The 55,441-nt window shown below is 69.2% G+C and carries 48 protein-coding genes and 22 pseudogenes (2 of these 70 running past the window's edge); 30 read left to right on the top strand and 40 right to left on the bottom strand.

Going from position 1 to position 55,441, the window contains the following annotated elements; all coding sequences use genetic code 11:
- A pseudogene (locus tag ALMP_RS37305) lies at positions 1-303 on the bottom strand (hypothetical protein) (its annotated part extends 6 nt beyond the left edge of the window); the annotation flags it as partial.
- Between the two features lie 234 nt (positions 304-537).
- Positions 538-945: an ester cyclase gene (locus ALMP_RS37300; protein ID WP_264936401.1), complete on the bottom strand. Its 408-nt coding sequence runs from the start codon at positions 943-945 to the stop codon at positions 538-540.
- 371 nt (positions 946-1,316) lie between these two features.
- Between ALMP_RS37300 and ALMP_RS37295 the strand changes: the two are divergent.
- Positions 1,317-1,566, top strand: a pseudogene (locus ALMP_RS37295) ((2Fe-2S) ferredoxin domain-containing protein); the annotation flags it as partial.
- Positions 1,567-1,589: 23 nt separating this feature from the next.
- Here the strand turns inward: ALMP_RS37295 and ALMP_RS37290 are convergent.
- The 9 genes and pseudogenes from ALMP_RS37290 to ALMP_RS37250 form a co-directional block, all read right to left on the bottom strand.
- Positions 1,590-2,354, bottom strand: a complete 765-nt coding sequence (locus tag ALMP_RS37290; protein ID WP_264936400.1) for a methyltransferase — start codon at positions 2,352-2,354, stop codon at positions 1,590-1,592.
- A 91-nt stretch (positions 2,355-2,445) separates the two neighbouring features.
- Positions 2,446-3,327: an anchored repeat-type ABC transporter permease subunit gene (locus ALMP_RS37285; protein WP_264936399.1), complete on the bottom strand. Its 882-nt coding sequence runs from the start codon at positions 3,325-3,327 to the stop codon at positions 2,446-2,448.
- On the bottom strand, positions 3,324-4,073 hold the full coding sequence (locus ALMP_RS37280; protein WP_264936398.1) for an anchored repeat-type ABC transporter ATP-binding subunit: 750 nt from the start codon (positions 4,071-4,073) through the stop codon (positions 3,324-3,326). The genes ALMP_RS37285 and ALMP_RS37280 overlap by 4 nt, the downstream gene beginning before the upstream one ends.
- Positions 4,066-5,628, bottom strand: a complete 1,563-nt coding sequence (locus tag ALMP_RS37275; RefSeq protein ID WP_264936397.1) for a TIGR03773 family transporter-associated surface protein — start codon at positions 5,626-5,628, stop codon at positions 4,066-4,068. Before ALMP_RS37275 ends, ALMP_RS37280 begins: the two co-directional genes overlap by 8 nt.
- An 8-nt stretch (positions 5,629-5,636) precedes the next feature.
- A complete protein-coding gene (locus ALMP_RS37270; protein ID WP_264936396.1) occupies positions 5,637-7,169 on the bottom strand; it encodes an anchored repeat ABC transporter, substrate-binding protein in 1,533 nt (510 codons plus the stop codon).
- Between the two features lie 86 nt (positions 7,170-7,255).
- Positions 7,256-8,947, bottom strand: coding sequence for a choice-of-anchor M domain-containing protein (locus ALMP_RS37265; protein ID WP_264936395.1), 1,692 nt, complete (start codon positions 8,945-8,947; stop codon positions 7,256-7,258).
- Positions 8,944-9,588, bottom strand: a complete 645-nt coding sequence (locus ALMP_RS37260; RefSeq protein WP_264936394.1) for a choice-of-anchor M domain-containing protein — start codon at positions 9,586-9,588, stop codon at positions 8,944-8,946. The genes ALMP_RS37265 and ALMP_RS37260 overlap by 4 nt, the downstream gene beginning before the upstream one ends.
- A 304-nt stretch (positions 9,589-9,892) precedes the next feature.
- A pseudogene (locus ALMP_RS37255) lies at positions 9,893-10,772 on the bottom strand (metal ABC transporter permease).
- Between the two features lie 22 nt (positions 10,773-10,794).
- A pseudogene (locus ALMP_RS37250) lies at positions 10,795-11,034 on the bottom strand (ABC transporter ATP-binding protein); the annotation flags it as partial.
- On the opposite strand from ALMP_RS37250, the pseudogene ALMP_RS37245 reads away from it, so the two are divergent.
- The 11 genes and pseudogenes from ALMP_RS37245 to ALMP_RS37195 form a co-directional block, all read left to right on the top strand.
- Positions 11,016-11,867: pseudogene (locus ALMP_RS37245) on the top strand (heavy metal translocating P-type ATPase); the annotation flags it as partial. The pseudogenes ALMP_RS37250 and ALMP_RS37245 sit on opposite strands and share 19 nt — an antisense overlap.
- Before the next feature lie 77 nt (positions 11,868-11,944).
- A complete protein-coding gene (locus tag ALMP_RS37240; protein WP_264936393.1) occupies positions 11,945-12,340 on the top strand; it encodes a hypothetical protein in 396 nt (131 codons plus the stop codon).
- 285 nt (positions 12,341-12,625) lie between these two features.
- A complete protein-coding gene (locus ALMP_RS37235; RefSeq protein ID WP_309299586.1) occupies positions 12,626-13,033 on the top strand; it encodes a Fur family transcriptional regulator in 408 nt (135 codons plus the stop codon).
- A gap of 14 nt (positions 13,034-13,047) precedes the next feature.
- Complete coding sequence (locus tag ALMP_RS37230; protein WP_264936392.1) at positions 13,048-13,329, top strand: hypothetical protein; 282 nt, start codon at positions 13,048-13,050, stop codon at positions 13,327-13,329.
- A gap of 5 nt (positions 13,330-13,334) precedes the next feature.
- A complete protein-coding gene (locus tag ALMP_RS37225; protein WP_264936391.1) occupies positions 13,335-14,366 on the top strand; it encodes a GTP-binding protein in 1,032 nt (343 codons plus the stop codon).
- Positions 14,363-15,397, top strand: a complete 1,035-nt coding sequence (locus tag ALMP_RS37220) for a WD40 repeat domain-containing protein (RefSeq protein WP_264936390.1) — start codon at positions 14,363-14,365, stop codon at positions 15,395-15,397. Before ALMP_RS37225 ends, ALMP_RS37220 begins: the two co-directional genes overlap by 4 nt.
- Before the next feature lie 41 nt (positions 15,398-15,438).
- A pseudogene (locus ALMP_RS37215) lies at positions 15,439-15,826 on the top strand ((2Fe-2S) ferredoxin domain-containing protein).
- 4 nt (positions 15,827-15,830) lie between these two features.
- Positions 15,831-16,178, top strand: a pseudogene (locus tag ALMP_RS37210) (ArsR/SmtB family transcription factor); the annotation flags it as partial.
- A gap of 378 nt (positions 16,179-16,556) precedes the next feature.
- Entirely contained in the window at positions 16,557-17,018 is a 462-nt protein-coding gene (locus tag ALMP_RS37205; protein ID WP_264936389.1) for a nucleotidyltransferase domain-containing protein, read from the top strand.
- Positions 17,019-17,335: 317 nt separating this feature from the next.
- Positions 17,336-17,617 carry a hypothetical protein gene (locus ALMP_RS37200; RefSeq protein ID WP_264936388.1) on the top strand — a complete coding sequence of 94 codons (282 nt, stop codon included), beginning with the start codon at positions 17,336-17,338 and terminating at the stop codon, positions 17,615-17,617.
- Positions 17,614-18,087, top strand: coding sequence for a hypothetical protein (locus ALMP_RS37195; protein WP_264936387.1), 474 nt, complete (start codon positions 17,614-17,616; stop codon positions 18,085-18,087). The genes ALMP_RS37200 and ALMP_RS37195 overlap by 4 nt, the downstream gene beginning before the upstream one ends.
- 50 nt (positions 18,088-18,137) lie before the next feature.
- Here the strand turns inward: ALMP_RS37195 and ALMP_RS37190 are convergent, their stop codons facing one another.
- Positions 18,138-18,872 (bottom strand): dienelactone hydrolase family protein, encoded by a 735-nt coding sequence (locus ALMP_RS37190; RefSeq protein WP_264936386.1) that lies wholly within the window; start codon positions 18,870-18,872, stop codon positions 18,138-18,140.
- 618 nt (positions 18,873-19,490) lie between these two features.
- On the opposite strand from ALMP_RS37190, the gene ALMP_RS37185 reads away from it, so the two are divergent.
- Positions 19,491-20,300: an IS5 family transposase gene (locus ALMP_RS37185; protein ID WP_264936385.1), complete on the top strand. Its 810-nt coding sequence runs from the start codon at positions 19,491-19,493 to the stop codon at positions 20,298-20,300.
- Here ALMP_RS37185 and ALMP_RS37180 read toward each other — a convergent pair.
- Positions 20,239-20,751: a hypothetical protein gene (locus ALMP_RS37180; RefSeq protein ID WP_264936384.1), complete on the bottom strand. Its 513-nt coding sequence runs from the start codon at positions 20,749-20,751 to the stop codon at positions 20,239-20,241. The genes ALMP_RS37185 and ALMP_RS37180 overlap by 62 nt on opposite strands.
- Before the next feature lie 169 nt (positions 20,752-20,920).
- On the opposite strand from ALMP_RS37180, the pseudogene ALMP_RS37175 reads away from it, so the two are divergent.
- A pseudogene (locus ALMP_RS37175) lies at positions 20,921-21,392 on the top strand (ISAzo13 family transposase); the annotation flags it as partial.
- Positions 21,393-21,456: 64 nt separating this feature from the next.
- Complete coding sequence (locus ALMP_RS37170) at positions 21,457-21,678, top strand: transposase family protein (protein ID WP_264936494.1); 222 nt, start codon at positions 21,457-21,459, stop codon at positions 21,676-21,678.
- Positions 21,679-22,101: 423 nt separating this feature from the next.
- Here ALMP_RS37170 and ALMP_RS37165 read toward each other — a convergent pair whose 3' ends face one another.
- Positions 22,102-22,392: a peptide deformylase gene (locus ALMP_RS37165; RefSeq protein ID WP_264936383.1), complete on the bottom strand. Its 291-nt coding sequence runs from the start codon at positions 22,390-22,392 to the stop codon at positions 22,102-22,104.
- Entirely contained in the window at positions 22,389-23,408 is a 1,020-nt protein-coding gene (locus ALMP_RS37160) for an ISL3 family transposase (RefSeq protein ID WP_264936482.1), read from the bottom strand. The genes ALMP_RS37165 and ALMP_RS37160 overlap by 4 nt, the downstream gene beginning before the upstream one ends.
- Positions 23,409-23,767: 359 nt before the next feature.
- On the opposite strand from ALMP_RS37160, the gene ALMP_RS37155 reads away from it, so the two are divergent.
- Positions 23,768-24,247: a diadenosine tetraphosphate hydrolase gene (locus ALMP_RS37155; RefSeq protein WP_264936382.1), complete on the top strand. Its 480-nt coding sequence runs from the start codon at positions 23,768-23,770 to the stop codon at positions 24,245-24,247.
- Positions 24,248-24,789: 542 nt separating this feature from the next.
- Here ALMP_RS37155 and ALMP_RS37150 read toward each other — a convergent pair.
- Positions 24,790-24,978 (bottom strand): ATP-binding protein, encoded by a 189-nt coding sequence (locus ALMP_RS37150; RefSeq protein WP_309299590.1) that lies wholly within the window; start codon positions 24,976-24,978, stop codon positions 24,790-24,792.
- A gap of 142 nt (positions 24,979-25,120) precedes the next feature.
- Between ALMP_RS37150 and ALMP_RS37145 the strand changes: the two genes are divergently transcribed.
- The gene (locus ALMP_RS37145) at positions 25,121-25,423 is read left to right on the top strand and encodes a cupin domain-containing protein (protein ID WP_264936381.1); all 303 of its coding nucleotides are present in this window, start codon (positions 25,121-25,123) and stop codon (positions 25,421-25,423) included.
- 102 nt (positions 25,424-25,525) lie between these two features.
- On the opposite strand, the gene ALMP_RS37140 is transcribed toward ALMP_RS37145, so the two are convergent.
- The 6 genes and pseudogenes from ALMP_RS37140 to ALMP_RS37115 form a co-directional block, all read right to left on the bottom strand.
- Positions 25,526-25,762 carry a transposase gene (locus ALMP_RS37140; RefSeq protein WP_264936481.1) on the bottom strand — a complete coding sequence of 79 codons (237 nt, stop codon included), beginning with the start codon at positions 25,760-25,762 and terminating at the stop codon, positions 25,526-25,528.
- 27 nt (positions 25,763-25,789) lie between these two features.
- A complete protein-coding gene (locus ALMP_RS37135) occupies positions 25,790-25,942 on the bottom strand; it encodes a hypothetical protein (RefSeq protein ID WP_264936380.1) in 153 nt (50 codons plus the stop codon).
- A 49-nt stretch (positions 25,943-25,991) separates the two neighbouring features.
- Positions 25,992-26,765 (bottom strand): annotated as a pseudogene (locus tag ALMP_RS37130) (IS256 family transposase); the annotation flags it as partial.
- Between the two features lie 33 nt (positions 26,766-26,798).
- Positions 26,799-27,488 (bottom strand): DUF6308 family protein, encoded by a 690-nt coding sequence (locus ALMP_RS37125; protein ID WP_264936379.1) that lies wholly within the window; start codon positions 27,486-27,488, stop codon positions 26,799-26,801.
- A 109-nt stretch (positions 27,489-27,597) separates the two neighbouring features.
- Entirely contained in the window at positions 27,598-28,749 is a 1,152-nt protein-coding gene (locus ALMP_RS37120; RefSeq protein WP_264936378.1) for a GDSL-type esterase/lipase family protein, read from the bottom strand.
- A gap of 58 nt (positions 28,750-28,807) precedes the next feature.
- On the bottom strand, positions 28,808-29,356 hold the full coding sequence (locus ALMP_RS37115) for a YciI family protein (RefSeq protein WP_264936377.1): 549 nt from the start codon (positions 29,354-29,356) through the stop codon (positions 28,808-28,810).
- Between the two features lie 706 nt (positions 29,357-30,062).
- Here ALMP_RS37115 and ALMP_RS37110 point away from each other — a divergent pair.
- Positions 30,063-30,301 (top strand): annotated as a pseudogene (locus ALMP_RS37110) (hypothetical protein); the annotation flags it as partial.
- A gap of 14 nt (positions 30,302-30,315) precedes the next feature.
- Complete coding sequence (locus tag ALMP_RS37105; RefSeq protein ID WP_309299585.1) at positions 30,316-30,489, top strand: STAS domain-containing protein; 174 nt, start codon at positions 30,316-30,318, stop codon at positions 30,487-30,489.
- Between the two features lie 35 nt (positions 30,490-30,524).
- On the opposite strand, the gene ALMP_RS37100 is transcribed toward ALMP_RS37105, so the two are convergent.
- Positions 30,525-30,833 carry a hypothetical protein gene (locus tag ALMP_RS37100; RefSeq protein WP_264936376.1) on the bottom strand — a complete coding sequence of 103 codons (309 nt, stop codon included), beginning with the start codon at positions 30,831-30,833 and terminating at the stop codon, positions 30,525-30,527.
- Between the two features lie 217 nt (positions 30,834-31,050).
- Here ALMP_RS37100 and ALMP_RS37095 point away from each other — a divergent pair, with 217 nt between their 5' ends.
- Positions 31,051-31,314 carry a hypothetical protein gene (locus ALMP_RS37095; RefSeq protein WP_264936493.1) on the top strand — a complete coding sequence of 88 codons (264 nt, stop codon included), beginning with the start codon at positions 31,051-31,053 and terminating at the stop codon, positions 31,312-31,314.
- A 57-nt stretch (positions 31,315-31,371) separates the two neighbouring features.
- Here the strand turns inward: ALMP_RS37095 and ALMP_RS37090 are convergent.
- The 4 genes and pseudogenes from ALMP_RS37090 to ALMP_RS37075 form a co-directional block, all read right to left on the bottom strand.
- Positions 31,372-32,640: pseudogene (locus ALMP_RS37090) on the bottom strand (NF041680 family putative transposase); the annotation flags it as partial.
- A gap of 168 nt (positions 32,641-32,808) precedes the next feature.
- Positions 32,809-33,048, bottom strand: a pseudogene (locus ALMP_RS37085) (IS5/IS1182 family transposase); the annotation flags it as partial.
- Positions 33,049-33,202: 154 nt separating this feature from the next.
- Positions 33,203-33,808, bottom strand: coding sequence for a lytic polysaccharide monooxygenase (locus ALMP_RS37080; RefSeq protein WP_264936375.1), 606 nt, complete (start codon positions 33,806-33,808; stop codon positions 33,203-33,205).
- A gap of 603 nt (positions 33,809-34,411) precedes the next feature.
- Positions 34,412-34,825: pseudogene (locus ALMP_RS37075) on the bottom strand (UvrD-helicase domain-containing protein); the annotation flags it as partial.
- 297 nt (positions 34,826-35,122) lie between these two features.
- Between ALMP_RS37075 and ALMP_RS37070 the strand changes: the two are divergent.
- Positions 35,123-35,473, top strand: a pseudogene (locus ALMP_RS37070) (IS5/IS1182 family transposase); the annotation flags it as partial.
- Between the two features lie 106 nt (positions 35,474-35,579).
- On the opposite strand, the gene ALMP_RS37065 reads toward ALMP_RS37070, so the two are convergent.
- Positions 35,580-36,383 (bottom strand): NAD(P)H-binding protein, encoded by an 804-nt coding sequence (locus ALMP_RS37065; RefSeq protein WP_264936374.1) that lies wholly within the window; start codon positions 36,381-36,383, stop codon positions 35,580-35,582.
- Positions 36,384-36,446: 63 nt separating this feature from the next.
- Here ALMP_RS37065 and ALMP_RS37060 point away from each other — a divergent pair, with 63 nt between their 5' ends.
- Positions 36,447-37,133, top strand: coding sequence for an AraC family transcriptional regulator (locus ALMP_RS37060; RefSeq protein WP_264936373.1), 687 nt, complete (start codon positions 36,447-36,449; stop codon positions 37,131-37,133).
- An 83-nt stretch (positions 37,134-37,216) separates the two neighbouring features.
- On the opposite strand, the pseudogene ALMP_RS37055 reads toward ALMP_RS37060, so the two are convergent.
- From ALMP_RS37055 to ALMP_RS37045, 4 genes and pseudogenes are all read right to left on the bottom strand, one after another.
- Positions 37,217-37,335, bottom strand: a pseudogene (locus ALMP_RS37055) (dienelactone hydrolase family protein); the annotation flags it as partial.
- A gap of 326 nt (positions 37,336-37,661) precedes the next feature.
- Positions 37,662-38,768 carry an AraC family transcriptional regulator gene (locus tag ALMP_RS37050; protein ID WP_264936372.1) on the bottom strand — a complete coding sequence of 369 codons (1,107 nt, stop codon included), beginning with the start codon at positions 38,766-38,768 and terminating at the stop codon, positions 37,662-37,664.
- Positions 38,769-38,829: 61 nt separating this feature from the next.
- Positions 38,830-39,114: an aldehyde dehydrogenase family protein gene (locus ALMP_RS44565; protein ID WP_375803598.1), complete on the bottom strand. Its 285-nt coding sequence runs from the start codon at positions 39,112-39,114 to the stop codon at positions 38,830-38,832.
- 68 nt (positions 39,115-39,182) lie between these two features.
- Positions 39,183-40,055: pseudogene (locus tag ALMP_RS37045) on the bottom strand (aldehyde dehydrogenase family protein); the annotation flags it as partial.
- A 66-nt stretch (positions 40,056-40,121) separates the two neighbouring features.
- Between ALMP_RS37045 and ALMP_RS37040 the strand changes: the two are divergent.
- A pseudogene (locus ALMP_RS37040) lies at positions 40,122-40,274 on the top strand (IS5/IS1182 family transposase); the annotation flags it as partial.
- Here the strand turns inward: ALMP_RS37040 and ALMP_RS37035 are convergent.
- Both ALMP_RS37035 and ALMP_RS37030 read right to left on the bottom strand, forming a co-directional pair.
- A complete protein-coding gene (locus ALMP_RS37035; protein WP_264936371.1) occupies positions 40,271-40,606 on the bottom strand; it encodes a hypothetical protein in 336 nt (111 codons plus the stop codon). The pseudogene ALMP_RS37040 and the gene ALMP_RS37035 overlap by 4 nt on opposite strands.
- Positions 40,607-40,848: 242 nt before the next feature.
- Positions 40,849-41,925: a hypothetical protein gene (locus ALMP_RS37030; RefSeq protein WP_264936370.1), complete on the bottom strand. Its 1,077-nt coding sequence runs from the start codon at positions 41,923-41,925 to the stop codon at positions 40,849-40,851.
- Between the two features lie 245 nt (positions 41,926-42,170).
- Here ALMP_RS37030 and ALMP_RS37025 point away from each other — a divergent pair, with 245 nt between their 5' ends.
- Positions 42,171-42,701, top strand: a complete 531-nt coding sequence (locus ALMP_RS37025) for a hypothetical protein (protein ID WP_264936369.1) — start codon at positions 42,171-42,173, stop codon at positions 42,699-42,701.
- Positions 42,702-42,938: 237 nt separating this feature from the next.
- On the opposite strand, the gene ALMP_RS37020 is transcribed toward ALMP_RS37025, so the two are convergent.
- A complete protein-coding gene (locus ALMP_RS37020) occupies positions 42,939-44,228 on the bottom strand; it encodes a TraM recognition domain-containing protein (protein ID WP_264936368.1) in 1,290 nt (429 codons plus the stop codon).
- Positions 44,229-44,556: 328 nt separating this feature from the next.
- On the opposite strand from ALMP_RS37020, the gene ALMP_RS37015 reads away from it, so the two are divergent.
- From ALMP_RS37015 to ALMP_RS37005, 3 genes and pseudogenes are all read left to right on the top strand, one after another.
- Positions 44,557-44,718 carry a hypothetical protein gene (locus ALMP_RS37015; RefSeq protein ID WP_264936367.1) on the top strand — a complete coding sequence of 54 codons (162 nt, stop codon included), beginning with the start codon at positions 44,557-44,559 and terminating at the stop codon, positions 44,716-44,718.
- A 424-nt stretch (positions 44,719-45,142) separates the two neighbouring features.
- Positions 45,143-45,296, top strand: a pseudogene (locus ALMP_RS37010) (IS5/IS1182 family transposase); the annotation flags it as partial.
- 478 nt (positions 45,297-45,774) lie between these two features.
- Positions 45,775-46,536 (top strand): hypothetical protein, encoded by a 762-nt coding sequence (locus tag ALMP_RS37005; protein WP_264936366.1) that lies wholly within the window; start codon positions 45,775-45,777, stop codon positions 46,534-46,536.
- A gap of 23 nt (positions 46,537-46,559) precedes the next feature.
- On the opposite strand, the pseudogene ALMP_RS37000 reads toward ALMP_RS37005, so the two are convergent.
- Positions 46,560-47,269 (bottom strand): annotated as a pseudogene (locus ALMP_RS37000) (IS5 family transposase); the annotation flags it as partial.
- A 110-nt stretch (positions 47,270-47,379) separates the two neighbouring features.
- On the opposite strand from ALMP_RS37000, the pseudogene ALMP_RS36995 reads away from it, so the two are divergent.
- Together ALMP_RS36995 and ALMP_RS36990 are read left to right on the top strand one after the other, a co-directional pair.
- A pseudogene (locus ALMP_RS36995) lies at positions 47,380-48,281 on the top strand (IS5 family transposase).
- Between the two features lie 439 nt (positions 48,282-48,720).
- A pseudogene (locus ALMP_RS36990) lies at positions 48,721-49,522 on the top strand (hypothetical protein).
- 295 nt (positions 49,523-49,817) lie between these two features.
- On the opposite strand, the gene ALMP_RS36985 reads toward ALMP_RS36990, so the two are convergent.
- The gene (locus tag ALMP_RS36985; RefSeq protein ID WP_264936365.1) at positions 49,818-53,864 is read right to left on the bottom strand and encodes a tetratricopeptide repeat protein; all 4,047 of its coding nucleotides are present in this window, start codon (positions 53,862-53,864) and stop codon (positions 49,818-49,820) included.
- Positions 53,865-54,050: 186 nt separating this feature from the next.
- Between ALMP_RS36985 and ALMP_RS36980 the strand changes: the two genes are divergently transcribed.
- Positions 54,051-54,179 (top strand): hypothetical protein, encoded by a 129-nt coding sequence (locus tag ALMP_RS36980; protein ID WP_264936363.1) that lies wholly within the window; start codon positions 54,051-54,053, stop codon positions 54,177-54,179.
- Between the two features lie 436 nt (positions 54,180-54,615).
- Here ALMP_RS36980 and ALMP_RS36975 read toward each other — a convergent pair.
- From ALMP_RS36975 to ALMP_RS36965, 3 genes and pseudogenes are all read right to left on the bottom strand, one after another.
- Positions 54,616-55,142: pseudogene (locus ALMP_RS36975) on the bottom strand (MFS transporter); the annotation flags it as partial.
- Positions 55,143-55,273: 131 nt separating this feature from the next.
- Entirely contained in the window at positions 55,274-55,381 is a 108-nt protein-coding gene (locus tag ALMP_RS36970) for a PLP-dependent transferase (RefSeq protein WP_264936361.1), read from the bottom strand.
- Between the two features lie 24 nt (positions 55,382-55,405).
- Positions 55,406-55,441: the 3' end of an FAD-dependent oxidoreductase gene (locus tag ALMP_RS36965; protein WP_309299583.1), read on the bottom strand. It continues 1,050 nt past the right edge of the window; only the last 36 of its 1,086 coding nucleotides appear in the window; the start codon falls outside the window, past its right edge; its stop codon occupies positions 55,406-55,408.

Below are 55,441 nucleotides of genomic sequence, written 5' to 3'. Positions count from 1 at the left end.
CGTGATGGCCCAGGTGGGACGGTCGATGCTGGGGCCGGCCCAGAGAGTCCAGGTGGCGAGGGTGCTGTGAGGTCTTTGGGCGGCGAAGGCGTCGAACTGGACGCCTGCATCGCCCTGGAGGGTCTCCCAGCGGATCCAGCGTCCGTCCACGGTGTGCTTCCAACCGGCGTCGGTGAGGGGGCGGGTGGCTGCGATGACGGTCTTCTCGGTGGTGGGGCTGCCGATGGCGGTCCCCCAGGCGTACTCTTCGGCGAGCCCGCTCAGAAGGGTCTTAAAGACGGGCGCTGGGGTGGCGCCTGTCATGGTGAGGTGCCACATCCGGTCGACAGACGAGGATTTCGTAGGCGGCCACGGTCCAGGCAGTCTCGCGGGGGTCGGCCTCCTGGAGGCGTTCGACCCGCGGGGTTTGGGATTCGTGGATGGCCGCAGTCAAGCCGCGGCCCGGCTGATACACACGGGCGGCGGGCACAGCGCGGCATCGGGGGGCCGAGAACTCTGCCGCGCGGTGCCCGCCGCATTCACGGGATGCGTGGAGCCTCAGGCGAGGCCGACCTGCCGTTGCATCGTCAGCTGGTCGAAGAAGAGGAACTCCTCCTCCATGACGCCGCGCTTGTTCAGCACACCGATGGTGGCCATGTGGAGAGCGAACCGCTTCCCCGTCGGCTGGATGACACCGCCTTTGCCGTCCGGCATCGGGCCGGTGAAAGTGCCCTCCCACACGCCGGTCACGGCAACGAAGTTGGTCTTGGCTATGCGGACGGGGTGTACCTCGATCTTGATGTCGGGTGCCCACACGAACTGGGCCTTCATGTCCTCGATGTGGATGGGCAGCCCGTCCGTGTAGTGGCCGTCGGGCCAGTGGACGCGGACGTCCTGGTCGTGGCTCTCGTCGAACCTGTCCCAGTCCTGGTGGCTGTAGACATCGAAGTCCGCCACATCGAACATCTCCAGGTTGCGTCGGCCTCCCGCGTGGTGACGTGCTGGGTGGATGGCACCGGCCCGCTCGGGCCGTCTGAACCGTGATGGCGCCTGGAACTCGGCAAGGCCCCTATAGGGACACGCCCTGCGGCTCGGTGCCAGCAGAAACCATCCCGCAATGACAGTCGACAAGCCTGTGGCTGGACACTTCGGTCAAAGATCTCATGGGTCAGACCCCCGTCCGGGACGGCATCGCGCGACCGTCCCATCGATCCCGGCGCATCGGCACGTCCCGACACAGCCGGATGGCTTCGCCCGAACCAGTGCCCAAACCTGTCCGAGCAGGCTGAGAATGAGTTGACTCCCCGCCCACTCGTGACCGGCAATGACGGACAGCCGTCCGCGTCACCGACTGCCTGGACGCGTGCGAGCACCCGAACGTCGTCGTGCAGCCGCCGGCCGCCGGCCGCCGGCCGCACGGCGGGAGGCCGGCCTGTGTGGCTCGGCCTGGTCAACGACGCCGATGCCACCGCCGACATCACCGCCTGGATCGAGCGGGGCGGGCCCGGGCTCGCCGACCCGCCGGGCATTCTCGACCTGTACGGCTTCACTTCCTCCCGCCGCGTGCGGGGGCAGGAGGAGGGCTGACACCGAGAGCCTGGGGAAGAGGCTCACAGGGCCTGCGGGCGCCGCCATGCCTGGATACCGTCGGGCGCGGCCGGGTGACGTTCGAGCCCGACCGCCGACAGCTCGGCGGCCAGCGTCTCGTCGGAGATGACATGGCAGTCGAACTCTGCGGTCTCTTCCCGGATCAGTTGATCGCCGCGCCAGGTCCGGTAGGTCATCACCCAGCGGATCAGGTCCTCGTCCACGACGTCTGCCCGCACGTGGGTGTCGTAGCGGTACCGTCCCAGCGTGCCCCCAGGGACCACCGAGGGCGGGATGGCGGTCGCCGTCTGGGGATGTTGCGACTCCATGATCAGCGCTCCGCCTGGGCGGAGCGCGCCGGCCCACTTGTGCCAGAGCCGAGCCCGCTGCTCCGGCGAGAAGTGCATGATCATGTTGAACAGCACCACGGCGTCCAGCGGTAGGTCCACCTCTGCTGTCAGCGCGTCCTCGGGCAGCACGGTCACTGTGTCCGCGGCTGCCGGAATGCGCGACAGCCGCGTCACCAGAGCGGCGCGCATGATGCCCGTCGGCTCGATCGCGAAGATCTCACCGTCCGGCCCGAGCAACTCCAGCAGTACCTCGGTGAACACCCCGGTGCCGGGACCGATCTCGGCCACCGTGCGGGCCCCGGACACCAGCCGCCGCAGGGCGTCCGTGAGCGAGGCCCGTACCGCCTCGGGGAAGATCACGTCGTAGTAGGGGCCGTTGACGGCATAACCAAGCCCTTGATCGGCGCGGTCGGCCTCAGTCGTGGCGGTTTTGGTCATCTGTGGCCTTTCTCGCCAGTGAGCAGGTGCCTCTCCGAACCGCCAGGCATCGATGCACGGTCGCGCGAGCCCGAGGCTGCTCGTTGGGTCTTCACGGTCCGGCGGGCAAGGCATCGGCGGGGCCCGGTCGCCGGATGCGCTTCGCGAGGAGCCCGTGGCGGGGTGCCAGGCACCAGGTGAGGGCGAACAGGGCGGTGAGAACCACGACCACGGAGCCGCCTGCTGCCAGGTCGTACGTGTAGGAGACGTACAGGCCCGCGAGGCTTCCGGCGCAGCCGATGAGTGAGGCAAGCAGGGTCATCGCCCACAGTCGTTCGGTGAGCAGGCGGGCGGTGGCGGCGGGGGTGATGAGCAGGGCGAGGACGAGGATGTTGCCGACCGCTTCCAGGGACATCACGATCGTGGTGGTGACGACGACGTAGAGCGCCAGGTCGAGGCGGAAGACGGGCAGGCCCGCGGCGCGTGCCGTTTCTCGGTCGAGGCTGACGGCGACCAGTTCCTTGCCGATCGCCAGCACCACGAGGACCAGTACGGCGCCGATGGCGGCGACGGTCCACACGTCCGAGGCGCTGACCGCGAGCACCTGGCCGAAGAGGAAGGAGGACAGGTCTGTTGTCCAACTGTCCCTGGTGGAGACCAGGACGATGCCGAGTCCGAAGGCGAAGGCGAAGAAGACGCCGATGACGGTGTCCTCCTTCAGCCGCCGGTTCTGGGAGACGAAGGCGATGAGTACGGCCGTGGTGATGCCGGCCGCGGCGCCGCCGAGGAGGAGGTTGCCCTCGAAGGCGTAGGCGAGCGCGACACCTGGGAACGCGGAGTGGGCGACGGCGTCGCCGATGAACGCCATGCCGCGCAGCACGACGTACACGCCGACGACCCCACAGACCAGGCCGATGATGGCTGCCACGGCGAACGCCCTCTGCATGAAGGGTAGTTGCCAGGGGTCGGTGAAGAAGGCGATCAGGTCACTCATGATGCGGTCACCGTGCCGATCGCGCGGTCGAGGCCGAAGGCCCGCAGCATCTGGTCGGGGTCGGCGAGAAGGTCGGGGCCGCCTTCGGCGACGACCCTGCGGTTGATCAGCGCCACCCGGTGGCAGGTGCGGGCGGCGGCCGCCAGGTCATGGGTGGTCATCAGCAGGGCCCTGCCTTCCGCGGCCAGCCGGCCGAACAGCTCGTTCAACAGCTCCTGGGTGGGGACGTCCACGCCGGTGAACGGCTCGTCGAGGAGCAGGATGCGCGGGTCGGCGGCCAGGGCGCGGGCCACCAGGACCCGCTGCCGCTGGCCGCCGGAGAGCTCGCCGATCGGGCGCCGCCGCAGCTCGGTGAGACCGGTCAGCTCCAGCGCCTCGTCCACCGCGGCCCGGTCTCCCGCGCCCGGGCGGCGTAGCCAGCCCATCTGCCGGGTGCGGCCGGTGAGGACCGCGCCCGCGATGTCGATGGGGAAGTCCCAGGCGAACTCGTGCCGTTGTGGCACGTATCCGATGCTCCGACCGGCCCTGCGCCCGGTGCGGCCCTCGACGGCCACCTCGCCGCCGGCCAGCGGCACCAGGCCGAGGACGGCCCGCAGGAGGGTCGTCTTCCCGGCGCCGTTGGGTCCGATGAGGCCGACCAGCTCGCCGGCGTCGACGGTCAGGTCAGCCTTCTCCAGGGCGATCCGCCCGCCGAGGACGACGGTCGCGCCCGTGACCCGCAGCAGCGGATCGGATCTGTCAGCCATGTGCGGTCCTCCTGCGCCGGGCGGCCAGGAAGGACACGGCGCCCACGGCGGTGAGCGCGGCGGCGGCCGAGCCCAGGAGTACGGCCTGGCCGGCGCCGGTGGAAGCCATCGAGCCGTCGGTGTCGTCCGTCGAAGAACCGCCCGTGGAGCCGGAGTCGGAGGCGGAGCCTGCCGAGTTCGAGGAAGAGGAACCGGACGTCCCAGAGGTCCCGGGACTCCCGGACGTTCCCTTGCCCGAGCCGTCGCCGGGCGTCACCGTGCCGGGGTCGGTGTCGCCGACCGCGAACGTCACCGTCTCCGTGTCGGAGACCGTCGTGCCGTTGGCCAGCGTTCCGCTCATCTTGAAGGTGAGCCGGTAGGTCCCACCCTTGGTGAACGCCCAGCCGCCGTGTGCGTGCGTGTTGGCGGCCACGTCGAAGGAGTCCGGCACCCCGTCCTTGCTGTTGAACAGGACGTTCGCGCCCGACATCGCGTCGTACGTGTAGAGCGCGTAGGCACCTGGACCGTCGACCTTGGTGAGGGAGAACTCCACACCTCCCTTGGTCGCCCCGGCCTTGATGTTGTCCGTCGACCAGCCGGGCCACAGCAGCCCGTCCTGCTGCACCTGGTCGAGCAGCCACACCGGGTCGCCGCCCTTGCCGAGGAACGCGAACTCGTCGCCCGCCGGGAGGGTGTTCCTGGCCGCGGGCTTGACGTGCATGACCACGGAGGAGGGCTCGCGCCAGGTGGTCTTCCCCGAGACCGTGCCGTCCTTGATGTGGATCTGCAGCTTGTTGTCGACAACGCGGGCGGCGAAGTCGACGTGGCCTTCATCGAGAACTTTCCTCTCGGACACCACATCGGCGGCGGCCGGGGTGGCGGCCAGAGCGGTACGCCGCTCGGCCTCGGCCACCTCCGCCACGGCCTTCCCGGCCGCCGGCAGCGTCTGCGCCTCCTCCGAGGCTTCCTCGGTGGGGGTCTCCTCGACGACCGGCGGCTCGGAACCCGGGTCCTCCCCGTCCGATGTGTCCCCTACCACCACCGTGTACACAGTCCCGACGGACAGTTCCCGCCCGTCCGCGGCCGTGGCCTCGGCGGTGAAGATGACCCGGTACGTGCCGTCCTCGCTGAACTCCCAACGCGTGGAGCCCTGGTGGCCCACCGGCAACGCATGCTCGTCGGGGAGGTCGTCCGCGCTGTCGAACAACAGCGCGTTCTCGGCGCCGTTGCCCGCGTCCTGGTCCCCGTCCTCAGCCTCGGTCTCGTCCGAGTACACCTTCAGGTCACCCGGACCGTCGAGCCCGGTCAGGGACCACCGCACGGTGTCTTTGGCCACCGCGCCCTCGGGTACTCCGGTGGTGTCCCACCCGGGCGCCGAGGCGTCCGCCACGCCCGCGTCTCCGACCTCGATCACATGGGCGCCGTCCGCCGCATCCAGGGTCAGCGCCCCGTCCTCGTAGGCGATCCGGCCGAGTCCGGTCCCCGCTGCCGTACCGTCGTCCGCGACGGCGACCCCGCCCCCGGCCAACGTGGCCGCGAGCACCACCGCCACGGCGACCCGCTCAGCCCTCCGCATGCCCCTCATCAGGCGTCCCTCCCCAGGCACTTGGCGAGCTCGGTCGCGTTGTGCCGCATCATCGATACGTAGTCGTGGACCTTGTCGTCGAACGAGTCGCCGTAGATCGTGCAGATCCCGACCCCCTCGTCCTCGGCGACCCGGCGCAGCACGTCGGCCCGCGCCGCCAGGTTCGGCTCCAGGAACACCGACGGGACCTTCTTCTCCCGGATGGTGTCGCCGAGTTGCTCGACCTCGGCCGCGCTCGGCTCCCGGTTGGGCACGGGCACGACGAAGCCCGCGATCTCCATGCCGTACGCCTTCGCGAGGTAGCCGAAGGCATCGTGTGTGGTGATCAGCTTGCGGTTCTTCTCGGGTACGGTCGCGAGCTTCTTCGCGACTTCCTCGTCCAGGGCGCCGAGCGTCTTGAGATACGCGGCGGTGTTCTTCTTGTACGTCGCCTTCCCCTCCGGGTCGGCCTTGATCAGCTCTGCCTCGATCCGCCGTACGTACGCCGCCGCGTTGGCGACGTCCGCCCAGGCGTGCGGGTCCATGTCGCCGTGCACGTGCTTGCCGATGACGGCCTGTGGCAGGACCCACAGAGCGTCGCCCGCCTCGCCGAGGAAGGCGTACGGCTCCTCCTTGGGCACGGTCTCCTTGGCCCGGTCGGGGACGTTCAGCACGACGTCCTCGGCCGCGAGCCGTTTCGGTTCGCCGCTGGCCTCCTCGTCGGCGCGGACGTACACCTTCCCGGTCTCGGCGTTGAGCGCGACGTCGGCGTGTCCGCCGTCGAGCACTCTGGTTCCCTCGGGCGCTTCGGCGTCGTCGCCGACGGTGAAGGTGAAGGTGCCGCTGCCGATCTCCTCGCTCTTGCCGTCGAGGGTCTCGGTCTGTCCCTCGACGGCCAGCCGGTAGGTTCCGGGCTTGCTGAACGCCCAGTTGACGTGGGTGTGCGCCTCGGGCGGCAGAGTGAAGGAGTCGGCGTCGTCGAGGCCGTCGGCGGAGTCGATGTACACCTTGGGCTTTCCGAGCGTGTCGGTGAGATACACGCGCAGCTCGCCGGGCCCTTCCAGCTTGGTGGCGGTCGTACGGATTTGGGAGCCGTCGCCCTCGACCTTGCCCTCGACGGCCCAGCCGAGCCACAGCACGTTCAGCCCGAGGTCCTCCTCCAGCTTGATGACCGTGCCGCCGTACTGCTCCAGCTTCTCGGCGATCTCGATCTTCGGGGCGGACTTACGGGCGTTGGTGTGGACCATCTTCATGATTCCGGGCTCTTCGAGCAGCAGCCCGTTGCTGAACAAGACATCAGCCTTGGCGACCTTGGCCGCGTCGCCGGGACTGGGTTCGTAGGAGTGCGGGTCGCCGTGGTGCGGCACGATCGAGGTGACCTCGACACGGTCACCGCCGACCTGCTCGACGAGGTCCGCGATGATCCCGGTGGTCGTCGACACCCTCAACTCGGCGTCGGATGCCCCGGCTTGACGACCGCTGCACCCGGAGAGCAGGGCGGCGCTCGCCGCGATCAGCGCGACGGCAATGGTGCGTCTGGGGTGGCCCCGCATGGGGCTCCTCCTTCTCTCGAACACGACAATGCCGCGTACGACGGACCGGGTCGCTGCCAGGTGCCGGTCCGTCGTACGCGGAGCTTTCACTGAGCGGTACGGCGACGCCGTACGACCAACACCGCGCCGCCACCCATCAGCAGGGCGGTCACGGCGATGCCCGCGATCACACCGACCTGCGCGCCGGTGGAGGCCAGGCCGCCGGTCGCAGCAGTGCCGCTGCTACCGCTGCCGCCCGCCGACGAACTTCCGCTGGTACCGGACGAGCCGGAACCCGGGTCCGTCGCCGGGGCCGAGGCGCTCGGCGAGTCGGACGCGGACACGGACGGGCTCGCCGTCGCGGTCGGCGTCTGCGAGGCCGACTCCGACGGAGTGGCCGTAGGCGTCGCTGTCGGAGTCGCCGTCGGCTCATCCCCCTCACCCGGCGCCACGGTCGACGGATCCGTGTCGTCCCCGACCACCCAGGCGATGGTCTCCTTGTCGCTGACCTTCGTGCCATCGGCGAGAGTCGCGCTGACCGTGAAAGTGGTGCGGTAGACGCCCTCGGCGCTGAAAACCCAGTCGAAGTGGCTGTGCGTGCCCGCACCGAGGGTGTGGGCGTCGGGCAGACCATCGCCGCTGTTGAGCGAGACGTCCGGGACGCCCATCACGTTGCTGTGGAACATCGCGATGTTTCCGGGACCCTGCACGGAGTCCAGCCGGAAGGAGACACGGCCGTCGAGGTCGGCCCTGGCGAACTCCGTGGTGTTCCAGCCCGGCCACACGATGCCGGCGTTCTGCTGCAGCGGCAGCCACCACACCGCGTCGCCCGGGGTGCCGAGGAAGTCGTACCCCTGCGGGATCTTCCGCTTGGCCGCGGGCCGTACATGCATGACGACCTGGCCCGGCTCGTACCACTTGTGGTTGAGCTCGCTGCCCTCCTTGATCTGGAACTCCAGGTCGCCGTCCGCCGGGCGGGCCGCCAGGTCGACGTGGCCCTCGGCGATGACATGCGCCGCCGGGGCGGTGGGCGACGGGCTCACGGTCGCCGAGCCGGTCGGCGAATCGGTCGGGGAAGCCGTCGGAGTGGAGCCGTCACCGGGCAGGACGGTCGACGGGTCGACGTCGTCGCCCACCACCACGGCCAGTGTCTCGGTGTCCGAGGAGCCGCCGCTCGTCACGGTGAAGGTGAGCCGGTAGACGCCCTCCGCGGTGAACTGCCAGATGGGCAGCAGCCGTTCCTCCTCGCGCGGCAGCGTGAAGGTGCGCTGGACGGAGGCCGCACTACCGAGATAGGCGGTCGCCGGAGCGTTCGCGTTGTCCATCTCGCGGGTGTACAGGGCCAGCCCGAAGTCTCCGGGACCCTCGTACCCGGACAGCGTGACCTCGGTGTCGCCGCCCGCCGCGGAGCCGTTCCAGCCCGGCTCGGGCGCGAAGATGTTCTCCGCCTCCCAGCCATTGAGCTGCCAGGAGTCCATGTTCGTCGTGCCGAGCGCCGTGGCCACCGGGTCCGCGGTGTACTGCAGGGAGGACGCCGGAGCGTGCAGCACGACCTGAGACGGCTCGCGCACGACCGTCGTACCGGAGCTGCGGTCGTCGATCTGCAACTCGAGCTCTCCGTCGGCCAGTCGGGGCGTGAAAACGAGCTCGCCCTCGTCCAGGACGACGGCATCGCCGGCGGCGCGGGCGTTCCCGCTGCCGCCGGCGACCAGCCCTGCCGCGCCCAGGAGCACCGCGGCCGCCGCGATGAGCGCCGCGCTTGTGACGGCGCGTCTGTCGCGCGTCAGGGCCCGGATCATGAGGTGACGTTGAAGGTGAAAGTCTCGGTGGCGGATTCCGTCACGCCGCCGACCGTGCCCCGGACGCGGAAGGTGAGCTGGTAGGTGCCGGCCTCTTCGAAGGCCCAGTTGGCGTGGTTGTGCGTGCCGACGCTGAAGGTCCTGGACTTGAAACCGGTGGTGCTGGTGTCGCTGTCGAACCAGCGGGCGCAGCTGCCGGCGTAGATGCTGAAGTCCTCGGTGGCGGCACCGTTGCGGGTGGCGCTGACCAGGGTGTACGTGACGTTGTTGTTGGCGAAGACCCCGGTGGTGAGGTGCTCGGTGGAGATGCCCGGGAAGAGCACGCCGGCGGCGTCGGCCTCGGCCTCGGTGTCCGGCAGCAGCCAGACCTGGCTGCCGGAGCCGAGGAAGCCGCAGCCCGGGTTGGTCACCTTCGCGGCCGTCGGCACCGAGAAGGTCACATCGACCGGGTCGTACTCGGTGTTCGTCTCCTCGTCGTGGACGTGGAGGTGCAGGTCGGCGCCGTCCCACTCGGCGTCGAGGACGTCGACGTGGCCGCTGCTCAGGGTGGTGGCGGCGAAGGCGGAGGTGTTGAGACCGGCGGTGGCGAGCGCGGCGGCGGCGATGCCGGTGACGGTCAGCAGGCGTCTGCGGGTACGCAAGAGAAACCCCCATGGGTCATGTTCATGCCCCCTCGGGCACAACATAAGACGATAATCGTTTTCATAAACAGTTGGCAATGAGATTGCGGTGATGTCCGGAGGCGTGAACGGCCGAGCGTGGCGAGGGAAGTTGAGAGCGAACCCGACCGGATGCGGGACCGAGGAAGCACGTGCGCCGGACATCGTGTGCACCGGCGGCATGGGGGGCGTCACCGCCCACGGCGCGGGCCGCCGTGCGCGGTCACCGACGACTTCGCTGTTGAAGCCGAAGATCAGGCGCCAGGAGGAAAGGCGCAGGTGTAGGTCAGCCGGGCTCAAGAACGGTTCGTCCGGTTCCCCACTGCCGGGTCCGGTAGGTGCCCACCAGTCGGCAGACGAGGTAGATCGAGAAGGAAATGGTGGTGACGTAGGGGCTGATGGGGATGCTGCTGCCCAGGGCCAGCAGGATCCCGCCCTCGATCGAGGTCACGGCGAAGACGACGCTCAGCACGGGCAGCAGCACCGGTGAGGCGGTGATCCGGGCCGCGGCGGCCGCCGGGGTGACGAGGAGGGTGAGGACCAGCAGGGCGCCGACGATCTGCACGGACAGTGCGACGGCGAGGCCCAGCACGATCATGAAGGCGAAGGACAGTCCGCGCACTGGCACGCCTCGTGCCTCGGCTACGTCCGGGTCGGCGCTGGCGAAGGTGAGCGGTCGCCACATGACCGCCAGCGCCACGAGCACCACGGCCGACGTGCCGAGCAGCCAGGACATCTGCGGGGTGTCGACGGCGACGATCTGCCCGGTGAGGAGCCCGAACTTGTTCGCCGCGCGGCCCTTGTGCAAGGCGAGAAAGAGCACGCCGAGACCCAGGCCGAACGGCATGAGTGTGCCGATCACCGAGTTGCGGTCCCGGGCGCGCACCGAGCAGTCCGATCGCCCCGGCCGCGATCAGTGATCCGACGATCGAGCCGCCCACGATGTTCAGGCCGATCAGCAGCGCGGCCGAGGCGCCCGCGAAGGACAGTTCGCTGATCCCGTGCACCGCGAAGGGTAGGTCCCGCATGATGACGAAGACCCCGACCAGACCGCCGATCAGGCCGAGCGCGGCGCCGGCGATGAGGGAGTTGCGGACCAGGGCCAGCAGTTCGCCGTAGTTGTCGAAGTCGAAGATCTGCTGCCAGATCCCGTCGGCGATGGTCATGGCCGTACCTCATGCGGCAGTTCGGATGATGCGGCAGCTCGGCCACCTCGTCGGGCACGCCCACGACCGTGATCCGGTTTCTGACACGGACGACGTCGACCTGCGTGCCGTAGAGCTGCGAGAGCGCCTCGGAGGTCAGCACCTCGTCCGGTGTGCCGACCCGGTAACTCCCGCGGGCGAGGTAGAGCACGCGGTCCACAAGTCCCAGCACGGGGTTGATCTCGTGGGTCACGAAGACCACGGCTGTGGTGGCCCGCGCCCTGGCCGCCGGACGTCGGGCGGATCATCACCCGGGTCGAGGAGGCACAGGCCGACCGCGCCCCGATCCAGACCGTCGCCACCGCCTTCACCCGCCGCTTCGTCCCCGTCTCCTTCGCCCTCGCCGGAATCACATACGTACTGACCCGGGATGCCCGCCGGGCCATGACCATGCCGCTCATCGCCTGCCCCTGCGCCGCCGGCCTGGCCACCCCGACCGCGATCAGTGCCGCCATCGGCAACGGCGCCCGCCGCGGCACCCTCATCAAGGGCGGCACCCACCTGGAAGGCATCGGCCGCGTCACCGCCGTCGTCTTCGACAAAACCGGCACCCTCACCCTCGGCCGCCCCCTGGTCACCAGCGTGGTCACACTCGACGAGACCGTCACCGCGGATGAAGTTCTGAGCCTGGCCGCTTCCGGTGAGCTGCATGCACGGCACCCGCTCGCCGAAGCCATCGTCCGGCGCACCGAGGAACAGCACCTGCACATCCCCATCCACCAAGCCTGCGAGGTCGTCCTCGGCATGGGCGTACGCGCCGAACTCGACGGCAGCCGCCTGCTCGTGGGCAGCCCCGCCCTCCTGCGCCGGCACGGCCTCGAACTCACCGACGTGGCCCACGAATGAACAAGCCGACTACGCGCCGGCGGCGAGACCGTCATCTGCCTCGCCCACGACGACAAGCTGATCGGCATGCTCGGCCTGTCCGACGCCGTACGCGGCGGAGCCGACACCGTCGTCCGCCAGCTCACCGACCTCGGCGTGACCCGCATCGTGCTGCTGACCGGCGACGCCCCCGAGACCGCCCAGGCCGTCGCCGACACCCTCGGCATCACCGAAGTCCACGCCCATGCCCTGCCCGAGGCCAAACTCCAGCTCATCCGCGACCTCCAGCCGACGGCCACAGCGTCGCGATGGTCGGCGACGGCACCAACGACGCCCCCGCCCTCGCGCTCGCCGACGTCGGAATCGTCATGGGCGCCCACTCCTCGCACGTCGCCCTGGAAACCGCCGACATCGCCCTGGCCGGAAACGACCTGCGTAACGTCGCCGCCGTCGTCGAACTCAGCCGGCACACCCTGCGCGTCGTACGGCAGAACTACACACTCTCCATCGGCGTCAACCTCGCCGGCCTCATCGCCGACGCCGGGGGCTCCATCAACCCCGTGCTGGCCGCCCTGCTGCACAACACCAGCAGCATCGCCGTCGTCGCCAACTCTGCCCGACTCGTGGGCCACACCCCCCACCTGCCGAGCGACACCACCGCACGCCTGCGGGCCGCACCGCTGGAGGAACGGCGCGTGCGCTGATCCGAGCACGCCGTCGGCACACGAGCCCATCCGCAGGACGGACAACCTTCACTCCGACACCGGGCTACCCGTCGAGGACCTCACCGGACCCGGCCCACTCCGTGTCACGGACAGCCGACGCCTTCCCCCTCTCGTCGGCCTGAGTATCGCTGCCCGTCCCCGGGACCACCCCCTCAATCAGGCCCTACTCGCCCCCTCACCACACATGAGCTATCGTTCATATGGATATGGATGTCATTTTCATCTAGCCTTGGATTCGGCACTGCACCAGGGGGTGAACGTGGTGTGAGCGACCTGACGACCCAACAGCGGCCCACCCGGCAACGCTCGGCCCTTCTGGCAGCTCTCGCGAACTGTCACGACTTCATGTCCGCGCAGGAGCTGTACGCGCGCATGACCGCCGACGGCACACGGATCGGCCTGACCACCGTCTACCGAGGACTGCGCGACCTGGAGGCCGCGGACGCGGTCGATGTCATCCAGGCCAACGCCGGTGAACGGCTTTACAGATGGCGGCCGGGCGGCCACCGCCACTACCTGATCTGCCGCGCCTGCGGCAGCAGCCGGCCGGTGGACTCCGAGGTCGTCGAGGAGTGGGCCGGACGGATCGCCTCCGACTCCGGATTCGCCGCGGTGGAACACACCGTCGAACTCACCGGCGTCTGCGCCGACTGCCAATCCGCCACCGAGTGAGGAGAACTGCCGCCATGCCCCTGGGATTCGGGCCGGGAAGTCCCGCCGCACCAAGCCCACATCTGCGCGAGCTGAAGGAGACCGTGCGCACGCTGCTGGACCTCGACGACGACACCGCCGTCATGATCCGCCAGCTCGCCTGCACCGAACCAGGCTGCCCGCCCCTGGAGACGGTCGTCGCCGTCCTGCCGATGAACGGGCCGGCCCGCCGCTGGACCCTGCACCAACCCACCGACGAAGTCACCGAGGACGACCTCAAGGCCGCCTTGCTCACCACCGCACCCGAAGGAGCCTGACCCTGATGACGACAACTGAAGCGACCGCGACGGACGCGCCGCTCGATGAGCGAGTACCTGTCACCGTCCTGACCGGCTTCCTCGGCTCGGGCAAGACAACCCTCCTCAACCGCATCCTTACCGAACACCACGGCCTGCGAATCGCCGTCATCGAGAACGAGTTCGGCGAGATCGGCATCGACGACGCCCTCGTCCTCGACGCCGAAGAAGAGATCTTCGAGATGAACTACGGCTGCATCTGCTGCACCGTGCGAGGAGACCTCATCCGCATCCTGGGCGCCTTGATGCGACGCCGGGAGAAGTTCGACCACATCCTCATCGAGACCACCGGCCTGGCCGACCCGGCCCCCGTCGCACAGACCTTCTTCATGGACGACGAGATCGCAGCCCAACTGCGCCTGGACGCCATCATCACCCTCGTCGACGCCGCCCATGTCCTCCAGCACCTCGACGAAGTGAAGCCGGAGGGTGTGGAGAACGAGGCGGTCGAGCAGATCGCCTTCGCCGACCGGATCGTGCTCAACAAGACCGACCTAGCGGACGAGGCGACCATCGCCGAAGTCGAGGCACGCGTGAAGGCCATCAACGCGCCCGTGCAGATCCTGCGCGCCCGGAACGCCGAGGTCGACCTGAAGCAGATCCTTGACGTCGGCGCGTTCGACCTGGACCGGGTCCTGAAGGACGACCCGTCCTTCCTCACGGAGACCGAGCACCAGCACGACACCACCGTCACCTCGGTCGGCATCGAACTGGACGGCGAGGTCGACGACGGGCGCCTCAACGCCTGGCTGGGCAACCTGCTGCGTACCAAGGGCGCCGACATCTTCCGCTCCAAGGGCATCCTCGCCATCGCCGGTTCGAGCAGGCAGTACGTCTTCCAGGGCGTCCACATGCTGCTCATGGGCGAGGAAGGCGCCCAGTGGCGGACCGATGAGCCGCGCCGCAACCGGCTCGTCTTCATCGGCCGCAACCTCGACCGCGACGAGCTGGAGCGCGGCTTCGCCGACTGCCTGGCCACGGCGGGAGCGGCCGCGTGAGCATCACCGCACCCGACCAGGCCCTGACGGTCGCCTGGGAGATCACCATCGACGACGCACCCGTCGCGCTCAGCGCCCGCAGCGACCTGGTGGCCGTCGCCGGAGCCGAGGGCACGGTACGCGTCCTCGATGCCGCGATGGGCGCCGAGATGGGAGCACTGGACCTGCCCGGCGGCACCCTGACGAGTCACCTGTCCCCGACCGCCCGGCACTTGGCGGTCACCGGACCCATGGGATACGCGCTGTGGCGGCGCACGGACGGCCGCACCGTCGTACGCGAATCCGGCGCCTGGTCCTCCTCCGCCGCCTGGGCCAACGACGAGCGCGTGGCCATCGCCTCCGGACGCACGGCGCTCGTACTCGACGCGGATGGCGAGGAGCTGTGGCGTACGGAACCTGCCGCGTCCACCGTCACCGACCTCGCCTGGCTGCGCCGGGGGCGACGGCTGGCCGTGGCCGCATACGGGGCGGTGCGCGGCCACGAGCGCCACACCGCGCAGCCCGTCATGACATACCCCTACATCGGCTCGCACCTCGCGCTCGCCGTCGCCCCGACCGAGAAGTGGATCTGCAGCGGCAACCAGGACGCCTCCATCCACATCTGGCGCACCCGCGACGGCAGCGAACTGACCATGTCCGGCTACCCGGAGAAGGTCTCCCGCCTCGCCTTCGACGACACCGGCTTCTGGCTCGCCGCCGACGGCGCCCCCGACCTGACGGTCTGGGACTTCTCCGGCAAGGGCCCCGCCGGCACCGCACCCCGCCAGCTCCGCTGCCACGAGACCATCACCGCGCTCGCCTGGCGGCCCGGCCCCGCCGGCCACCTCGCCAGCGGCGGCCACGACGGCACCGTCGCGCTCTGGTACGCCACCGCCGGACAGCCCTCCAACCGGCTGCGCCCCGTGCGCACGCTGGACGACGTGGACTCCGCAGTCGCCGCGCTGGCCTGGGCCGGACCGCACCTGCTGATCACCGCCCACCGCGACGGCCGCGTCCGGGCATACGGACTGCCCTCGCGGACGACGCTGTGAACCGCCGGACGACATCGATCGCTCCCGCACGTACGGTGACGATCGGGGGTGCGGCCAACCGTCCGTGCACGCTGGTCGTCTGCCGGGGCTGCTGCTGCGGCAACCCACGCAAGCACCCCGGGCACCGACCACTCCTGGCAGCTGGACCGGCTGCGCGCCGCGGCGGCCGAGCACGGCTTCCAGGTCCGCACGACGGACTGCCTCGGCCCCTGCGACCAGGCCAACGTCATCGTCGTCCAGCCCTCCGCCGCCGGACGCCGGGCCGGCGGCCGGGCGACCTGGATCGGCTTCGCCATGGACGACGACTGCACGGACGACGTGCTGCGCTGGGCGGCCGATGGCGGCCCCGGGGTGGCCAAGCCCCCGGCCACACTGGAACTGCAGTTCATCCGCCCACCGCGCGAGGCCCGGCTCCGTGCACGCCGGTGAGCCGATGCCTCCCGGCGACGCCGTGGGCGGCCGCGACATCATCGCGGCCGCCCACCTCGACGAGTCGACCGCCGTCTCCGTGGCCGCCACACTCCAGGCACTGGCCACACCCTCCCGCCTGTTGATCCTCACCGCCCTGCGTCAGTCCGCGTACTCGGTCACCGAACTCGCCACCGCTGTGGGGATGGAGCAGTCCGCGGTCTCCCACCAACTGCGATTGCTGCGCACCCTGGGGCTGGTCACCGGGCGACGCGACGGCCGCCGCATCGTCTACCGCCTCTACGACGACCACGTGGCACAACTCCTCGACCAGGCCGTCCACCACATCGAACACCTGCGGCTCGGCGTGCGGGTCTCCACCTCGGCAATGCACCCGTTCAGCTGCCCTGAGTCAGTCGCCCAGCCGGCCCGCACTGTCGCCGCGAACCGCAAGGGGCACGCGACCATCGGCGCCTGGCGCCGTCTCCATGGCTCTTCCCCGGCGGCCAGCCCGGACGGCCGATCAGCACCACACAGCTGACGCAGCGGCTGAACAACCTCGGCATCCGCCCCAACCAGGCCCGCAGCACCGCTCTCTTCCAGCTCGCCACCGAGATCCCCGCCGCGATCCTCGCCCGCACCCTGGGCATCCACACCGACATCGCCGTCGCCTGGCAACGTCTCTCCGCGGGCGACTGGGCCAACTACGCCGCGGAAGTCAGCCACCGCTACCCACCCGGGAGGCAACACGATGCACCGTGACAACCAACCAGCGAGTGAGCGACCTGCGATCTCACCGGAACGGGTTGCCGAAACGAAAGAGATCATCGACCGCGTCACGCGGTGGGCCGCAGGCCGCCACGACGTCGTCGGTCTCCTACTTGTCGGATCGTGCGCTCGCAATGCCGCACGGCCTGACTCCGACATCGACCTCGTCCTTCTCACGACTGACGAGTCCCAGTACTCCGACAACGCATGGGCCGTCGAGCTTGCCCTCGGCAAACTGGTCAGAACCCAATCGTGGGGACCGATCAGCGAACGACGCTTTGTCACAGCGTCAGGGCTGGAGGTCGAGATCAACATCGGGTCTCCCCACTGGGCACAGACGGGCCCGGTGGATCCTGGCACACGCCGAGTCGTCACCGACGGCGCCTGTCCCCTGCACGACCCGGGCACTGTCCTTGCGTCTTTGATCCGGGCCTGCCAATCGTGACGACCCCGGCGGCGAACGGCCGACTCAAGGGGCATTCGGACAGTTCCCATACCCGACGTCACCATTAGCCCGCAGCCGCGACGGAATCCACGACCTGCTCGACATCGAGACCGCCCGCGCCCCCGCCGACACACTCGCCACCCTGCACGCCGATCTCGATGCGGGCGTGGGCGTGTCGGGGCCGGCCGCGAGGCGGGCCATCCACGCCGCCGCACAGGCCCCGTCCTTCGCCGGCTCGATCCGCAGCACCCGCCAGGCCAGGGCCATCCTGCACAACCCCACCTTGGCCGTCCACCGACAACCCGCACACCTTCCTGATGTGCGTCTACAACCGCGACAAGGCCCTCTGCCACCGCCTCGGCACCAGCAACACTCTCACCCTGGATCGGTGCGTGTCCGCCTGCGCGAACATCGCCCGCACCAACCGACACGCTGCCCAGCTCAGGGCAGAGGCCGAGCACCTGGAGAAGCAGGCTGCCTCCGAGATGGTTACCGAACCGCTTGCCGATCGGTTTCGCCAACGTGCGGACACCCTGCGTGACCTCGCAGACCAGCACCACCACAACCGCATCGCCAACCAGGAGAAGACAACAACATGAGTCCGGCCCTCGACGAACGGGACCGCATCCGGGCCGCCATGGAGCGCATACTGGCTGGCGCCCCCGAGCGCTCGAACGGCGCCCTGACCATCGTTGCCCTGGCCACCGAGGCGGACGTCCCCCGCAACGCGCTCACCCAGCGCCATCTGGACTTGAAAAACGAGTTCTACGCCAAGGTGAAAGCGCGGGGCCAGCCGACCGACGCCGAAGTGCGGTTGCGCAGGCAGATCGTGAAACTCAAGGAACTCCGCGCCGCGGACCAGGAGGAACTCGCCGAACTGCGCGCCGACCGCGAAGCCCTCGTCCGCGTCGTCAACCAGCCGACCCTGGATAACCGGCAGATCCGCCAGCAGCTCACGGCCCCCGCCCCCCCGTCGTCCGCATCCTGCCCACCCAGCCCCGACCATCCGTCACCTGAGGATCGGGCAGCGCGCATCGCCGCCGTCAACCTATGGCTCCCCAATCGGTGAGGGCGGGCACAGCCCGCCCTCACACCAGCTTGGTTTCCCGGGCCGGAGCCTCAGCTCTTGGTCAGGGTGCGGCCGAGAAGGGGCAGCAAGCGGTCCCAGTGAAGCTGCAGTGCGGCGGGGTTGAAGGCATCGGTGTCCGACATGGTGAAGCCGTGGACGGTGCCGGAATAGATCTCGGAGGTGTAGCCGACACCCGCCGCGTCCAGGGCCTTGTTGAGTTCGCCGAGGGCCTCGGGCGTCAAGTCGCTCTCGGCGTGGCCGAAGTGGACATCGGCGGTGAGCTTGGAAAGGCTGTCGTGTCCGTCGACTCCCACGGGGCCGTGGAATGCGGCGAGGGCGGCTACCTGGCCGGGGTGGGCCGCGGCGGTGCGCGTCGCCAGGAGGCCACCGATGCAGTAGCCGGTCACCGCGACCGGCCCGGCGCTGACTTCGGGCTGAGCAGTGAGGAACCTGAGGTAGGCGTCGGCGTCGCTCAGGACACGTTCGGGGGTGTGCGCCTCGATCAAGGGCATCAGCTGGGCGAAGACTGCGGGCCGGGCCTCTTCTCCAATGTGCTCGGGAAGCTCGATCACCGGTGCCGGGCCGTGCCGGTAGAAGAGGTTGGGGACGAGCACGTAGTAGCCGTGCCCGGCCAGTTCGCGGGCCATTTCTCGCAGCACCGGCCGGATGCCGAAGCCGTCCGCGTACATCAGCACCCCTGGGTGCTGCTCGCCGTGGTCGGGGAAGGCGGCGAAAGCATCGGCCTGGCCGTCCGCGGTGGGGATCTGCAGCGTCTTGGTGGGCATGAATTCTCCTGTCGTGGTTGATGTGTCGAGCCTGTGATCAACACGACGGAGGCGGAGCCCGCGCAGCAGCGCAAGATCCTCGATCGAACAGCGGGCCCGCACTGGCCCGTACGGCGCTCAGAAGAGCACCGGGTCACCAATCCGTGTGTGGCGCGACGCCGTCCCGGTAGTCATGTCTGCAACATAGTCCACCGAGCAAAGCCGCCGCCAACACCCTCCAGTCCACATTGCAGTTCACGAGAATGATCTCGGCCAACACCTCGCTCCCGAACCCGGTCGACGCGCTGCCCGTGACACCAATACCGATCTCGCAGCTGCACGGTCCTCACCGCACTCGAAACACTCCCTAACTGGCCGTTCTCTATCCGTTCGTGCGCTCGGTCTGGTTCGAACGGGGTCCTGGATCGGGTGACTTGTTGGCTGGTGAGGCATAGAGGAAGGGCCTCTTGGTAGCTCGCGGTTGTCGAGTCCAACGAGAAACAAGAGGCCCTGTTGTCGAAGTGTCGCGTGGTCGTGGTTGCCGGGTCCAGTCCGTCCACTCCTAGGTGTGACTGTCTCGCCCATCGGTTCGGGAACGCGGCTGACCGGCCGGAGCGCCGACCTCGGTACGGCTCGGACATGAGCGATGCGGAGTGGGCACTGGTGCGGGATCTGCTGCCGGTGCCGGGATGGCTGGCGGGCCGGGGAGGCCGTCCGGAGGGCTACTGCCACCGGCAGATGATCGACGCGGTGCGTTATCTCGTCGACAACGGCATCAAGTGGCGGGCGATGCCGTCCGACTTCCCGCCCTGGCCGCGCGTTTATGCCTTCTTCGTCCGCTGGCGGGATGTGGGGCTGGTGGCCGAGCTGCATGAACGTCTGCGTGAGGCCGTCCGCCTGGCTGAGGGCCGCAGCCCGGAGCCGACCGCGGCGGTCGTGGACTCGCAGTCGGTGAAGGCGGACGCCACCGTCCCCCACGCCTCGCGTGGCTTCGACGCGGGCAAGAAGATCAACGGGCGCAAGCGCCACCTGCTCACCGACACCCTCGGACTCCTTCTGGCCGTGCAGGTCACGCCGGCGTCCACGACCGACCGGGACGCCGCCCGCAGCCTGCTACCCGCAGCGAAGGATCACTTCCGGCGGCTGATGCGGATCTGGGCCGACGGCGGTTACACCGGCCACCTCACCGACTGGACCACCCAGCACCTCGGAGTCGTCCTCGACATCGTCCGCCGCAGCGACGAGGTCCAGGGATTCCAGGTCCTGCCCCGCCGCTGGGTCGTCGAAAGATCCTTCGCCTGGCTCCTGCGCAGCCGGCGCCTGGTCCGTGACTACGAACGACGCACCGACACCAGCGAGGCCGTCATCCTGTGGTCGATGACCATGCTCATGAGCCGCCGCGTGGCCGCCCAGCCTCAGCACCGTCCTGCTCCGGCACGGGCAGCGTGAACCTGCCCGGCTTCTCCTCGACCAGCCAGCCCCGCTCCACCAGCCGCTTCAGCCGGGCCCTCGCTCCCTCGACGCGCGAGGCGGACGCGCTGTCCCAGCCCAGCACCACCGCTGCCCGCCGGGCACCGAGCCCATCGGCTCCCGCCTCCAGGGCGGCGGCCATCAACGCCTGGTAGTCCACCGACAACACCTCGACTCCGGCCGAGTCCAGGCGGTGAGGCACCGCCCGGCGTGGTCCCACCGGCTTGTTCTGCGACATGGCGGCCACGGCGGGAGCATCCTCCTCGGCAAGCGCCTCCAGGTACTGTTCCAGACCGATCACCCGATGCCGGAGCACCTCCTCCGCCTTCGCCAGAGCCGCCCGCAATTGCTCCAGCTCGGCTTCGAGTTCCTCCACTCGCACCGCCGCAGCCTTCTGCCGCGCTTCCAACACCGCCCGCATCGACGGCATCCGTCACCCCCATGACATCTCGGTCAGCAACGGAGCGAGCCTTCCGTGCCAGCCGCAATCTCATGCCTGACCAGCAGAAACCGCACATGGGGTTCGGAAAGAGAACGACCTCTAAGGGTCTGCCGATCATCAAGGTGTTGCTTCGGGGATGGGGTCTCGTTGATGCCGTATGCGTATCCCGGACGAGACTCGTGACCAACTTGCTGTGAAGTTCGCGGTGTTGTTCCCGCATCTGGACGAGCGGCAGCGGCGGTTGCTGACGGCCGCGGAGGCCCGGAGTCTGGGGCATGGCGGCATCCGAGCCGTGGCCCGGGCGGCCGGGGTGAGCGAGACAACAATCCGCAGGGGTATGTCCGACCTGAAGGCGGGCGAATCCCTGGTGGGGCGGGTGCGGCAGCCGGGCGGTGGGCGCAAACGCGTCGCGGATCTCGATCCCGGACTGCGGTCTGCGCTGTTGAGTCTGGTCGAGCCGGACGAGCGCGGGGATCCGATGTCGCCGTTGCGGTGGACGACCAAGTCGACCCGCACGCAGATCCGGTGTCCCTGGCGGGTCGGTGCCGACTCTGTCGCCGGCCTGCTGCGCCAGGGAGGGCTTCCGGCTCCAGGCCAACGCCAAGACGCTCGAAGGCCCTGCACCCCCAGCCGACCCCGGCCATCCCGGCAGCCCGCAGCAGCCGGCCACCGGCGCCGCAGTGGGACCCGGCCATGCTGTCCGATCCCGCACTGACCGGCCTGGCCCCGCACCAGCTGCAGCACCTCAGCGAAACCCTGGCCGCAAAAGGGGACACCCGCCGCGGCCGCCCGCCCCGGCTCACCTTCGCCGACCAGGTCCTGGCCACCGTGCTCCACCTGCGCGTCAACCTGGACGCGGAACCCCTCGCCGTGCTCTTCAGCAGCAGCCGCACTGCCATCACCGCACCCTGCTGAAGATCAGATGCCTGCTCGAAGTACAGGGCATCACCATCGCGCCGGCCACCACCCCACCAGCCGCCCTGGCAGCCCTTCAAGCCCAAGTCGCCACCCAAAGCAGCAATCCCAACAGCAAGATCAAGACGACAGGTTAATGATCGGAAGACCCTAAGACCGGTCCCGCCCGGCAGAAGCGGGTCAGGTTTCATGTCGCCAGCCCGTCGGCAGGGGCCGACCTCTCAGCAGTTCGCGAGCCAAGAGCTCTCCAGCAGACCGAGGTCCCTGCCGGTCGCTGGAAACACGAACGGCTGGGTGGTCGGGGACCCGCGCAGCGACATCCGCACGGCCTTCTGAGACCGCCCCCGCGCGCCTGACCGCCAGAGCTTCCTGGCATCGCGCCGGACCGCGGTGCTGCCTGCCCACGGTCGGCCCTGCCTCCTTCTACTCGTACGACCAGGGCCGGCCAGTGGCCTCGGCCGTCCTGCGGTGCTCCTCGACGGGGACCGGCCTCACGCCGGGCCTCGTCCGCTCCAGCAGCAGAAGTCCATCGAGGTGATCAACTTCGTGCGCGATGAGCCGCGCGTCGCCCCGCTCGTAGACCGCGCTCTCGATACTGCCCGCCGCTGTCAGCATTTCCACCGTGATCCGCAGGGGCCTGAAAACCTGAGCCCGTACGTCGAAAATGACAAAACAAGCCCCTGAAAGGGGCTCCCGCAATTCCGCGATGCTCATGGCCGGGTGAGGATGCGGGCTCGGAGGAGTTCGAACGAGGCCCTGCCGTACATGGCCCGCTTGAGCTTTTTTAGCCGAATTACATGTCCTTCGACGACCCCGGAGCTCCAGAGCAGGGTGAGGCCGACGGTCACTGCGTCGAAGTCCTGGCGGAGGAAACTGGCGAAGCCCTTCATGGGCTTCGGTGCGTCCTGCTCGGCTTGTCGGATCCACTCCAGCAGGAGGTATCCGCGCTGGTGGCGGACCATGTCGGCACACGCCCGGGCGAGGTCGCAGGCCCGGGTGATGTCCGGGCAGGCGAGCCGGATGTCTTCGTAGCGGTGGCGGGTGCGTTCGATGACCTGGGTGCGGGGCAGTTCCTGGGGCGGTAACAGCATCGGGGGCGGCTCCAGCACCTCGGTCACTGTCTCCTCCTCGGCACGTTTGCGCAGGCAGTCGCGGTGCTGGTGGCAGGTCTTCTCCACGGCGGCGGACAGGTTCTGCAACAGATGCCAGCGATCAGCGACTTCCAGGGCATGAGGGGCGGCTTCCTTGACCGCCTTGGTGTAGGCGGTGGCCCGGTCCCGGCAGATGATCTCGGCGCCGGGATGCTCGGTGAGCCAGGCGGCGAACGTTTCGGAGGTTCGGTCGGGCAGCACGTCCACGACCCGGCCGGCCTCGACGTCAACCAGCACGGTGCCGTAGGTGCAGCCCTTGCGGAAGGCGAACTCGTCCACCCCCATAACCCGCGGCGCTCGGTCCGGCACCGTCGGCGCCGTCGACAGCCTGAGCAGCCGGGTCCGGCCCGCGACCAGCCGCAGGCGGCGGCACAACCGCGCGGCCGGACGGCCGCCGAGCTCGATCGCGATCGACCGCAGCCAGCCTGTCAGCCCGGTGCTGGAGCGGCGGTGCCGCTCGGACAGTCCCTGCACCTGCTCGACGAACGTCTTGCGGGAACAGCTCTTCCGGTCACAGAAGTACCGGCGGACACTCAGCCGGACTATGACCCGGCGAGATCCCAACGGCCGCTCGTCCAGGGTGCGTTGCTACGTGCTGTGTATGCGCCTCGCCTGTTTCCGGCAGTCCGGGCACCGGCCAGGGCGAGCCGTGGACACCGCCTCCGCCACCAGGACGTCGGAGGAGTCGCTGATGCGCTGCACTCGTACATCGATCCCGGGAAACAGCACAGCCTCGACCGTCGTGCTCGCCATGCCGGGACATACTCTGCCGAAACGATCCCTCGCTCACTTCGTTGACCTGGGGATTCACGGAACTGCGGACAGAGCCTTGAAAACGGCCGGGGCCGCTCCTCGCCCCACTTGCTTGGTCCTTGAACTGTGCGAGGAGGATGGGGATCGAAGAGCGGTCCTTGATCACCAGAATGTAGATTTTGGTCATGACTGGTGACTGGCGGATGGACCGGATCGGGACTGCGCTGAGGGGCGAGAATCCGACCGTGCTGCGACGGCTGACGTCGGGGTTCGCGGTGATCGGGGACGTTCAGTTTCTGCCGGGCTACTCAGTTCTGCTCGTGGACGAACCGGGTGTGCAGCGGCTGTCGGACCTGCCGAGGGCGAAGCGGCTGTCGTTCCTGTCTGACATGGACCAACTCGGAGAAGCGGTCGAGCGTGCTTGTCGGCGGCTGGATCCGGCTTTCCGCCGGGTGAACCTGGAAATCCTGGGGAACACGGACCCGTTCCTGCATGCGCATGTCTGGCCGCGGTTCGAGTGGGAGCCGGCCGATGCGGTGGGTGCTCCGGTGTGGCTCTATCCGCGTGAACGGTGGAGCGACGAGCGGTTCAGGCTCGGTCCGCAGCATGACGTGCTGCGGGAGGCGATCGGCAGTGAACTCGACCAACTGTGCTCGGTGAACTGAGTGTTGTGGGCCCGCCGACCGTCAGGCCGGCGGGTCCGGTGATCGGTGACGGTCAGCCGTAGCTCACTGGAGGCGTCTGAGCGGGACGATGTCGGTGACGCGGTTGGTGATCGTGGGGCAGGCGGCTTCCTGGGTGGCGAGCAGGGCGACGATCGTGACGGGCTGGTCGCAGTGCGGGCAGTTCCGGACTGCCGTTGGTGCCAGTGGGTCGATGGGCCGGGGGCTGCCGACTGCCGGCCGGGCGGAAGGGCTCGGGGATGTTCGCCGAGACGTCGTGCTCGTTCTTCGTCGCGGGTCCGGTTGCGTTGCATTTCCGACTCGCGACGGCATTCGGGCGAGCAGTAGACCCGGCGGAGTCGGGGGTTGGCGGTGAAGACGCCGTCGCAGACCGGGCAGGTGTGTGTGCCGCCAGGTCGGCGGGAGCGCGTCGGTGGGCGGCGCTCTTGCAGCGGGGAGAGCAGTAGATCTGTCTCGGGCTCGGCATGAACTCGCCCTCGCAGACTGGACAGTTGGCGGGCGCGGGGTTGAGCTGTTCGTTGGGGTCAGGAGACACGTGCGTTGACTCCCTTGCGCATGGCGTCGGCCTGGTTCTGGTGGCCGCGGAGCCGGTAGGAGGGTCCGTCGATGCCCGCGACTGCGGCTCGGTGCAGGAGCCGGTCGAGCATGGCGGCGGCGACGGTGGCGTCGCCGAAGGCTCCGGCCCAGTCGGCGATTCCGACGTTCTTGGCCAGGTAATCGAGGTGTGGTCGGCGGGAGGTTTTGCCAAACGGTCGACCAACGATCGTCCCTGCTCAGATAGCTTCCCGGCATCCGTTGAATGTGATGGTCGGGCTGCTTGGGCCGTAGTGCGAGCAGCCCGCTGGGAGGCATGTGATGAGTTCGATCAACGTCGTGGAGACAGCGGCCGCGCTGCCGGCTGCCTGGAGCTCCTGCTGCTTGGGACAGGTCGGGGCGACCTGTGTGAAAGTCCTGCGTATGGACAGCGGCCCGGTCCAGGAAGAGGCCCACGGGGCTGATGAGGTACTGCTGGTGCTTGACGGGCGGCTGGAACTGCTGGTGGAGGGCGCCGAGGTCGCCGTGGAGACAGGCGGGATGTACCGGGTGCCGGCAGGCGCGCTACACGCTGTCCGCCCCGGTAGTCATGGCACGTTGGTGATCGTGGAGGAGTCGGCGTGAAGGTACTCAGGCGGCCCTGGCCGGGTATTCGGTCCATGACCGGATCGGTGAGTCGAAGGCGAAGTTCGTCTTCGGTTCCGCGTGGGCGTTGCGCCAGCGGACCTAGGCGGCGATGGCCGCGTTCTGCTCCTCGTGGCTGCGGTGGTCGGTGCCGTTGAGCGCGAAGTAGCGCAGCGCCGCGAGCTCGGCCTCGATCCAGTTCAGCCAGGAGCCGTAGGTCGGCAGGAAGACCAGCTCGACGTCGTTGTCGGCGGCCCAGTCGCGGACCTTGGTGTGCTTGTGTGGCGAGAAGTTGTCCAGCACCACATACAGCTTCTGACCGGGCCAGCGGGCGCGCAGACCCTTGAGCAGGCCGAGGAACTCCCGTCACCGCTTGCGCGGGCGGATGCGGTAGTACAGCTTGCCGGTGGCCAAATCGAGGGCGGCGAGCATGTGTCTCACGCCGCCGTAGCGGTTGTAGGTGGCCCGCAGCCGGCGCGGACGCCTCACCGGTCCCCACGCCTTGCCCTTGCGGGGCATCAGGTTCAGCGGCCCGAACTCGTCGCAGGTCTGACGATCGTCGCAGGCCGACCGTGTTCACGGCGTCCGGGAGACCGGTCAGGCCGTCGCAGACCAGCATCAGGACATCGGCCGCGCCGCGGTTCTTGATCTCGGGTCAGGACCTGGAGCCAGTACTTCTCGGCCTCCCCGCCGTCGCCGATCCACAGACCCAGGATGTCCCGGTGTCCCTCGGCGTGACCGCGACCGCCTTGCAGACGGGCCGGTTGGTGACCACGCAGTCGATGAAGACGACCGGGTAGACGCTGTCAGCGGACGGTTCTGCCATTCGGTCATGCCGGCCATCACGCTGTCGGTGATCGGGGAGATCGTGGACTTGGAGACCTCCGCGCCGTACACCTCGGCGAGATGCGCGGAGATTTCCCCGCGCGTGAGCCCTTTCGCCGACAGCGACAGGACCATCTCGTCCACGCCGCCCAGACGCCGCTGGCGCTTCTTGACCAGCTGCGGCTCGAACGACCCTGCCCGGTCCCGCGGCACCGCGATCGCGACCGGCCCCGCCTCGGTGAGCACCGTCTTGGACCGGTGCCCGTTGCGGTAGTTCTCCCGGCCGCCCTCGGCCCGCTCACCGGGCTCGTGGCCCAGATGATCAGTGAGCTCGCCCTCCAGCGCGGACTCCAGCACCCGCTTCGTCAGCTGCTGCAGCAGGCCGCCTCCCCCGGTGAGCTTCACCCCACCGGGGGAGGGCCCGGGCCACCAGCTCGGCAACCAGCCCGTCATCCACGGCGCCCGTCCCGCCCACAGCGGCCTCCCCGGCCCCGATGTCACTTGTCACGTCAGTCATCAACTGTCGCTTCCAGTTCGGGAGTTACACCGCTCACCGTCCAGACCCAGGACAGGCGTGCCCCTCCGCCCGGTGCTCCATCCACACCGCCACGTCGCATACCCGCAGCGCACTCACCGTCTCCGGCACCCCCGCGACCTGGCGCAGCTCCAGCAGTTGGCGGTGCAAAGCAGCGTCGTCCTCACGCAGCGCGGTGTGGAGGGCGAGCCAGAAGGACGGCGGCCGGCCGACGGCACAGCGGACGACGCGGTCGTAGACCGGGAGCAACCGCGGACGCTTACGCGCCAGAATCTTCCCCGCGATCACCCATCCGACATCGGGCTGGTCGCGCAGGAGATGCCAGGCCTGGTCCGCCGGCGAGCCGTCGGACACGACATCCGCTTCGGCATCAGCCATATCGATGTCCCTGGGTATGGCCTGCAGCAGGCCGGACAGCCGCGCGCCGAGCGGGCCCTCCAGAATGTCCAGCGCGACAGGCGCCGGAACGGTGACCGACAGGGTCTGCACCGCGACCAGGTCCTCCGCCGTGATGCGGTCGGCGGCCTCCGGCCGGTCTCCCCCACCCGCCAGATGCTCGAACCGACTGCCGGTGAAAGGCACCCCGCCGGGCGGCATGCCTATGCCGAAGTAACGCCGCAGGTCACCGACAACACGCTCTGCACTCAGCAGTACGCGCAACCGCTGCCCCAACGGCGACAACGACGTTCCAGTGGAAGAGATCACACAAACCCATTCTTCATAAGGCGAGCAGTGCCCTGCATCCCCGCCGCCCATCTCCGGCCGGAGGAGCGTGGAAGCTCCCCCCTGGTGCAGGGTGTACAGCCCGGCTCACTCAGCGGAAGGGACCGTCGGTCGCGAAGGCGTGGGCTGCAAAGCGCATGCCCATTCGACGGTATGCGGCGGCGGTGGGGTGAATGCCGTCGGCCAGGTCATCTGCCTCGTCCGGGCCGAGCAGCTCGCGTCCGTCGAGATAGTGGAGGTGGGGATCGGACGCTTGTCGTGCCGCAGCGATCCGGGCCAGCTCGGCACGGACCACCGCCAGCGACAATGCCCCGCCGGCCACATCGGCCGGGTCTCCCAGGGCAGCGAGCCTGCCGTCCGGGCCGGTCGCGGTCGGACCGGGGGCCTCCTCCAGGGCCGGACAGCTCACCGGAGAGATCAACAGCAGCGGGGTGTCCGGGTGTCCATCCCGGATCGTGTCCAGGAATCCGTGTACCGCCGGGCCGAACGTCCGCAGCCGGAAGGCGGACAGGCTCACGATGTTGATGCCCACCTTGAGGCTGATCAGGTCGGCGGGCGTATCGCGGATCGTCCGGGCGACATAGGGATCCAGCAGCGCGTTGCCCGCTTGGCTGAGGTTCATCACTTCCACCCCTCCGAGCGCAGCTGCCACCACCGGCCAGGTCCCGGTCGGGCCGTCGGCCTCGATGCAGTGGCTGATGGAACTGCCGTGGTGCACCCAGCGGCGCCGCCCGTCCGGCAGTGGTGCGAGTACGTCGCCGTCAGCGCGCAGTGCTACCAGTTCCGTTGGGGTCTGCTGTGGCAGCCACAACTCGACGTTCTTCATGCCGGCCGGCAGCCCGGCGAACCGTACGGTTGCTGGCTCGCCCGGGATGAGTCGCTGGACGGCCCCGGGGCCCGCCATCCGCAGCACGTTGCCCACCGGCGCCTGCTGACGCCCGACCAAGGCGCCGTCCACCATCAACTCCAGCATCCCGGTCGGCCGAGGGTGGGGGTCGGAGTCAAGCTGACCGGTGGAGGTGAGTACCTCGAATTCCAATGCGCGCGCATCGGTGCGGAACACCAGCCGCACCCCCGAGGGCATCACGGTCACCCCGTAGACCGACGGATCCTGGTACTGCTCCTTGGTCCACGCGGGCAACCGGCGCGGCATCACCCCTGCCTGTGTGGTCTCCAGGTCCAGCGCACCCCGTAACTCCACCGGTCCGCCCACCAGCGGAACCGCCCGCAGCACCACCGTCACCGCTCCTGCACCAGGTCAATGTGGTCCGGAGATGACATCAGCCCGGTGCCTGCACGGCTCATCGACGCCCGCCGAACTCCCAGTCGTGGACCTCGATGTCCGCGTACCGGTCCGCAGTCAGAACGGCTCGTGCCGTCTCCGGATCCGGGGCCCTGAGCAGCACTGCCGTACCCAGCCAGGTGTCGCCGTCGTCGGACAGCAACGGCCCGTACGCGACCAGTTCGTCCCGGTCGAACGGCAGGACAAGATCGGCGGCCGGACCCTCGCCGAGACCGAGCACCAGGTACCGGTTGCCACCGGTTGGGCCACCGGGGAAATCCCACATGGTGCGCCCCAGCACGTTGCGCCACCGGCGCAGCAGCACATCCCGGTACGCGCCGGCCTGGTAGTTGGGCTCGTCGAAGGCGAACGCGCGGGCAGCGGCGGGATCGGGCAGATCGACGATGTGCACGCTGCCGGTGGGTGTTTCACCATCATCAGCGAAGGTCGGGCCGCGAGCGATCAGTTCCTTCGCGTAACGGTCCATGTAGGACCAGTGCTCTTCCAGCAACTCCTCGCGTAACGCGAGAGAGCCGGGCCGGTCACGGTGGTAGCAGAAGAACTCCATGACCACAGACCCTTCCCCACCAAGGGCACCGTCTCAACTGGCTTTTGACAACGATGACCCCGCGCTCCGAACGAGGCAGCCTTGGCGGGGAAGACAAGTCCGGGCACATCCCGTGCATACAGCTGGGTTACCGGGACCATCGCGACCGGGCTCCGGCCCTACGGGCGCGTCGAGCGGCTTGTAGTGGTCCGGTTCGGCGCGCATCGGCCAGGGCTCGTCGGCCGGCCACCACAGCAACGGCCCGCCGACGGAACTGCCCCGGGCCCGGCTGCCCGGCCCGGGGGTGGAGGAGGGTGACCTCGCGCGCCGTACCGATCAGCTCCGGAAAGAGGGCCTCGACATCGATGGGAAGCGGAGCCAGCGGCCTGGGCCCGGGCGGCTGGGCCTGGGCGGTGTCCTGCTGCGCGCACCCTGACGGCATGGCGTCTCCTGCTGCTTGTGGTCGTGACGCCGCCGGCCCCAGCCCCCGCCCCGCCTCCCGTTGCACCCCGTTCAGCCGGTCAGCGACAGGCCCGCCACATGCCGACGCTAACCGGGTTTCGTATCCCAGAGCCCGTCCTATGACGGCACTCCGACCATGACGAACACGTACGGCACGTGGACTGCCAGATCAGCGACATGTCGTACACGACGGCATTCGGTTTCCGCGCCGATCGACGACGCGGGGAGCCGGTCCGCGGCGCCCAGGTCGTCGTCGGAGACGGTCTACGAACCGGAGGTCGGCCGCCACGTACCGCCGGACCGCGTCTGGTCGGCGTGGCTGTGCGGCGACCACCTCGTCTCCGAGCGGCGCGAAGTCCTGAGCCAGTTCGCCAACGGCATCGACGCGGCCGGCCGCCGTGTCCACCGCGCGTTCCTCGCGGCGGTGCGGGTGCTCGGGGAGGCGTAGATATCTCCGGCGAGCGGGGTGTGGAGGTCGTCTGCTTCGCCGACACCCGCGGCTCCGGCAGGTCACCTTTATGGACTCCAGCGGTATCGACATCCTCATCGCCGCGCACCAGGCCGTCACCGCAGCAGGCGGCTGGCTACGTCTGGCCGGCTCCGCCGAATCCGTGCTGCGCACCCTGCAGCTCGTCGGCGTCGACGCAGTTGCCGACTGCCACGAACCCCTCCGCCAAGCACTCAGCAAATGACCGGCCCGGGCTGGCCATGCACTGAACGACCGGCTTCAGTGCTGATGGTGCTCGCGCTTGGAGAGGTAGAGGGGACTGAGCCGGCGCCAGTAGCCGTGCACGAGGTCTTCGGCCTCCTGCACCGCCCGCTGAGCGCAGGACGCGTCCGTCGGCATGTGCTGCTCGGCTCGGGCCGCGGTGGAGTCGGCGCGTCGGGCATCCCTCGGCGCCGTCCAGCGCGAGGCACGGCGGGATACCGCAGCAGTGCGCGGCCTGCCGCTTCGGCGCGTCAGGCACCATCGCGCGAGCAGTATCGCCGCCACCGCCGACAATGCGCTGGCGGCGTAGACCTCATGAGCGGCCATTGGCTCCTCCTGCCGGACACCCGTACGGACCATGCCGGGTTCGTGTGCCCTGGTATCGCATCGTCAACGCCACCGCATGGCCAAGAAGCCCTCACATGCCCATGTCGGGTCGCGGTGGGCCAAGGCCGGCCGGTGGCTCCTGTCCGCCATGGCAACATGGTGTGCCGTTTCAGCTCGACGTTTAACCTCAGGGGCAGTTCGCGCTTACCGTAGGCGCGTGAACGATATCGACACCGAAACACTTGGGTGGGAGCTCATTGGCTGGGACCGCAACGAGCAAGCCGCCCATGTCACTGGCCTGACCCGAGTCGAGATCCTGAGTATCAGGGACCTGTTCCCCGGGCGCGACGACGACTTTCTTGAGACCGCGGTCTACGAGGTTCCGCCCGCGCTGTACTCGGCAATGCGGAGTGCCATCCCGCACCTGGAGTTCTGTGAGGGGTTGGAGTACCAGATCGGTGGTTTCCGCCTGTCGGTCTGAGCTTGCCGATCCGCCAATGCGTCGGGGCTTCGTGCCGACGTTGTGGTGTGCGGGTCGGGTGTAGGACTCGCCGGTGGTGAGGACGCGTCCGACGTCGCAGCGAGTGACGGTCCGCCGGTTCTTCGAGCCTGGCAGGCGGCCGGGGCCGGGCCGGGCGGGTTTCGGTGCACCGGCCGGAGAGCCCGTCTTCGTGCGCAGGTTTCTGAACCCTCTGCGAACGCGGGCGGGTGTGAGTCTGTTCGGCTCGGTCGGCTTATGACAGGGTCTGCGGAGGTCGGTGGCCAGCGGGCGTGCCAGCCGGAGCTGGGCGTAGTCGGCGATCACGAGCCAGGTCCACCGGTCGGCCGCTTCCGAGCTACGGAGCCGGGGCTTGGTCCAGCCGAGGGTCTGCTTGAACAGACGGAATGTGTGCTCGATGTCGAAGCGGCGGAGGAAGGACTGCCAGCAGCGGTCGACGTCTGCTTCTGTGGCGCGGGTGCGCGACCGCCACAGCCCAACCGGCTTGTTGAGCCCGCCGCTGGGCAGCTTCTGAACGACCAGGCGGATGACGGTGCCCTCGATGATGGGCAGCGGCCCGTCGTGGTCGAGCCATGCGGCCCGGCGGGTCAGCCGCGGGTGCAGCCGGTCCCATGCCTGCGCGGTGGCCTTCCCGTAGAAGCGGGTGTCCGTGGCCGTCTCGGCCTGTTCGGGGCCCCAGGTTGCGGGGGCGCCGAAGACGAACTCGCCGCCGTGTTCGGGCGGTCGGCCGCCCTTGGGGTTTGGCCAGGTGGAACTGTTCGCGGGAGGGTGTCGGACGCCGCATCACGCGATCGGACCGGAGCCGGCCGAGCATCTCGACGGGTAGGCCGTCCAGCAGGTGGGCGATGCGCGGGGCGTCGTATCCGGCGTCCAGCACGACCAGGACCTCCGGGTCGCCCGGCTTCCACTGGCCAGCGGCGACCAGCCGCTCGACGACCCCACGGATCTGCATGGTGGTCACCGCGGCGACGTCGGCGCCGGGCTTCAGGCGGACCGCGTCCAGCACCGCCGTCCAGGACGTGCGGCCACTCTCCAACGCAGCCACCACCGAGTACGGCCAGCCGGGTACCATCTGATGTTTGCCCTCGCCCGGCCGAACGTGTGGCAAAAGGCCCGGTCAGCACAGGTGTTGGCGTCCGGTCGCCGCCACGGCGAGACATCCACTGCCAGCACGAGTCGACCGTCTGCCGCCCGCGGCAACGGCACCCCGGCCAGGGCACGACGCAGCCGTGCGACGTCGATCCGGCCCTGGTTGAGCCCGCCGTACAGAGCCCCGTGCCCACGGCGGTGTTCGGGCGCGAGCGCGACGATCCGGTGGCGCAGCAGCTGGCGCAGGGCAGGGCTGCTGTGTTCTGTCTCGCGCGGAGACGGGGCTGTGGGCGGGGCTTGCATGTGGCCTCATCCTGCGGCGGCGGGCGGTGCCGGGCATGGCCCGCCGCCGGGTTCCACCTCAGACGGGAGCGTCGCGGTCCTCGCCCGCCGGACGTTGATCCTTTTCGCGACGTCGTAGCCGCGCGAGTCCCGCCCGATCGTCTCGGCGGCCTTCACGGACTGCGAGTCGATGACGGTGGCGACCGCGCCGGGAGATCGGCCCATGTCACGGCGGATGCGCTTGCGGAGCTGGTCGCGGATCTGCCCGATGACGCCGGCCGCCGCCCAGCGGGCCATGAAGCCGTATGCCGTCCGTCAGGGCGGGAAGTCCTTCGGCAGGGCCCTGCCCAGCCCTCGGCTCGCGGTAGCGGTGGGAGCGCAGGAGCCCCGTCGGGGCAGGGTGACCGAATGAGTCCCCTGGCCCGACGGAGCTCGGTCGGCCGGACGGCGGGTTACCGGCGCCCGGCAGGGGCCGGTGCCGTGTGCGGCGCTCCCCGGCTCAGCCGAAGTTCACGTCGCTGCACCACATGTAGGCCTGGTCGAGGTGCGAGGCCTGCCAGATCACGAACAGGATGTGGTGTCCGGTGTAGCCGGAGGTCTGGACGGGGAACGTGATGTTCTGCGCCGGGGCGAAGCGGCCGGTCTGCGTGATGAAGTCGAGGTTGCTCCAGCCCAGGGTCTGCGTCTTGGGGTTGAAGCCCTGCTTGCTCACGTACACCTTGAAGTAGTCGGCACCGTGGGACGCCTGGTCGTACAGCTGGACCGAGAAGTTGTTGCCGACGGTGGTGGTCTTCCACTGCCCGGGCTTGTTCAGGCTGGCGTTCCTCGAGAGGTTGTTGCTGCAGAGCGTCCCGTCGGGGGTCCGCGCCTGGAACTGGCCACCGAGGCCGTCGCGGAGCGCGCTCATCCAGTTCCACATGGTGTCGGGGTTGGCCTGGAAGGCCTGCCAACACATGGGGTCTTGGGTCTGCATGGCCGGGTTCGTGTGGTTGCTGCCCCACGTCTTCCAGCACTGGTACGCGCGGGTGGCGGGGCCGACGACGGTGCCGTGAGCCTGGGCGGGGGCCGACCAGGTGAGCGCGCCTACAACCACGGCGAACAGCATGACGAACGCCTGGAGAGGCCGGCGGAGGGGCGACAAACGCCCGGCTAACGGACTCTGTTTGCGCATGGTGGGGGGACTCCTTCCAGTTGCAGACTGTCATGGGAGCGCTCCCAAGCGTAGGTATTCCGAGTGAGATGTCAATGAAACAAACGGAGTTGATTACAGAGATGGGCGGCCAGCAGGAATATCTGCCGTGAGCCGGGAGTCAGAACCGCCTGGAGTGGTGTGCGGGGCGATGCCAGGGAGGGGCGTTCGCAGCATGGCAACGGGACCTGGTTCTGGCGTGAGGGCTGTCCAGTTCGAGGTTCCCCCGGCGTGCGGGAGGTGTTGATCAGCTGGTCAGGGCGGGGTGACGGGGTTTCACGTTCGTTCGTTCGGCCGTTGCCGGGTCGGCGTAGCGCTTCTCCTCGAATTCGATCGGCTGAGGTAGCCGAGCCGCTTCTGAATGCGCTCTTGACGATCATCCACGGGTTCTCCGTGAGGGCCTTGTCGTAACTGCCCCCGGCCGAACCCATGGATGCTGCAACTCCCGCTCCCAGTAGTCAGGGTGTCTGCTTCGCGGATGTGTATGGGCAGCCGTGGTCGCGTGGTGGATCAGTTTTTGTCTCCTCCCCCGGCCAGTGCGACCCGGTGTCCCCCGGAGCGCAGCTCCATGACCTGGGCCATGGCGCCAACGTTGGTACAGCACAGCACCGCGTCGGGTCGGGTGACGGGGCCGAGTTCGGTGCGCACGGTGTCGGCGCCGGTGAGACGGATGGGGGCGTCGGCCAGGTGCAGCCAGCGGTTGGCTTCCTCGGCGAGCCGGGGGCCGAAGCGGAAGGACTGCGACAGGGCGAGCTGGGTGCCGCCGAAGCCGGTCATGACATCTTTGGCGCCGCGCCAGTGGTAGATGGCCTGGGCGGAGTCGCCGGCCATGACCAGTTGGGCGTGGTCACGTTGGGCGAGGAAGATCTGTTCGACGACGGGGTTGGTGTCCAGGGCCTCGTCCAGGAGCAGGAAGTCGGCGTCGATCTTCGGCGTTCTCGCAGCAGCACGTACCAGCAATCACTGAACATGCCCACCGCTCACCGCAGATGACACAACCTGATCACCGCAACCCTCTACCTGAAAATTCCCAGCTCACCCCCCACCCGCCACGGCACCACACCCCAACTCACACACGCTCAGGACATCCACTCCGTCGGACCTGTCCCCCACACCGGACTGACAAGCGCAGATCAGCCCATCGACCACTGATCTTGAGACACCACTCCTGGACAGCCGCACTGCGGGAGCTGGGCATGGGGTGGGCGTAGCCTGGCGCGGCATGGGGTGACTCTGGCCCTTCTGGACGGCCTGGGCCCGCTGCCCGACGACATCACCGTGCACCTGGACGCCGGCTACGACTCGGGCAAGAGGCGCACCACCCTTGACGAACGCGGACTGCACGGCCGGATCGCACACAAGGGCGAGAAGGCTCTCGTCCAGACCACCGGGCGCCGGCAGGTAGAGCGCACCCACGCCCGGCAGAAGGCCTTCCATCGACTCGCACGCTGCTACGAACGCCGGCTCGGCGTCATCAACGCCTTCTGCGACCTCACGGATGCCGTCGTCACCGTGCGTAGCCTCATGCGCCGCGCCTGGACCGCCCACCGCTGGGACGACCGCCCCAACCGGCGACCATGACCCCACACCCATCCGCGCGAGTTTCACCAGCTCCAGCGAAGCACCAAGTAAGAACGGGCTCTGCCCCATGAGCTACCAGAGCCTGGCGGCCGTCGGCTGCGGTGGGTTACGGCATTGCCGCGAATGCCTCCCGGTGGTCGCGTGCCCACTGCTCGAACGTGCCCGCCGACCGGCCGAGCACCTGCGGCACGTGGTCGGTGACGTAGGCCGCGCCGCCGGCGCGCGCCCAGCGGATGCCAGTGACCATCCCGGCCGGCAACTGATCGAGCGCGCTCGTGTCGGTGATCTTGACCGGGCGTTCCAGCACGCCCTCCAGGATCGCCGCCTGGTCTGCGAACGTCAGCAGCTCTGGCCCGGTCAGGTCGTACCGCTGCCCGTCGTGCGCATCGCTGGTCATGGCGGCGACGGCGACCGCAGCCACGTCCCTCGGGTCGATGATGGCCTGCCGGGAGTCGCCGGCCAGGTTCGGGATCGGCTCTCCGGCCTGGATCAGCGCCCGGTACCACAGGAAGTTCGAGGCGAAGCTCGGCGGGCGAAGCATCGTCCACACCAACCCGCTTGCCTCGATCGCCTCCTCCGCGGCGAGGTGCCACGCGCCGACGGTCGCCCCGTCGAACCGCTCGCCGCTGCCGATGGCGGACAGCTTGATGATCTTACGGACGCCTGCCGCCCGCGCGGCCGTGACCAGGGCGATGTCGTGGTCCGCGGTCGGTACGGGGGGCACTGTGACGAGGAAGACCGTGTCGATGTCGGACACCGCGCGCGCCAGCGACGCCGGGTCGTCGAAGTCGGCCCGCACCCCGCCGGGCCGCTCGCGCCGGGACATCGCCCGGAACGGTAGGCCCCGCTCGGTGAGCAGACGGACGACGTGACTACCGATGGTGCCGGTGGCACCGGTAACAAGGATCATGTCCCGACGATGACAGCGCTCTCACACCTCGTGATAGGAAGTTTCGGCACTATCGTGGGCCGCGTGAGTTCTCTCGTCGTGCCGCCTGCCCTTCTGCGGTGGGTTGCCGGGATCGATGTCGCTACGGCGAGTGCTTCGGCGGCGGTCGATGTGCCCGATCACGCCACCACACTTCTTCTGCGCACTGACAAGCGCGAGCTGATCGTCATGGGCCCCCGCACCCGGGCCGCCTATCACGTCGCCGTGCCCGGCCACTCGTGCGTGCGGGTTCGTATGCGGCCGGGGCGTGCCCAAGCCCTGCTCGGCCGTTCGCTGCGTGATTTCGCCGACCGGGCTGTGCCGCTGCGCGAACTACCGGGCCTGGACGTCGACCAGTTCGCCGCCGACCCGGTCGCCGCTCTCGAAAAAGCATTGGCTGACCGCCCGGAGCCGTCAGGGCGGCTTGGTGAGGCGGCACGTCTACTTGTCGGCGCCAATGTCGCCACGACCGCGGCCCGGTTACACATGAGTGAGCGCCGCCTGCACACCTTGTTCACCGACGGCACCGGCTTGTCCCCCAAGCACTTCGCACGCATCGACCGTGTTCGCACCGTGCTCGCGGCCGATGCGGGCCGGTGGGCGGACATCGCCGCGGCGGCCGGCTACTACGACCAGTCCCACATGACGGCAGAGTTCCGCCACTTCATGGGTGTCCCACCGGCCGCGTTCACCGCGGGGCGGCGCCCCACCGCGACGTTGTGCACTGCCTGAGTTCCAAGACCGGCGAAGACACAGGTCTACCCCACAGCTCCAAAGCCGTGTACTCCTGAGGCCTGGTTTCCGCGTCGGAGCGCTCAGCTCCTGGTCAGGGTGCGGCCGAGAAGGGGCAGCAGACGGTCCCAGTGACGCTGCAGCGCGACGGGGCTGAAGGCATCGGTGTCAGACAGGGTGAACCGTGGACGGTGCCGGGATGGGGCCACCGACGAAACGCACTGATCAGGCCCCACAAGTCCGACTCGTAGATCTTTTCCCGCGCTGTTGGCGCAGATGTCCCGCGAGGCAGATCAGGGGCTTCAAGGACCCGAGGGTCCAGCGCGCGCAAGACGTCCGTCCCCAGTAACCGGAGCGCCTGTTGATCCGGAATCGCGCCGCCGGTGGTGTTCTCCTCGATGGAGGGGGGTCCGGACTCACGATCGGCAAGGCGTCCGAGGAGATGTCCGACCACGCCTGTGGCCGGCCACGGCCCAGACCGCCTTCGAGCGTGGGGGTTCGCTGGTGCGGGGGCGGCTACGGGTCCGGTTACGGCTGGTCGCGTCGTTCCCCGCGCCCCTGACTCGGCGTTGTTCCCGCCGTCTCCGAAGAGAAGCCCTCGCGCAGCTGCAACGGTGCCATGCCGTGCCAGCGGCGGACAGCCCGGCGCAGGGCGCGTTCGTCGGAGAAGCCCGCCTGGCGGGTCACCTCGCGGAGGGTGAGGTGAGGGCGGTGTAGGAGCTGTTCGACGCGCTCACGGCGGACGCCCTCGACGATCGCCTCGTAGGAGGTGCCGCAGTCGGCCAGGCGGCGGCGCAACGTCCGCTCGCTCGACGCGTGTCTGCGGGCCTGCTCGGAGAAGGAGGGGACGACCGGGAGGCTCTGCGCGACGGAGATCTCCAGGACCTCCAGCAGGTCCTGCTGACGACGGCGGGAGGCCATCTGCCCTTCGAGGAGTTCGAGGGTCGAGGCGTAGGTGACCGGATCGCGGCCCGGCATCGGCCGGTTGATCCATGCCTGCGGTACCACCAGCCGGTTGCGGGAGGCGCCGAAGTGCAGGGGGCAGCGGAAGAGGTCGCGGAAGGGCTGGACGTCGCGCGGGGCGGCGAAGGCGAAGTGGACCTCCTGGGGTGCGAGGCCGGCGTCGGCGGCGAGGCGGCCCAGGGTGACGACGCTCGAGAACGCCTCCTCGACAAGGAAGACGGCGACGTTCGGGTCGACCACCGAGTCCGGGAGGTCGGCTCGGACCACGTAGTCGGAGCCCTCCCGGCCCGCCGACCAGACCGTCATTGCCCCGGACACGTTCTGGAAGCGTACTCCCGCCTCGATGGCGGCCTGGAGGGTGTCGCTGGCGAGCATGGCGAAGCCCAGCAGCCCCCAGGCGGTGAGGTGCTGCGCCGCTCCGACCCGCAGGCCCAGGTTCTCGTCCCCGGTGAGTTCGACAGCGCGCCGGATGACGGCACTGCCCTGGCGGTAGGAGACGCGCAGGGCCGCCGAGCGCATCAGGGTCTCGGTGAGACCGACCTGGGCCAGTTCCGGCTGCAGGTCGACTCCGTACTCCTCGGTGATCTGGACCAGGTAGCGCAAAATGTTCGGGGAGATCGTCGCCGACGTGCTGCGAGTGGTGCCGTTCTCCGGACGGGTTGCCTCGGTCATGACTTCTCTCCAGGGCCGTACTGGCGACCACTTTAGGCATCTGCGTCCGGTTTCGGCCGCGCTAGCGGGTACGGATCCAGACGGTCTTCTCCCTGGTCCACTGCGCGAAGGCGTCGGTGGACCGCTCCGCCCCGCCGAATCCGGACTGTTTCCAGCCACCGAAGGGGGCGGTGATGTCGCCCTCGCTGTAGGAGTTGACGGAGACCACTCCGGCCTGGATGCCGCGGGCGAGGCGGAAGGCGGTGTCGAGGTCATGGGTCCACAACGAGGCGGCAAGGCCGTAAGGGGTGGCGTTCGCCGTCCGGATCGCCTCCTGCTCGCAGGCGAAGGTCTGGACGGTGACCACGGGGCCCCGAACAGTTCCTCGGTGAGGACCCGGCTGCCGTCGGGGGCGCCGACGACGACGGTGGGCGGGTAGTAAGCCCCGTGCGGGTGCAGGCCCGCCGGCAACCCGGCGGTGTGAGCCACGGCACCGGCCGCGACCGCCTCGTCCACGGCGCGGGCGACCCGGTCTCGCGCCGCAGTGCTGATCAGCGGTCCCATGCGGGTGTCCGGCTTGGCGGGGTCGCCGATGACCAGGGCACCGGCGGCGGCCGTGAACCGTGCGACGACCTGGGCGGCGATGTCCTCGTGGACCAGGATCCGGGAGCCGGCCGTGCAGTTCTGGCCCATCGTCAGGAACGCGGCCGCGATCATGTCGTCGATGAGGTCGACGCCGAACTCGAGCGCGTCCGGCATCAGCACCTGGGGGCTCTTGCCGCCCATCTCCAGGGAGACCCGCTTGAAGTTGGTCTCCGCGGCGTCGGCCAGGATCCGCCGTCCGGTCGCCGTCGAGCCGGTGAACGACAGCGCGCCGATCCCGGGGTGGCGGGCGAGCGCCCGGCCGGTTTCCGCGCCGTAGCCGGGCAGCACGGCGAGGGTGCCGTCCGGCAGTCCCGCCTCCGTCGCCAGCCGGGCCACGTGGAGGGCCGAGCGCGGGGTCGCCTCGGCGGGCTTGAGCAGCAGGCTGTTGCCCGCGGCGAGGGCGGGCCCGATCTTCCAGGCGGCCATGGCGAGCGGGTAGTTCCAGGGGAGGACTGCGGCGACCGCTCCGACGGGTTCCCGGCTCATCAGACCCAGGTGGTCGTGGCTGGTGGGGGCGGTGCGGCCGAAGACCTTGTCGGCCGCCTCCGCGAACCAGCGGATCGACTCGATCGCGCCCGGCACATCGCCGGTACGGCACTCCGTGATGGGTTTGCCCGCGTCCTCGCAGTCCAGGCGGGCCAGGATCTCGGCGTCGCGCTCCATCAGTTCGGCGAGGCGCAACAGGACCGCGGCCCGCTCGCGGGGCGGCCGAGCCGCCCACTACCCCAACGTTGGGTCGTGGAGCGCGCGTTCGCCCACCTGCACTGGTTCCGCCGCCTGCGGATCCGCTGGGAGATCCGCGACGACATCCACGAAGCCTTCCTCAGCCTCGCTTGCAGCATCATCTGCTGGCGACGACTGAAGAAGCTACGGCCCCGTTAACTGTCGTTGTCCTGGGCGGCCCTGAAGCCTCGATCCTGGATCACCGGGAAGACGTGCTGTGTGGTGGCAATCCAGGCATCGATCTCGGCATGGGACGACCTGATGGCGCTGATCAGCGCCTCGATCACGTCCAGTTTCGGCTTACCGACGTTCCGTCTGAGCTCGTCCATCGACACCTCTTGGTACGACATGAGCAGCTGCCACCAGAACCGCATGAGGAAGCGGCATTCCTGCGGGTCACGGTCGTCTGCGAGGCGATCATGAATGACCCTCTGGACGCGCCGCCGCTGCTCGTCATCACGAAAGCCGTTGTTGAGGTCCGTCAGGGTCACGTCCGGACACTAGCAACCGCGTTCGCTCACGGCCCCGGCGTGGGCCTCAAGACCACGTAAGGCATTCCATAGGAGTTTTAAGCCGAGGCACGATAGTTGTCACCATCGGCGTCCGTTGACCTGCGATGTCGACCGGACGAAGCAGCCTGGTTGTCACCGGTGAGGCAAGCGGTTCGTCACACGCCCTGACTCGGCAGCATTTCTGTCCCCGTTGACAGGAGGGTGTGTGACAGGCCGACAGTTCATTGGATCAGGTCTGTGTGTGGATGTTCAGGGGAGGTCGGGCAGACGTAGATCTGCATGTTGTCCGTGCTGCCTACTTCTACCCTCGTCGGCTGTGAGGGGTTCTGGCCCGCGTAGGAGGAGCCGGCGAGGGCGGCAGCCTGGTCTTCCTGCGGCGCCCAGCTGTGACCTTCGCCGCCGTCCCACTCCCGGGAAGCGATCGTCAGCAGCGGCACCATCCGCGCCTCGCACACAGCGCAGAACTGGGGGTTCGGGTCGGTGCGGCCCCAAGGGGGCCAGCCGCCGACCTTCCAGCCGGGTGCGTTGCCCAGATGGATGGAATAGAAGTCGCGCGGATACTGCGCGTAGGAGCTGTCCACGCTGGCGCCGGCTGCCTGCCACCTGTTCCAGTCCTCCAGCATCCGCTGCAGCTCCGGGCTCAGATCCAGGCTGTTGGGGTACTCGGTGAACGCTTCTGGCGCCAGCACGCACGGCTCTGGCACATAACCCGGATAGTCAGCCTCGTACGGTTCCGGTGGTGTGGTGAGGATGTCGCCGACCTCTGCGGCCGACCGCCAGAACAGTGCGGTCGACGGCTTGTAATCCGGTTCGTGTTCGTACGGGCACCACAGAATCTGAAGCAGATCGGCCTGCCCGGGCGGCCGCAACAGGGGTATGTCACGCAGGAACAGCTGAGCCACGGGCAACATCGGGACCGGGCATTCGGCGGGCCAGGGAGGGCCGGCGTCAAGCCGTTCAGCGAGCCGTGCGGCATTGCGTTCCTTGAGCGCCTCCTCCTCGGGCGTGAACGCGGGAGGCCGGTCATCAGGGCGCCACCGGGACTGCAAGCGTCTCTGGAGCCGCACTTCGGTAGGTGACTGGCGGAACCCAGTGTCCACGTGCAGGTGCGCGTCTTCGCAGTGCGGCCATGGCTCCCCCGCCGGCCACAGCAACGGCCCGCCGACCGAGCTGTCCCCGACCGAAGGCGACCCCGGACGTGGATGCAGCCGGATGGCAGGTCGCGCCAACGGGGCCAGCTCGGGAAAGACCGAGGTCACCTCGACAGGACGCGGCGGAGTAGTACGTACGAAAACCATGCCGGTGATCCTGCCACCAGCCACTGACAGGCCCTTGCCGCCTCAACCCGCGCCACCGCTGTCCCGTCGCAATGGACTTGGCTGTGGATCTTGCGCTGAGCTGTGGGTCTGCCAGATGGGGTGAGACCGGCTCGCCTTGGGAATCTCAGTGCATCTGGCTTCTGCGGAATCCAGGGGCGGCTGCCGATCACGGTAGGACCATCGGAGGCTCGGGCTGGTCCTGGCGCGACATAGACTCACGGGCTGTGAGCCAACAGGGTGAAAGCGGGAAGACGCGGTTTCTGGTCCTTCACGACTATGGGATGGGGGGTCTTTGGTGGTGGGTGTGGGCAGACTCGGCGGAAGCGATCGTCAGTGCGTGCGCCGAGGTAGAGGTGATCACGGACCCGGAAGACGTAGTGCGGGCCGAGACGTGGGACTTGGAGGAGGTTCATCTTGACGCCCCGGATCCGAATCCGCTGTCCAGCCTTCGTGCGAAGCGGGATGCCCAGCGTGGTCAGCCTGGATTCGGTGTCCTGGCGGGACGGGAGCGCGTGTACTTGCGCTGGCAGGAAGACGGTGAGGAAGAGGTCTTGCTGATGGAATTCGGCCCGGACGGACGGCGATTGCGGCAGGTCGAGAGCCGGCCCGACGGTGATGCGATCAGGACGACTGCCGAGGACTGGCCGTTCAACCCGCCCTTCGACCTTCATGATCCGCAGTGGGTGTCCATGGAGATCGGCCCTGACGACTTTGAGGCTGCATGGCAGCGCGCTCGTCGCGAGCCCGCAAGCTGATCAGCCGGGCGCCGGGGTTGCGAGGGGCTGGCAGAAGCGCTGGCGCTCTCCCGGCCGGAAGGATGAACCCGGCACTGAGTTACGCGTGGGCTCTGATCCCGCTGTTCACGGCCGGGCTGGGGACGGCTCTCGTCCTTGGGTGGGCTTCCAGACAGCCATCACAGGCAAGGCTGCCGGTATCAGCGGTGGTCAATCATCGCGGAGACCAGCAGCCCACAAGGCGGTCAACGTTCCATCTCAGTCGTTCTGGCTGCGCCAGGCGCTGGGCACCAGGTCAGGCAGGCGGTGGTCGATCTGGTGCTCGCCCTTCACGCACCCGGCGAAGGGACCGCTGGGGGCGCGTAGTTCGCGCAGGCAGGGGCCGAGGTGGTCCCGGTGCCACACGCTGGGGCCCGTGTAGCCGGAGGTAGCGGGGTCGGTGAGCTCCTGCCAGGCGAGCCAACAGGCGTGGAGGCGGGCGACGGCGACGGGGTGCTCGAACCACATGGCGCACCAGCGGGCGTCGGATGAGGGTTCCGCGAGGTATCCGGGCACGAGGACGCCTTCGACCCACTCGACCAAGGCGCGCAGCCCGTCGTCGTACTCCGGCGCGTCCAGGAGGAGGATGAACGGCGGGAACGTCCGCTCCTCCTCGCCGGCCTCCCCCGGCGTCTCGCCAGTGTCTGTCGTGTCGTCCGTCGGCGCCTCGCCTTCGGCGGCAGCCTCGGTGAGCCCGGTGAGCCCGGTGACCTCGGCGGCCAGGCGGGCGACTTGGGCCTTGAGGTCCTCGACGTCCTGGAACAGGCCGACCGGGACCTCGAAGTTGGAGTCATCGGGCACGGCAGGCGGCCTCCTTCTCTTGGTAGGCGGCGACGGCGCGCTTGGTAATGGCGGCTTCCTCGGCCTCCATCTAGGGGCCGATGTGGGCCATCGCCTCCTCCTCGCACCAAGGGCGTAGGCGATCTGGGCGACGGGCATGCCGGTGGCCAGCAGCAGGGCGGTGCCCTTGCGCATGGCGCGGATCTCGGCAGGGTCCATGATCTGCTCGCGCTGTTCGGCGGCGGAGCGGGAGTAGCCGTCCTTGCTTTTGGAGTACGAGCCGCGGTGGACGAAGTGGGCGCCGACCAGGCTGGAGATGTCGGCGGCGAACTTCGCGTCGTCCAGGCCGACGCCGATCACCTTCTTGGTGGCGGCGCTCCACATGGCGTCCATGCCGACCTCGCCCCATGCCTTCACGCCCTGGCGGTAGCTCTGCAGGATGACGAGCGGGGTGCCCCCGCGCGAACCGAGGTGGCTGTAGAGGTCGGGCAGGTCGGCGATCTTGCAGATGGTGGCAGCCTCGTCGAGCACGGCGCGCATCGGCTCGGGCAGGCGGCCACCGGCCCGCTCCCCCGCTTCGGCGGCCGCGGTGAACACGGCGTCGGCGAGGGCGGCGACGAGAGCGCTGGTGGGGCCGCCCTTCTTGCTCAGCAGGTACAGCGTGTCCTTACTGGTGGCGAAGTGCTCGGGGTTGAACCGGGGGCGGCGCTCGTCCGGGGTGTGGCCCACGCCAGCACCTTCTCATCCCGCAGCGCGGACAGGGCGGTGCGGGCGTTCTGGTAGACGCCGCTCTGGGATTCCTCGGCGATGTTGACGCTGCTGTCGACCTGTTCGGCGAGGACGGGTCCGTTGGCGTAGAGGATCCGCAGCAGCCCACATCCAACGCCTCGCCCTGGACAACGCCCGCCTCCACGAAGCCTTGAAGGCCACCCACAACATCACCCGCATCGACCAACCAGACAGACAGCCGACGCCTCTGAAGCCACCACCCTGGTCCCTCCAGCCTCGAAGCGCTCAACGGCCAACCCACAACCACCACCACAACATCGCGCTGGACGTGGCGACACGCAGCATCTGCGCCGCGCTGCTGCGCCCGGTGGGCACGACGTCGGTGGACGCGGCGATGCTGCTGGGGCAGATGGTGGTGCCGACGGCGATGCGGCCAAGCTGGGACAAGGCGCTGTCCATGCAGCGATCCGTCACCCTTATGAGCGGCTGAACGCGTTGGACACTCGGCTGGAGCAGGCGGCCGCACGGCCGGTGATCACGCCGAAGACCGTTCGTCTCCGCGTGCGAGAGCCTGGGGAGTCTCGGTGCAGCCGGTGCCGCCGGCGAACGGCCCAGCGAAGGGAAACATGGAACGGACCCTCCGCGCCATCGCCGATGGGTTCAGCCAATACCTGCCAGGCCACACCGGCTCGGATGTCTCCCATCGGGGCGCGGCCGCGCAGGAGGATGCGTGCTGGAGCCTGGCCCAGCTTCAGGAACTGCTGAACAAGTGGGTCATCTGCGGATGGCAGGAGCGCCGGCACGAGGGGCTAAGAGGTCGCGCGGATAGGCTCGGCAGGGGCCCCTGGGAACAGAAGGGGCACAGTTCCCGGTGATCATGGAGTTGCGACGCTCTGTGATCACTGGGGAGATCTGTGCCCGTCCTGCCATCATGGCTGACCGATCCGCTCTGGGACCAGTTCGCAGCCCTGCTGCCCGAGCGGCCGGAACAAGATGCTGCAACTGCTGCGCTTCGGCTGCTCCTACGAGGCGATCGCCGACACGACCGGCTCGGCCACCACTTCCCGACCCAGCAGCAAAAGGACGCCACCTCGGAAAGACCCACGCCGAACTGGTCGCACGCAACCTGCGCGGCCACATCGCCCGCAAGGGCGAGAAGGCGCCCATCCAGGCAAGCCAGCGGTGGCACATGGACTCGCCGGGCCTGGTATTCAGCGTGCAATGGATAGCACCGCCGCCACCTCCGCCCGCTCCTCCGGGTCCGAGGGGCAAGCCTGCCTGGGCTGCTGCCTCCGCCGCCAATGACCAGCGAACCATTCGTCCGATTATCACTCTTCTCACCCAAATGGGTTTTATTTTCACTATCCGGTAGGCCACCTGGGTAGTTGCCCGGCGAGGGAATTTGCGCCCCAGGGGTCGAGCTGCAACGAGGGTGGACATCCCCAGGCGGCTCAGGCGCAAGAAAGCCCCCAGTCACCGAGATCTGGCATGAGCATGACTCTGCGGTGACTCCACCCGCCAACACGCCGTCCAGGAGTGATCCGACATGACCGTACCCCCCCGGAGGTTCGAGGACAGCGATTGCATCGCGCTCACCGGGAACGCCACGCCCCCCGACCCGCTCATCGCCACGCCAATCATCGCCCCGGACGAGTGCAACGCACTGACCTGTACTCAGCAGGGCATGCTCGTTCCCAAGACCAGCGTCGCGGGAACCTCGGGCCCGGCGCCAGGCCGCATCGTCGACGACCTGCAGTCGGTCGACGTCATCGTGACGGCCCCGGCTGCGGACGCATGCCCGCAAACCTATACGGTCAAGGCGTACCTGACGCCTCTTCGCGGCGAGGCCGGCCCGGTCACCGACGTTGACCTGCTGCCGACCCGCACCAGTCAGACGTGGGCGGACACGGCATTGGAGGTCACGCTTCCCGATCCCGGTACATACCTGGTGACCGGCGACATCGACACGACGATCTGCGCGACCCTCGACTACGGGAGTTCTACGAACCTGTGGACCGAAGTTCGTCTGATCGACCTGGCGTCCGGCTCCGTCGAACTCGGGCCCCGCCAGTCCTCCCAGCACCAGTTCTCGACATCACCCGAAACCCGATTCCAGCATTGCCAGCACGGTCCGACCCCCCTGTCCGGACTCGTCACCGTGTCCGCGGCGCAGGGGTCGAAGACGGTCCGCGTGCAGGCGACCTTGCACGGCGGCGGCCCCGGCGACGGCCTGAACGGTTCCACGATCCAGAAAGCGGACTTCGTGGGAACGCGCTCCTACCTGACGTGGGTGAAGATCGCAGACTGAGAGCTCGCGCAGGAGGCATGTACTCATGGGCGGCGGTTCGGGCGGTCGTCCCAGCGGTGGGTGGTCCACACGCGGCGGATCAGGCTACGGGCGGTGATGATTGTGTCCGCGAGATCGAAGAAGGCGTTCGATGACTGCGGCCCGGCGTTCGTAGCAGCGGGCAAGGCGGGGGAAGGCGTTCTGCCAGGCGTGCGTGCGCTCGACGTGCCACCGCTGGCCTGCCTGGATGGGCGCCTTCTCGCCCTTGCAGGGCGATGTGGCCGCGCAGGTTGCGTGCCGCCAGTTCGGCGCGGGTCTTGTCCGAGGCGTAGCCGGCGTCCAGATGGACGGTGATGTCGTCGGGCAGCGGCCCGAGGTCGTCCAGGAGGTCCAGGGTCGGGGCCAGCAGCGGGGAGTCGTGGCGGTTCGCTCCGGCCAGGACCCGGCCGAGTGGGATTCCGTAACCATCCGCCATGCCCGAGCGTTTCAAGCCCTGTTTGCCGTGGTCGACCGGTGAGCGTCCGGCGGCCTCGCCACCGCCGGGGGCTTTGGTGATGGAGCCGTCGATGGCGATCTGGTCGAGGACGAGTCCGACGATCCGGTCGTAGGACTGGATCGTGATCTGCTTGAGCTGGGCGAAGACGCCGAGACGGATCCGCTCGTCACGGCGGTTGCGGATGGTGGTGGCCGAGCAGGTCGTGTCGGCGATCGCCTCGTAGGAGCAGCCGAAGCGCAGCAGTTGCAGCATCTTGTCAAGGCAGGACAACACCAAGATCAAGACAGACCTAACGGAGTCCTACTAACTGGCTCTAACAAAAGCGGTTGATCATGTGACTGTCAGCTTGATCGTTCGTTGATGAGGGCATGGGGAAGCGTCAGTCGCGGCCGTGGATCGTGTCGGACGAACTGTGGTCGCGCATTGAGCCGTTGCTGCCAGAACCGCCTCCGAAGCAGGTCGAGGGCCGGCCGCGGGTGCCGGACCGGCAGGCCCTGTGCGGCATCCTGTTCGTTCTGCACACCGGCATCCAGTGGGAGTACCTCCCCCAGGAGCTCGGCTTCGGTTCGGGCATGACCTGCTGGCGCCGCCTTGCCGCTTGGAACGAGGCAGGCGTCTGGGATCAGCTCCACCAGCTGCTGCTGAACAGGCTGCGGTCGAAGAACCAGCTGGACTGGTCGCGGGCGGTGATCGACTCCTCCCACGTCCGGGCTGCACGCGGGGGCCCAAAAGCGGGCCCAGCCCGGTCGACCGCGCACGGCCGGGCAGCAAACACCACGTCATCACCGACGGCCAAGGGATCCCGCTCGCGGTGTCGCTGACCGGTGGAAACCGCAACGACGTCACCCGACTGCTGCCGCTGCTGGACAAGATTCCACCCGTCGCTGGGGTGGTCGGCCGACCGCGCAGGCGGCCCGACATGCTCTTCGCGGACCGCGGCTACGACCACGACAAGTACCGCCGTCTGCTGCGGCAGCGCGGCATCCAGCCCGCGATCGCCGAGCGGGGACAACCCCACGGCACCGGCCTGGGCACCTTCCACTGGGTCGTCGAGCGGACGATCTCCTGGCTGCACGGCTTCCGCCGCTTACGGATCCGGTGGGAACGACGCGCCGACATCCATGAGGCCTTCCTCGGCCTCGCCGCCTGCCTGATCACCACCGCCACGTCCAGAGGCTTTGCTAGGGCCAGTAACCCACAGTGGTCCTTCGCGTGCCAGCAGATGGGTACTGCGCCCCATGGCTTTCCCACGGCGTATCGGCCACGGTGAGGGCATGACTCGTCCTCCGTGGGTCCCCACCCACTGTGCCGAGCCGGATCTGTCTTCGGCGGGCCCCTGCCCCACCACTCGTCTTGCCCGAGAAAAGGAACTGCCATGTCGCTGGACACGCCCCAGGCCGGAGCCGGCCCTGAGCGGCTGGCGGCACACGAGGCCAGCCAGCGCCTGGAGCACGCGCGCAAGACCCGCCTGGTGCAGCTACGGACCATGGCCGAGGCCGGGCCGGACGCGGCGGAACATCTGATGTCGGCGCAGAAGGACACCATCCAGCGGGTTCCCCGCCTACGTCGAAGCGGCCCTGCCGCGGATGGGCCACGGCACCCACGGCGCCGGCCACCTGTGCCGCGAACCCCTCGCCCGCAACCGTACGAAGAGCGCGCCGCAAGCCCGCTGCCGCGCCCGCCGCCGACCAGGTCATGAAGGCCGGACGATGACCACAGCACCCCGGAGCCGAAAAGGACGTGGCTCCAACCGGCCCTGGCCTTTGAGCCGCCGCTGTTCGGGCATCGCCTTTGACCTCGCAGCGCCCGCACCCGTGCCTGGGTGTCCGGTCGCAGAACCATCCTCGACGTACCCATCGTGACCTTTCCCGGCGACGGCGCCCTCCACCCCATCCAATGCGGCACTATCGTCGAGACCGGGGCCACTGCGCGGATGCTCGACCGGCTGCTGGGCGACCGCCTGCCGCGCTACGGCAGCCGCCTGATCGTCCTGACCACACCCGTCCTGGGCCGAATCGCATTCCGTACCGAGGCCCACGCCGCGCTGGAGCCACTTCGGCCGCACACCGTGCTGACCGTCCCCGCCGCGCGGGCCGTGGCCACGGCCGCCGGCGCCGACCTGACCCGGCCCCTGCTCGTGGTGGACATCGGCGCCCACGTCACCGAGGCCGTCCTGCTCGCCGACGGCACGGTGACCGACGCCCGCCGCACTGCCCTGGGCACCACCGACCTGGACAACCTCACCCCGCCCACGCACATCACCGACGTGGTCGTCGCGATGTGACGCGATGCTGGAGGAAGACACCGGCATGCAGACGCACGACGCCGTGCAGCAAGGGGGCTCCTGGCCGGAGGAGCCGCACTGCGCCCCGACATCACCTACCGCCTCGCCTCCCGACTGCACACCCCCGCCAAGCCTGTGCCCTCCCGCACACCGCGGCCGTCCGGGGCGCCGCTCAACTCCTAGAAGCCGCTCGGACCCACCCTTCGGCCCCCACCGACCGGCTGTGAAAGACGCTGCTCCACCATCGTCCGCCCTCACCAGTACGCCGCCGGGGCTCGTCAAAAGCGGTCCCGGCCGGCGAGCCGGCCGCCCTTGCCCTCGGACGGTGCGACGCGGCCCGACGACGAAGATCCGCCTGACGACTGACGGCCGCTCGCGTGCGCCATCCCTCCCGGCCAGTCCGGCGACGCACCCGCAAGGACATCCGCCTGCTGCGGCTCCGACCGCTGGCGTTTGCCGGACCGTAGACGCATCCGCGGTCACCCACCGCAACGGGACACGGTCGGTTGAGGGCACGGCGGATCACCGCGGGAGAGCGGCTCGCAGGTAGTCCCGTAGCCGCAGTGCCTCGTCCAGTCGGGCGCGGAACTCGACTGCGCTCCCTGCGGCCAGAGTGCCGTAGATCTCCACGGCCTCCTCCGCCGCGGCCAGCGCGTCCTGCAGACCGTGCCTCCGACTCATCCGCACCCGCACCGCGTTCATCAGCAGATCCGCAAGCACGGGCTGGTGGGCGGCCGGGTTTTCCCGGGTGAGCTGCCGTTGCAGGTCGACGGCCTCCCGCAGGTGCTGCTCGGCCAGTTGCCAGTGGTCCGAGCGTGCCAGCGGCAGCACGAGTCCCTGGAGCAGTCCCATGACGACCGTCGGCCGGTGGGCGGCCGGGTCCTCCTCGGCGAGCCGTCGCAGGATCGAGACGGCCTCCTCTCCTGTGGCGCGGACGTCCTCGTACCGGCCTAGCCCGGCCAGTGCCTGCGTGAGGTTGATGAGGGAGAGGGCCACTAGCTGATCGGCGTCCGGGGGACTGAGGCGCCGCCAGAGAGCCACGACCTCTTCGTAGGTGCGGAGCATCTCCTCGTGCCGGCCGGTCACCGTCAGCAGTCGGCCGAGCATCTCCAGGCTCACCCCCAGCTCGAATCCGTATCCCTCGTCGCTCTGCGCAAGGGACCGCCATACGTCGGCCTCCTGCTCCCCGGCCTCGATGGCCCGGTCAAGGCGATGGAGTGCCGTTAGAGGCCCCCTGAGGCTTCTGAGTGCGAGCGCCAGGCGGAGTCGGTGGGCCGCCGGAGCGGCCGCGGAGAGCCGCTGCAGGATGGCGACGGCCTGTGTTCCCTGTGCGATCGCCTCTTCATGGTGCCCCACCTCGCTCAGCGCGTCGGAGAGGATCACGAGTGCCGCCGCCAGGTTCGGTTCATGCACGGCCGGATCGGTCCTTGCCAGGGATCGGCGGATGCCGACGGCCTCCCGTACCCGGGAGAGGGACGGCGTCCGCATTCCCGCCCTGCCGTACTCGCGCCCCAGGTTGGTGAGGGCGTCGGCCAGGATAGGCAGGCCCGCGACGGGGTCCGCCTCGGCTGCCTCGCGGGCCAGATCGACCGCCTCCCGCAGGCACGCCACGGCTGCGGCCGGATCGTCATGCTGCGCATGTCCGTTCCCCAAGTTCACCAATGCCATGGCGAGTTTGCGGCGGTACACCACGGGACTGGCCGGGCCCAGCCGCCGGTACAGTGCGACGGCTTCCTCGGCAGCAGCCACGCACTCCTCGGTCCGGTTCGTCGCCGACAGGGTGAGGCTCAGATTGAGCAACGAGTCCGCGAGATCCGGCAGGTGGTTGTCGAAGCCGTGCTCGACCAGTTCCCGAAACAGCCCGACGGCCTCCTCGGAACGGGGAACGGCCTGGTGGGGTGATCCGGACCTGCCGAGCCAGATACCCAGATTCATCACCGAACGAGCGAGCAACGGCAGATGGGCGGCCCGTCGTGTGCCCGCGAGTTCCCGGGACATGTCGACGGATGCGCCGCAGTTCCGTACGGCTTCCTGCAGTTGCCCCGCCTCGCCATAACCGTCACCGAGGTGCAGCAAGGCGTTGGCCAGCCAAGGCCCCCAGGCTTCGGGGTTCTTCTCCGCACCGGCGCGCAGAAGGCCGACCGCCTTATCACCCGTCTGGAGAGCCTCCTGGTGACGCCCTTCGCCGCGCAGGGCGATCGCCAGGCCGTCGAGCGCGTTGGCCAGGTTGTCGAGGTGTGCCTCGGGCGCCTGCTCCGCCAACTTCTCGAAGAGGGACACCGCTTCGGATTCCGCGGCGTGGGCCTCGCGGTACCGGTCGACCCTGGAGAGCTGGCATCCCAGGTTGTGCAGCATTCCGGCCAGGTCGGAACGGAAGTCCGCGGGGCTGACCTCGGCCGTGTACCGGGTGATCTGTACCGCGCTCTGCAGCAGCTCAAGACCCTCGGCGGTGCGGCCCTGCTGGTCGAGACGCAGAGACAGGGTGTTGAAGGCGACCGCGAGATTCGCGACCTTCGCCGGATGCCCTTGGGCGACGATCTTGGTGAAGAGCACCACGGCAGCCTCGGCCGATGCCAGCGCGGCCTGGTGACTTCCGGTGAGATGCAGCTCGTTGCTCAGACCGTTCAGCGCCCACGCGAGTTCGGCCACCGCTTCCACGTCGCCGCCGTCTGCCAGGTCGCGACGGAGCCGCACCGCATCCGCGGCCGCTCTGAGGGCCTCCTCGTGCCGACCTGAGTTCGATAGACGTCCGGCCATCTTCGCGTACAGGACAGCCTTGACGGCAGGATCGGAGGCGGATTCGATCCGTTCGGTGCAGAAGCGCTCGGCGATGTCGGCGATCCCCACGTCGAGGTCGGGATCCCGCCGGGGAGCGGCATCCTCGATGGCCTCCAGCGCTTCGAGGGGGATCTGTTCGATACAGGCCAGCGTGGTCAGGGCGGCGTTGCCCGCGCGAAGCATGAGGTCGGGGTGCTCGGTGGCCAGGGGGGCCAGTTCACCGGCAGCGAGATGCGGCCAGCGGGCTGCGGCGTTGATCAACTGGGTGAGGACGTGCCGGCTCCACGCCGGAGCTAGGGAGCCGGAAGGGGTGGGCGCTGCGACACCGAGGAGACGAGCCGCCGCCTGCTCGGCCCAGGTGCTCGCCAGATGGCTGTCGACGGGCCCGGGGGTGCTGAGGGCGACGAAGTCCTCACCGAGCCGGTCGGGGCAGAGCGGTTCCAGGTACGTCCTCGGGTCGTCGGGCGGATAACAAGCGGCGTGTTCCCGCAGCACCTGCGGATGCGACGCGTCATTCTCCACCTCGGCGGACTTCAGCGCGGCGACCGCCGTCCGGTGGTCCCTGGGCCCGGTGAGGGTGGCGGTGTACACGGTCTGGGCCATGACCTCCGCGGGTGCGGCGCAGGAAGGCTTGCGCTGCTCCAGCTTCGACCAGTGGCCGCGCTCACGCTCCAGCAGGTACGCCGACAGGGCGCCCGGGTCCCGTGGCGGTTCTTCACCACGGATCCGGGCGTCCACCGCCACCAGTGCGGCCATGTGCACGGTCAGCGTCAGTCCGTAGGCGGCATGGGACAGATCCCCGGGCACCGCGAGGGACCCGGCGTCCTCCGCGGGCAGTCCGAGAGCGTCGGCGAAGCGTTCCCGTGCAGCCGTGAAGGTCTGTCGTCGCGCGTCGATGTCCGTGTCGAGAAGCGGCCGCAACGGGTACTCGTGGTGAGCGAAGCCCCATTTCCTCAGGTCGTCGAGCAGATAGGACCACCAGCTCGTTGATCGGGCGATGAGGAGCACCCGGAGCGTCTCCCCGCGATGGTCGGCCAGTCTCTCCAGCAGCAGCTCCAGCTCCCGCGCGGGCCAGCGTTCGGCGTAATCGACCACCACCAGCGCGCGGCGGCCCGACCGCCTGCCGCAGTCGGTGTCGGCTGCGGCTTTGTCCGCCCGGACGGCCTGCCACACTTTCCATCCCAGCTCGGCGCTACGGCGGGCCAGTTCGGTGGCCAGCCGGGTCTTGCCCTGCCCGCCGAAGCCGTGCAGCAACGCGGCCGAGGCGGCTATCGGGCGGCCGTCCTGCGCGGTGCCGTCCCGCCAGGCGGCCAGCGCGGCGAGGTCGTCTGCGCGGCCGGTGAACGGCACCACCTCGTGCCGGGCCAGCAGCAGTTGACTCGGCTGTCCGCGCACATCCGCCGCCAGCGGCTGCGCGACCTTCGGTGGGAAAGGTCGCAGGTCAGCGGGGTCTTGGTTCTCCGCTTCCCAGACCAGGTCCCACACCTGCTCCAGAGCAGCATGGCGGCTCTTCCACAAGGTCATTTCGAAGAGCTCGGAGATCGGGGGGATCGGCTGGGCCTTGGCGATCGCTTCGCAGGTCCTGACGAAGAGATCGACCAGGTCCCAGTCCGGCGGTTTCACGAACTCGGCCCTGAGAAGGACGCTCACCGTGGAGCGGTGCAGTTTCACCTTCCTGCTCCGCTTGCCGCCCTCCTTCGCCAGCTCCGCCAACGAAGGACTGTTCGCGGCGCGGTGCACTTCCGCGAGGCAGCTCGCGAAGCGCTTGCGGGCTTCGTCCCATACCGTCATGTCGGCCACCCCCACCATGAGCCGTTCAGAATCGTCCAGAGCGGCGCGCAACCGCCCTCCGTGCGACCAGGGCCGATCGCTCGTGTCGTACGGGATCGTCCGGCCGAGCCCGCTGCCGGTGCCGTCTCCTGGATCGTCTTCCTGTCGGCCGACACCACCCATCTGTGTCCAGCCGGAAGGAGAACGATGAGCAGGCCCCGTACCCGCCGGCCTCGCCGGGGAGAGATGCCCTGGACGACGACCGTGCTCGGTGCCGCTGTCAGCGGCACCGTCCGTGCCGTGGTCACCTGGCTGCTCGACCACTTCTCACGCTGAGGTCCTGCAGCCATCGAGCCCGCCGACGCTCCGCTCGTGACGGGGCGTCGGTGGCTCCCCGACGTCGGCCGGGCCCGCTTCGGCCCGCGAGCCACGCCACAAGGAAGTCCCCTCCATGACAGCACAGCGGCAACCGGCGTGGGGGCGGAACGGCACAGCCGGGGGCGTGAGTGACCACCACTCCCGGACCCCGACGTCTCACAAGTAGCCTGTATCCGCCGCCATTGGCGGGGCGAATGGCGTGACGCCGGGCATGAGGCCCTCTGCAGGAGTGAGCGACGACGCCCCGCCCGGGCGCAAGCGGTCGAGGACGGCCCGGCGCGGCGCGCGAGGCTGCTGCCGTCTCCAACCGGCGGCGTGGCAGAGGGTGATGCACCGCCCATCGCGCCGCCGCTGCCCAGCCTGGATGAGTGCTCGCACCATCGAGGGGCATGATCCCGGTGGGCAGACCCCTGATGGTTGCCGCGAGGTTGGGGCCGGCGACACCACCGAGGTGGTGGCGACCAGGACGGTGGAGACGGCGCGGGCTCGGTGGCCGGGTGCGGCGAGGTCGGCTCCGGCGTAGCGGGGCTGGAGGTTGGTGGCGGTGCCCGCGCCGTAGGCGAACAGGGCGATGAACAGCAGGACCGGGTTGTCCAGGACGGCGGCGATGATGACGCCGGCGGAGCCGATGGCGCCGGTGAGGTAGCCGGTGGCGAGGCCGGGGCGGCGGCCGCGGGCCTGGGAGATGCGGCCGACGGCGGCGGCGAGGACGGAGCCGGTGGTGAACGGGGCTCTGGGCAGCCCGGCGAGGCTGGTGGAGCCGAGCACGTCCTGGGCCAGCAGGGCACCGACGGTGACACCGGCGGCGAGCCCCGCCCCGCTGAGCACCTGGGAGGCGACCAGGACGCGCAGGATCCGGGGCTGGGGCCGGGCGAGGTCGGGTATGGGAGCCGTCGTGCTGGTGGGCGCGGTGCTGGTCATGTCCCTTTTCCGGAGCGGGTGAGCGGCGCGGGTCCGGGGGGGGGCGGGCCCGGCCCGTCTGGGCAGAGGGCGGCCGTTACATCTGCCCGGCGCCGGCTGGACAGCGCTGCGGGCCGGTGCACGGGGCGGGGTCAGCGAGCGTCGAGGGCCTGGGCGAGGTCGGCGATCAGGTCGTCGGCGTCTTCGAGGCCGGCGGACAGGCGGACCATGCTGTCGGCGATGCCGACCCCGCCGCGCATCCGCGCGCCTCCCTGTACAGAGATTTACAGGTACGAGGCGTCAAGCGCGCCAAGAGTTGC

The organism is Streptomyces sp. A012304 (assembly GCF_026008495.1).
Taxonomy (GTDB): domain Bacteria; phylum Actinomycetota; class Actinomycetes; order Streptomycetales; family Streptomycetaceae; genus Streptomyces.
Note: the sequence above shows the minus strand (reverse complement) of the source record. Positions and strands in the feature narration are given on the sequence as shown.

Coding starts and splice junctions, on each gene's coding strand:
- ALMP_RS37300 (WP_264936401.1), bottom strand. CDS start 945: ATGTTCGATGTGGCGGACTTCGATGTCTACAGCCACCAGGACTGGGAC.
- ALMP_RS37290 (WP_264936400.1), bottom strand. CDS start 2,354: ATGACCAAAACCGCCACGACTGAGGCCGACCGCGCCGATCAAGGGCTT.
- ALMP_RS37285 (WP_264936399.1), bottom strand. CDS start 3,327: ATGAGTGACCTGATCGCCTTCTTCACCGACCCCTGGCAACTACCCTTC.
- ALMP_RS37280 (WP_264936398.1), bottom strand. CDS start 4,073: ATGGCTGACAGATCCGATCCGCTGCTGCGGGTCACGGGCGCGACCGTC.
- ALMP_RS37275 (WP_264936397.1), bottom strand. CDS start 5,628: ATGCGGAGGGCTGAGCGGGTCGCCGTGGCGGTGGTGCTCGCGGCCACG.
- ALMP_RS37270 (WP_264936396.1), bottom strand. CDS start 7,169: ATGCGGGGCCACCCCAGACGCACCATTGCCGTCGCGCTGATCGCGGCG.
- ALMP_RS37265 (WP_264936395.1), bottom strand. CDS start 8,947: ATGATCCGGGCCCTGACGCGCGACAGACGCGCCGTCACAAGCGCGGCG.
- ALMP_RS37240 (WP_264936393.1), top strand. CDS start 11,945: ATGGTCGGCGACGGCACCAACGACGCCCCCGCCCTCGCGCTCGCCGAC.
- ALMP_RS37230 (WP_264936392.1), top strand. CDS start 13,048: ATGCCCCTGGGATTCGGGCCGGGAAGTCCCGCCGCACCAAGCCCACAT.
- ALMP_RS37225 (WP_264936391.1), top strand. CDS start 13,335: ATGACGACAACTGAAGCGACCGCGACGGACGCGCCGCTCGATGAGCGA.
- ALMP_RS37205 (WP_264936389.1), top strand. CDS start 16,557: ATGCACCGTGACAACCAACCAGCGAGTGAGCGACCTGCGATCTCACCG.
- ALMP_RS37200 (WP_264936388.1), top strand. CDS start 17,336: ATGTGCGTCTACAACCGCGACAAGGCCCTCTGCCACCGCCTCGGCACC.
- ALMP_RS37195 (WP_264936387.1), top strand. CDS start 17,614: ATGAGTCCGGCCCTCGACGAACGGGACCGCATCCGGGCCGCCATGGAG.
- ALMP_RS37190 (WP_264936386.1), bottom strand. CDS start 18,872: ATGCCCACCAAGACGCTGCAGATCCCCACCGCGGACGGCCAGGCCGAT.
- ALMP_RS37185 (WP_264936385.1), top strand. CDS start 19,491: ATGAGCGATGCGGAGTGGGCACTGGTGCGGGATCTGCTGCCGGTGCCG.
- ALMP_RS37180 (WP_264936384.1), bottom strand. CDS start 20,751: ATGCCGTCGATGCGGGCGGTGTTGGAAGCGCGGCAGAAGGCTGCGGCG.
- ALMP_RS37170 (WP_264936494.1), top strand. CDS start 21,457: ATGCTGTCCGATCCCGCACTGACCGGCCTGGCCCCGCACCAGCTGCAG.
- ALMP_RS37165 (WP_264936383.1), bottom strand. CDS start 22,392: ATGAGCATCGCGGAATTGCGGGAGCCCCTTTCAGGGGCTTGTTTTGTC.
- ALMP_RS37155 (WP_264936382.1), top strand. CDS start 23,768: ATGACTGGTGACTGGCGGATGGACCGGATCGGGACTGCGCTGAGGGGC.
- ALMP_RS37145 (WP_264936381.1), top strand. CDS start 25,121: ATGAGTTCGATCAACGTCGTGGAGACAGCGGCCGCGCTGCCGGCTGCC.
- ALMP_RS37135 (WP_264936380.1), bottom strand. CDS start 25,942: ATGCCCCGCAAGGGCAAGGCGTGGGGACCGGTGAGGCGTCCGCGCCGG.
- ALMP_RS37115 (WP_264936377.1), bottom strand. CDS start 29,356: ATGGAGTTCTTCTGCTACCACCGTGACCGGCCCGGCTCTCTCGCGTTA.
- ALMP_RS37105 (WP_309299585.1), top strand. CDS start 30,316: ATGGACTCCAGCGGTATCGACATCCTCATCGCCGCGCACCAGGCCGTC.
- ALMP_RS37100 (WP_264936376.1), bottom strand. CDS start 30,833: ATGGCCGCTCATGAGGTCTACGCCGCCAGCGCATTGTCGGCGGTGGCG.
- ALMP_RS37080 (WP_264936375.1), bottom strand. CDS start 33,808: ATGCTGTTCGCCGTGGTTGTAGGCGCGCTCACCTGGTCGGCCCCCGCC.
- ALMP_RS37065 (WP_264936374.1), bottom strand. CDS start 36,383: ATGATCCTTGTTACCGGTGCCACCGGCACCATCGGTAGTCACGTCGTC.
- ALMP_RS37050 (WP_264936372.1), bottom strand. CDS start 38,768: ATGACCGAGGCAACCCGTCCGGAGAACGGCACCACTCGCAGCACGTCG.
- ALMP_RS37030 (WP_264936370.1), bottom strand. CDS start 41,925: ATGGTTTTCGTACGTACTACTCCGCCGCGTCCTGTCGAGGTGACCTCG.
- ALMP_RS37005 (WP_264936366.1), top strand. CDS start 45,775: ATGACCGTACCCCCCCGGAGGTTCGAGGACAGCGATTGCATCGCGCTC.
- ALMP_RS36985 (WP_264936365.1), bottom strand. CDS start 53,864: ATGACGGTATGGGACGAAGCCCGCAAGCGCTTCGCGAGCTGCCTCGCG.
- ALMP_RS36980 (WP_264936363.1), top strand. CDS start 54,051: ATGAGCAGGCCCCGTACCCGCCGGCCTCGCCGGGGAGAGATGCCCTGG.
- ALMP_RS36970 (WP_264936361.1), bottom strand. CDS start 55,381: ATGCGCGGCGGGGTCGGCATCGCCGACAGCATGGTCCGCCTGTCCGCC.